At 46.1% G+C, this 57,671-nt stretch carries 45 protein-coding genes (2 of these 45 cut by a window edge); 29 read left to right on the top strand and 16 right to left on the bottom strand.

The annotated features are described in order from the left end of the window. On the top strand, positions 1-2,198 hold the 3' portion of the coding sequence (locus CJ190_RS09140; RefSeq protein WP_070598141.1) for a sigma 54-interacting transcriptional regulator. The gene continues 370 nt to the left of window position 1, outside the view; the window shows 2,198 of its 2,568 coding nt (coding positions 371-2,568); its start codon lies off the left edge, out of view; its stop codon occupies positions 2,196-2,198. A gap of 806 nt (positions 2,199-3,004) precedes the next feature. Here the strand turns inward: CJ190_RS09140 and CJ190_RS09135 are convergent. The 3 genes from CJ190_RS09135 to CJ190_RS09125 form a co-directional block, all read right to left on the bottom strand. After that, the gene (locus CJ190_RS09135; protein ID WP_070598142.1) at positions 3,005-3,676 is read right to left on the bottom strand and encodes a PepSY domain-containing protein; all 672 of its coding nucleotides are present in this window, start codon (positions 3,674-3,676) and stop codon (positions 3,005-3,007) included. A gap of 192 nt (positions 3,677-3,868) precedes the next feature. Next, on the bottom strand, positions 3,869-4,192 hold the full coding sequence (locus CJ190_RS09130) for a putative heavy metal-binding protein (RefSeq protein ID WP_070598143.1): 324 nt from the start codon (positions 4,190-4,192) through the stop codon (positions 3,869-3,871). Positions 4,193-4,346: 154 nt separating this feature from the next. After that, positions 4,347-5,561, bottom strand: coding sequence for an AI-2E family transporter (locus CJ190_RS09125; RefSeq protein WP_070598144.1), 1,215 nt, complete (start codon positions 5,559-5,561; stop codon positions 4,347-4,349). A 217-nt stretch (positions 5,562-5,778) separates the two neighbouring features. Between CJ190_RS09125 and CJ190_RS09120 the strand changes: the two genes are divergently transcribed. Beyond that, a complete protein-coding gene (locus CJ190_RS09120; RefSeq protein WP_070598145.1) occupies positions 5,779-7,575 on the top strand; it encodes a heavy metal translocating P-type ATPase in 1,797 nt (598 codons plus the stop codon). Between the two features lie 686 nt (positions 7,576-8,261). Here CJ190_RS09120 and CJ190_RS09115 read toward each other — a convergent pair. Beyond that, entirely contained in the window at positions 8,262-9,584 is a 1,323-nt protein-coding gene (locus CJ190_RS09115) for an HlyC/CorC family transporter (protein WP_101562092.1), read from the bottom strand. A 434-nt stretch (positions 9,585-10,018) separates the two neighbouring features. Between CJ190_RS09115 and CJ190_RS09110 the strand changes: the two genes are divergently transcribed. The 8 genes from CJ190_RS09110 (at position 10,019) to mnmG (ending at position 18,959) form a co-directional block, all read left to right on the top strand. After that, the gene (locus tag CJ190_RS09110) at positions 10,019-10,750 is read left to right on the top strand and encodes an energy-coupling factor ABC transporter permease (RefSeq protein ID WP_070598147.1); all 732 of its coding nucleotides are present in this window, start codon (positions 10,019-10,021) and stop codon (positions 10,748-10,750) included. Then, positions 10,751-11,038, top strand: coding sequence for an energy-coupling factor ABC transporter substrate-binding protein (locus CJ190_RS09105; RefSeq protein ID WP_070598148.1), 288 nt, complete (start codon positions 10,751-10,753; stop codon positions 11,036-11,038). A gap of 57 nt (positions 11,039-11,095) precedes the next feature. Beyond that, positions 11,096-11,773 carry a cobalt ECF transporter T component CbiQ gene (gene cbiQ / locus CJ190_RS09100; protein ID WP_070598149.1) on the top strand — a complete coding sequence of 226 codons (678 nt, stop codon included), beginning with the start codon at positions 11,096-11,098 and terminating at the stop codon, positions 11,771-11,773. Positions 11,774-11,847: 74 nt separating this feature from the next. After that, positions 11,848-12,588, top strand: a complete 741-nt coding sequence (locus CJ190_RS09095) for an energy-coupling factor ABC transporter ATP-binding protein (protein ID WP_070598150.1) — start codon at positions 11,848-11,850, stop codon at positions 12,586-12,588. A gap of 183 nt (positions 12,589-12,771) precedes the next feature. Continuing rightward, on the top strand, positions 12,772-14,160 hold the full coding sequence (gene mnmE, locus CJ190_RS09090; RefSeq protein WP_070598151.1) for a tRNA uridine-5-carboxymethylaminomethyl(34) synthesis GTPase MnmE: 1,389 nt from the start codon (positions 12,772-12,774) through the stop codon (positions 14,158-14,160). A gap of 289 nt (positions 14,161-14,449) precedes the next feature. Beyond that, entirely contained in the window at positions 14,450-15,439 is a 990-nt protein-coding gene (locus tag CJ190_RS09085; RefSeq protein ID WP_070598152.1) for a helix-turn-helix domain-containing protein, read from the top strand. A 107-nt stretch (positions 15,440-15,546) separates the two neighbouring features. Further along, entirely contained in the window at positions 15,547-16,617 is a 1,071-nt protein-coding gene (locus tag CJ190_RS09080) for an IS30 family transposase (RefSeq protein WP_101562109.1), read from the top strand. Positions 16,618-17,069: 452 nt separating this feature from the next. Further along, the gene (gene mnmG, locus CJ190_RS09075) at positions 17,070-18,959 is read left to right on the top strand and encodes a tRNA uridine-5-carboxymethylaminomethyl(34) synthesis enzyme MnmG (RefSeq protein ID WP_070598155.1); all 1,890 of its coding nucleotides are present in this window, start codon (positions 17,070-17,072) and stop codon (positions 18,957-18,959) included. A 344-nt stretch (positions 18,960-19,303) separates the two neighbouring features. Here mnmG and CJ190_RS09070 read toward each other — a convergent pair whose 3' ends face one another. The 4 genes from CJ190_RS09070 to CJ190_RS09055 are packed head-to-tail and all read right to left on the bottom strand — an operon-like array spanning position 19,304 to position 24,065. Further along, positions 19,304-20,806 carry an ABC transporter ATP-binding protein gene (locus tag CJ190_RS09070; protein WP_070598156.1) on the bottom strand — a complete coding sequence of 501 codons (1,503 nt, stop codon included), beginning with the start codon at positions 20,804-20,806 and terminating at the stop codon, positions 19,304-19,306. Positions 20,807-20,812: 6 nt separating this feature from the next. Beyond that, on the bottom strand, positions 20,813-21,592 hold the full coding sequence (locus tag CJ190_RS09065) for an ABC transporter permease (RefSeq protein ID WP_070598157.1): 780 nt from the start codon (positions 21,590-21,592) through the stop codon (positions 20,813-20,815). Next, positions 21,582-22,505, bottom strand: a complete 924-nt coding sequence (locus CJ190_RS09060) for an ABC transporter permease (RefSeq protein ID WP_070598158.1) — start codon at positions 22,503-22,505, stop codon at positions 21,582-21,584. The genes CJ190_RS09065 and CJ190_RS09060 overlap by 11 nt, the downstream gene beginning before the upstream one ends. Before the next feature lie 48 nt (positions 22,506-22,553). Then, positions 22,554-24,065, bottom strand: coding sequence for an ABC transporter substrate-binding protein (locus tag CJ190_RS09055; protein WP_070598159.1), 1,512 nt, complete (start codon positions 24,063-24,065; stop codon positions 22,554-22,556). Between the two features lie 249 nt (positions 24,066-24,314). Between CJ190_RS09055 and CJ190_RS09050 the strand changes: the two genes are divergently transcribed. The 4 genes from CJ190_RS09050 to CJ190_RS09035 all read left to right on the top strand — a co-directional run bounded on the left by CJ190_RS09050 (position 24,315) and on the right by CJ190_RS09035 (position 28,216). Then, positions 24,315-25,232, top strand: a complete 918-nt coding sequence (locus CJ190_RS09050) for a magnesium transporter CorA family protein (RefSeq protein ID WP_070598160.1) — start codon at positions 24,315-24,317, stop codon at positions 25,230-25,232. Between the two features lie 449 nt (positions 25,233-25,681). Then, positions 25,682-25,888 carry a PspC domain-containing protein gene (locus CJ190_RS09045; protein WP_070598162.1) on the top strand — a complete coding sequence of 69 codons (207 nt, stop codon included), beginning with the start codon at positions 25,682-25,684 and terminating at the stop codon, positions 25,886-25,888. A 38-nt stretch (positions 25,889-25,926) separates the two neighbouring features. Then, positions 25,927-26,937 (top strand): transglutaminase domain-containing protein, encoded by a 1,011-nt coding sequence (locus tag CJ190_RS09040; RefSeq protein WP_070598163.1) that lies wholly within the window; start codon positions 25,927-25,929, stop codon positions 26,935-26,937. A 124-nt stretch (positions 26,938-27,061) separates the two neighbouring features. Next, positions 27,062-28,216, top strand: a complete 1,155-nt coding sequence (locus tag CJ190_RS09035; RefSeq protein WP_070598164.1) for an MFS transporter — start codon at positions 27,062-27,064, stop codon at positions 28,214-28,216. Between the two features lie 84 nt (positions 28,217-28,300). Here the strand turns inward: CJ190_RS09035 and lrgB are convergent, their stop codons facing one another. From lrgB to CJ190_RS09015, 4 genes are all read right to left on the bottom strand, one after another. Further along, entirely contained in the window at positions 28,301-28,984 is a 684-nt protein-coding gene (gene lrgB / locus CJ190_RS09030) for an antiholin-like protein LrgB (RefSeq protein ID WP_070598165.1), read from the bottom strand. Between the two features lie 52 nt (positions 28,985-29,036). Beyond that, a complete protein-coding gene (lrgA, locus tag CJ190_RS09025; RefSeq protein WP_070598166.1) occupies positions 29,037-29,486 on the bottom strand; it encodes an antiholin-like murein hydrolase modulator LrgA in 450 nt (149 codons plus the stop codon). A 151-nt stretch (positions 29,487-29,637) separates the two neighbouring features. After that, positions 29,638-30,369, bottom strand: a complete 732-nt coding sequence (locus CJ190_RS09020; RefSeq protein ID WP_070598167.1) for a LytR/AlgR family response regulator transcription factor — start codon at positions 30,367-30,369, stop codon at positions 29,638-29,640. A 2-nt stretch (positions 30,370-30,371) separates the two neighbouring features. Further along, on the bottom strand, positions 30,372-32,153 hold the full coding sequence (locus tag CJ190_RS09015) for a sensor histidine kinase (RefSeq protein ID WP_070598168.1): 1,782 nt from the start codon (positions 32,151-32,153) through the stop codon (positions 30,372-30,374). A 238-nt stretch (positions 32,154-32,391) separates the two neighbouring features. Here CJ190_RS09015 and rsmG point away from each other — a divergent pair, with 238 nt between their 5' ends. From rsmG to pepT, 5 genes are all read left to right on the top strand, one after another. Then, the gene (gene rsmG / locus CJ190_RS09010; protein WP_070598169.1) at positions 32,392-33,111 is read left to right on the top strand and encodes a 16S rRNA (guanine(527)-N(7))-methyltransferase RsmG; all 720 of its coding nucleotides are present in this window, start codon (positions 32,392-32,394) and stop codon (positions 33,109-33,111) included. 694 nt (positions 33,112-33,805) lie between these two features. After that, entirely contained in the window at positions 33,806-34,927 is a 1,122-nt protein-coding gene (locus tag CJ190_RS09005; RefSeq protein WP_070598171.1) for an Ig-like domain-containing protein, read from the top strand. A 2-nt stretch (positions 34,928-34,929) separates the two neighbouring features. After that, a complete protein-coding gene (locus CJ190_RS09000; protein ID WP_070598172.1) occupies positions 34,930-37,017 on the top strand; it encodes a Cna B-type domain-containing protein in 2,088 nt (695 codons plus the stop codon). Between the two features lie 269 nt (positions 37,018-37,286). Continuing rightward, positions 37,287-38,918: a peptide ABC transporter substrate-binding protein gene (locus CJ190_RS08995; protein WP_101562081.1), complete on the top strand. Its 1,632-nt coding sequence runs from the start codon at positions 37,287-37,289 to the stop codon at positions 38,916-38,918. A gap of 69 nt (positions 38,919-38,987) precedes the next feature. Further along, positions 38,988-40,208: a peptidase T gene (gene pepT, locus CJ190_RS08990; protein ID WP_070598174.1), complete on the top strand. Its 1,221-nt coding sequence runs from the start codon at positions 38,988-38,990 to the stop codon at positions 40,206-40,208. A 146-nt stretch (positions 40,209-40,354) separates the two neighbouring features. Here pepT and CJ190_RS08985 read toward each other — a convergent pair whose 3' ends face one another. Continuing rightward, entirely contained in the window at positions 40,355-41,599 is a 1,245-nt protein-coding gene (locus CJ190_RS08985) for a peptidoglycan bridge formation glycyltransferase FemA/FemB family protein (protein ID WP_070598175.1), read from the bottom strand. A gap of 254 nt (positions 41,600-41,853) precedes the next feature. On the opposite strand from CJ190_RS08985, the gene CJ190_RS08980 reads away from it, so the two are divergent. From CJ190_RS08980 to CJ190_RS08955, 6 genes are all read left to right on the top strand, one after another. Continuing rightward, the gene (locus CJ190_RS08980; RefSeq protein ID WP_070598176.1) at positions 41,854-43,569 is read left to right on the top strand and encodes a putative polysaccharide biosynthesis protein; all 1,716 of its coding nucleotides are present in this window, start codon (positions 41,854-41,856) and stop codon (positions 43,567-43,569) included. A gap of 438 nt (positions 43,570-44,007) precedes the next feature. After that, positions 44,008-44,772 (top strand): ParA family protein, encoded by a 765-nt coding sequence (locus tag CJ190_RS08975; RefSeq protein ID WP_070598177.1) that lies wholly within the window; start codon positions 44,008-44,010, stop codon positions 44,770-44,772. After that, complete coding sequence (locus CJ190_RS08970) at positions 44,762-45,727, top strand: ParB/RepB/Spo0J family partition protein (RefSeq protein WP_070598178.1); 966 nt, start codon at positions 44,762-44,764, stop codon at positions 45,725-45,727. Before CJ190_RS08975 ends, CJ190_RS08970 begins: the two co-directional genes overlap by 11 nt. A 10-nt stretch (positions 45,728-45,737) precedes the next feature. Further along, on the top strand, positions 45,738-45,941 hold the full coding sequence (locus tag CJ190_RS08965) for a DUF951 domain-containing protein (RefSeq protein ID WP_013668998.1): 204 nt from the start codon (positions 45,738-45,740) through the stop codon (positions 45,939-45,941). Positions 45,942-46,046: 105 nt separating this feature from the next. Then, positions 46,047-47,144, top strand: coding sequence for a redox-regulated ATPase YchF (gene ychF / locus CJ190_RS08960; RefSeq protein ID WP_070598179.1), 1,098 nt, complete (start codon positions 46,047-46,049; stop codon positions 47,142-47,144). 12 nt (positions 47,145-47,156) lie between these two features. After that, positions 47,157-47,870: a DUF1129 domain-containing protein gene (locus CJ190_RS08955; RefSeq protein WP_168162788.1), complete on the top strand. Its 714-nt coding sequence runs from the start codon at positions 47,157-47,159 to the stop codon at positions 47,868-47,870. An 89-nt stretch (positions 47,871-47,959) separates the two neighbouring features. On the opposite strand, the gene ppc is transcribed toward CJ190_RS08955, so the two are convergent. Continuing rightward, entirely contained in the window at positions 47,960-50,632 is a 2,673-nt protein-coding gene (gene ppc / locus CJ190_RS08950) for a phosphoenolpyruvate carboxylase (protein WP_372592627.1), read from the bottom strand. 436 nt (positions 50,633-51,068) lie between these two features. Between ppc and CJ190_RS08945 the strand changes: the two genes are divergently transcribed. Further along, positions 51,069-52,499, top strand: coding sequence for a LysM peptidoglycan-binding domain-containing protein (locus CJ190_RS08945; RefSeq protein ID WP_101562080.1), 1,431 nt, complete (start codon positions 51,069-51,071; stop codon positions 52,497-52,499). A 65-nt stretch (positions 52,500-52,564) separates the two neighbouring features. Here CJ190_RS08945 and CJ190_RS08940 read toward each other — a convergent pair whose 3' ends face one another. After that, on the bottom strand, positions 52,565-53,827 hold the full coding sequence (locus CJ190_RS08940) for a lipid II:glycine glycyltransferase FemX (protein WP_070598183.1): 1,263 nt from the start codon (positions 53,825-53,827) through the stop codon (positions 52,565-52,567). Positions 53,828-54,275: 448 nt separating this feature from the next. Between CJ190_RS08940 and CJ190_RS08935 the strand changes: the two genes are divergently transcribed. The 3 genes from CJ190_RS08935 (at position 54,276) to CJ190_RS08925 (ending at position 57,566) form a co-directional block, all read left to right on the top strand. Next, positions 54,276-54,971, top strand: a complete 696-nt coding sequence (locus CJ190_RS08935; protein ID WP_070598184.1) for a response regulator transcription factor — start codon at positions 54,276-54,278, stop codon at positions 54,969-54,971. 92 nt (positions 54,972-55,063) lie between these two features. Further along, positions 55,064-56,215: a sensor histidine kinase gene (locus CJ190_RS08930; protein ID WP_070598185.1), complete on the top strand. Its 1,152-nt coding sequence runs from the start codon at positions 55,064-55,066 to the stop codon at positions 56,213-56,215. Beyond that, positions 56,199-57,566: a serine hydrolase gene (locus tag CJ190_RS08925; protein ID WP_070598186.1), complete on the top strand. Its 1,368-nt coding sequence runs from the start codon at positions 56,199-56,201 to the stop codon at positions 57,564-57,566. Before CJ190_RS08930 ends, CJ190_RS08925 begins: the two co-directional genes overlap by 17 nt. A 95-nt stretch (positions 57,567-57,661) precedes the next feature. On the opposite strand, the gene CJ190_RS08920 is transcribed toward CJ190_RS08925, so the two are convergent. After that, positions 57,662-57,671 carry the 3' end of a DUF3021 domain-containing protein gene (locus CJ190_RS08920; RefSeq protein WP_070598187.1) on the bottom strand. Its footprint extends 383 nt past the window's final position, so the window shows 10 of its 393 coding nt (coding positions 384-393); the start codon falls outside the window, past its right edge; it ends in the stop codon at positions 57,662-57,664.

Here is a 57,671-nt window from a genome sequence, read left to right as displayed (position 1 = left end):
TGATTTATAAGCAACTTCATGCCCAGAATAAATCTTGTTCCCAGCGTTTTACTGTCTTTAATTGTGCTGACTATGCCAATAATCCGGAATTAATGTCGTCACTTTTGTTTGGCCATGTCAAGGGGGCCTTTACCGGGGCAGATAGTAAACGAGAGGGGCTCTTAAAAACTGCCGACCAGGGACTCTTGTTTTTAGATGAAGTTCATCGACTGTCTTATGAAAACCAAGAGAAACTCTTTCAGTTTTTAGATAAGGGCTATTTCAGGCCCCTGGGTGAGGAGAATGAGGAAGTTTATTCTCAAGTACGCTTGGTATTAGCAACCTCTGAAGACCCCGAAAAAGTTCTCTTGCCCACCTTTTACCGACGGATTCCCTTAACCATTAAACTGCCGGACTTTCATCAAAGGCCCTATGATGAGCGGATTAAATTAGTGGAAACCCTCTTTCGCAAAGAATCCCAGCGTTTAAAACTCCCCATTAAAATTGATATTGGCGACTTTGAATTTCTCGTGAATCAAGAATACCCCGGAAATATTGGCTCGCTCTACAATAATATTCAATTACTCTGTGCTCAAGCCTTTGAATACCAGGAGAATGCAGACTATCTCTTAATCTCTAACCAGGACCACATCAACCATGTCTTAACTATTGATGCTAAGAAAGGCCCATCTAAACGTCAAGAAGATATTGAGCAATTGATTATCAAGCCCTTACAAAAAGTTTTTGACCAAGCATCGATTTACAGTGTTCGCTCGGATTTTATCGGTTTTACCCAGGACCATTTAAATCATATCGACCAGTCGAATTTGGAACCGGTTATACTCTATCAGACCCTAGTCAAGGCTTGCCAAGCTATCTTGGGGAAAAATATTATGACTGACTCGATCGACACCTTTATTCGCTTTTATAGTTCCTATCAAACCTACTTGCAGGAAATTATTTTTCCAAGTCGAATTAAACAGCAAATCCTGACCGATTACCCGAGGACCTTTTCCTTAGCTCGCGAACTCTGTAAGGGGCTTGACCCCAAACTTTATAAGAACCTGGTTTGGTATTTAAGCCTCTTGCTCTTGGATGCTGTTAATGAAAACCTCGCCTACCATGCCTTACTTGTGGCCCACGGGGATTCGACAGCTTCTAGCATTCAAAAAGTGGCTAATCAATTAAATGATGACTATATCTTTGATGCTATTAATATGCCTTTTTCTGCTTCAGTTCATGATATTATCGCCCGGGTCAAGGAGTGGATGAATGACCATCAAGGCCTTTCGGGAATTATTATGCTGGTGGATATGGGATCTTTGACCACCCTCTATGAGGGGTTGAAGCCAGAAATCCGTGGAGAACTTTTTGTGATTAATCAGTTAAGTACTGCTCTTGCCCTGGAAATTGGAAACTATTTGATCCAAAAACGCTCGATAACTGATTTTATCGAAGAATCTGAGGGTGAATTTTCGCCTAAGGTGCAGTTCTTTGAAGGCTTTGATATTCAAAAGAATATTATTATTTCCAGTATTTCGGGTGAGGAATTGGCTGTGGGGATGGCCGATATTTTGAAAAAATACTTAAATCCTAACATAAAGACCATCGTGATGAATTATAATGAGCTCTTGCATTTGATTCACCAGCAGGATATCAATGAAAATTATTTTGATGCTACTTACTTTGTCTTAACTACCACACCTTTGGATTGCCAAGGTCGAGTGAAAAATGTTAACTTGTTAGAACTCTTAGAAAATGATTTTGATAATTTAAGTATTTACTTTAAAGATATTGTGGCCTTAACCGACTTACAAGTCTTGTTCAAGGACTTCTTGAAGTTCTTTTCCGTTGAAGGTTTGTCATCACGCTTGGAATTTTTAAATCCGGAAGTCATTATTACCCAAGTGACTGTTGTGATTGAAAAGATTGAGGACCGTTTTCAAATTGAGCTCCCACCCAAGATTAACTTTACCTTGACTATGCATTTAGCCTTGATGATTGAACGGATTATTTTAGATCCGGTTGATTATGAACTCTCTGTGGATATCCACCAACTACGTTTAAATAACAAACCCTTTTATAATTACCTCAACACTATTCTCTACCCTTTGAAGCAGTTTTACCGCATTGAGGTTAATGATTGGGAAATTTATAGCATCTATGCCATGTTAACCAGTTACCAGGAAAGTCGTAAAGAGGCTGGCCGATCCAGTTAAGTCTTCCCAAGGACAGTTTAAAATGAGAAAGTACTCATCCAGATGATGTAAAAATGCCTAATAAAAAGGATCTAGCAGATTGATTCTACTAGATCCTTTTTTATTGAGAAATTAAAAGCTGTTACAGCGACTTTGCTTCGTGACGCGCTTGTCACACTCTATTCAAACCTGTTCCTGGTGCAAGGCAAGCGTCCTCTTCACTAAAGGTCGACGAATTCTTTCAACCTTTAGCTCCAGAGATCTTGCCTTTCGGCGCACCAGTCACACTCTATTTAAACCTGTTCCAGTCACAGGACGAACGTCCACTTCAAAAACTGGTAACGCTCAGCCTCACTGAGCTTATCTCAGTTTTCTCCAGCGATTTCGTCCTTTAGTGTGACTGTCGCACTCTTTTAGTTGAGTTCGGAAGGGGTACGGGGATGTCCTTTCAGAAAAGTTGAACGACCAGACAGTTGAGTTCGGGCGCCAGCCTTGAAGTCACTTCAGAAAATCCCAACTTTCAGGCTAGCTGAGCTTATGGTTTTTCTTCCAGTTGCTATAGCTGTTCGAAGCGTCAGTAAGTTACAGATATAGTATGCTTAGCGATTCAAGTCTCTAACGGCTCCCTCACATCCTTAGAGCTGGTCGTTTCAGCTTTTCCTCCAAGGAATCTCCCTCCCTGATCCTTCCTCACATCCTTCTTAAACCTGTTCCAAGCGCAGAGCAAGCGTCCGCTTCAGAAAATGACGACAAATTCTCGATAAGAATTTTTACGACCTTTTCTTCCAGCGGTCATGCTCTTTATTGCGCTTGTCACACTCTACTGTTTAAGGAATGATTTCTCCGCTTGAAGCGCTAACATCGACATCATCGACATTGGTGAGGTCGATTTCATAGTGGATGACGCCGTTGTCATCAACAGAAAGTTCCCAGTTTTTCACTTTTTCGCCTGGGTGTTCGGCGAGGGCCTTCTCCATGGCTTCTTTTGGTGTGATAATGCTGGTGACTTCGATTTGTTTCGTTTCGTCATTGGCTTCTTTTTCAGTTTCTACCTTCAAGACTTCACCGGTATCAGGGTCAATGTGCATGTCCCATTCATTTTCAGCGTTATAGCCTTGGATTTGATAGGTATATTTACTGAATTCTTCCTCATAGTCAAACTCAATTTCTTCAATCTTAACGTCTTCAGCGCCAGTTTCTTTGTTAAATGTATTCACGGCATCTTCGATGGAAACAGCATAGTCTTTGTTTTCGATACTTTCTTGATCTTGGCCGGATTGACTGGACTCTGCTTGGTCCTTATTTTCTTCTTTAGCGTCATTTTGCTCTTTGTTTTCTTCTTGAGAAGCTGTTTCTCCCTTCGTTTCTGAAGAAACTTCTTGGCTGCTTTCATTTTGGTCAGTGTTGGAATTATTTCCGCCATCATTAGCTTGGCCACAGGCAGCTAATGTAAAGATGCTGGCTAGACTGACTAATGAGATTTTCAATTTTTTATTCATCGAATCGTCCTCCTCAAAAATTCTTCTATATGATTGACATACTTTTAGCTTAGGGGAAATTCTTCAGAAGCACAAATGGAAACGCTTAATTTTTGGGATTCTTAAGGTCTCCTTAATAAAAAACAGAGAGAAATTTAGACTTTCTCTCTGTTAGTAGGGGGATTTTCTCATTATCTAATTTGTTTCACAGACTTAATCAGTCAAGCTAACGGCTGTCCCGCTGCAGGTGACCATGAGAATGCCGTTATTAGCTCCTAGGGTTTCATAGTCCATCTTGACGCCCACCACAGCGTCGGCACCCAGTTCTTTAGCTCGGTTAGCCATTTCTTGGAGGGCTTCTTCGCGTGCTTGGGTCAGTTCTCCTTCGTAACCCTTGGACCGACCGCCAAAGATATTACGAAAACCTGCTCCCATATCCTTCAGTAGATTGACACCCGTCACCACTTCGCCAAAGACAATGCCTTGATAGGCGATGATGGTCTTGCCCTGGACGTTGGGAGTTGTTGTAGTAATCATGATAAGCCTCCTCACTCAATAATGAAAGTGCTTTTATCTCTATACTTATTTTATCACTTATCTTGCATACTTCATATAGAAAAACGCAAAAAAAAAACCGTCCCCATTTCTCTTAGGAGACGGTTGCTTATCAAGCTGAGCTAATATTTTTTACTTAATCCAAGCCCTCTTCATCGGCTAAGGCCTGGATACTAAAGTCGTGCTGGCGGGCCAGTTGGCTAGGCGCTTTGACTTTTTGGCTGTCAGCTGACTGGGCCTTGGCTTCGCGGTAGTTGACATCAAATTTCAGTAAGCGGTAGCCGGCCGAAGCGACTGGAACCCCGATGAGCATGCCAGCAACGCCCATCAAACCGCCCCCTACTGTAACTGCAATTAAGACCCACATGCCTGGTAGGCCGAGAGAATTGCCGACTACTTTAGGATAGATCAAGTTCCCTTCAATTTGTTGGACGACGACAATAAAGACCACAAAGAGCAGGGCTTGGACGGGGGAATGCATGAGGATCAAAAGAAAACCCAAGCCCCCAGAAATATAGGCCCCTAAGAGAGGGATGATGGCTGTGACCCCAGTGAGGACACCGATCATGCTGGCGTAAGGAAAGCCAAAGATCCACATGCCAAAGCCCACCATACAACCCAGGATGGCGGCCTCGACAACTTCTCCAGCGATGAAGTTATAGAAAGCATCGTTGATCATAGCTAAGACATAATGGACTTGGTTGTAGTGCTTTTCCTTTAAGTAAGCTTTGGTGAGCCGGTGAAATTGCTGGCCTAGACGTTCTTTAGACATCAATATATAGAAAGTAATAATGATAGCAATAAAGATGGTGACCACCCAGCTTGCTACTGAGGTCACGGCCCCGATGGTTGACCCAATCAAACTCGAAGTCAGCCCTTGGGCAAAGCTGATGGTGCGGCGGACCATGTTCTGCCAGTTGAGGTCCAAATTTCCCATATAGGAGACAATTTCCGGATAGAGGTCCTCGTAGCGTTCTAATAAGCCATCCAGACTTTGGAAGAGGCGGGGGAGGATCTCGATAAAGTTGGCCACTACGGCGACCAATTGGGGAATAATCAGTCCCAAGGTAAGGGCGATAAGGGCCAGGATACTTAAGAGGGCCAAGACGATGGCAATAGGGCGGCGGCTTTTCGCTAGCCAGTCCTTATCAGTATGGGGCCACAAATACTTCTCGTAAAGGGACATGAGGATATTGACCACATAGGCAACCATGGCGCCTAGGGTAATGGGATAGGCGATGGACCAGACTTGGCCCAGCCAGGAGACAATGGATGACCAGTTAAGGACAATGAGACAGAGGGCAATGATGCCTAGTCCTAGTAATAACCATTGCTTACGGTTAAAATGCACAAAGTGTACCTCCTTTGTTCTTAATCATTGATTACTTTTTGGCATAAGTTTACTTTAACAAATTATTGGCCAGAAGTCTTAGTAAAAAGACAAAGTCGCTGGTCTTTTTGACTTTTTGTAAATAATTTGAAAAAATAAATCTTACCACTTTAGAAAAATTCTAAACTAGTGTATACTAAAGCTATGAAAACAAGACTGTTAATAAGGAGGAAGAAAAATGACTGATTTTCAACAGTTTATCGTGACCTTGGTTACTGGGGCCGTCGCTCTCTGCCTGCAATTTCTGATGGGCCAGGAAGCGATAGCCTTTTGGTTAATTGCCATTTGGGGGATTATCATGGCGCTCATTCTGGCCAAAGACATGATCGAAACCTTAAAGGATGGCTACTATGGAGTCGATATCCTCGCCATTACGGCTATCCTCGCCACCCTAGCTGTCGGGGAACATTGGGCCAGTTTAATGATTCTAGTCATGATGACCGGGGGAGAATCCCTGGAGGCCTATGCCACTCAACAAGCTAGTCGGGAACTGGAAGCCCTACTGGAGCATTCTCCTCAATTCGCCCACCGGCTTAATCCTGATGGGTCAACGGATTCTATTCCCGTTGACGAGGTGGAAGTCGGTGACCAAGTCAGAGTCCGTCCTAACGAATTGGTGCCTGTAGACGGGGTGATCATTCAAGGGGAGACCTTTGTTGATGAATCCTCCTTGACTGGGGAATCCAAGCCGGTGGAGAAAACAGTTGGTGACGAACTGATGTCGGGGTCGATTAATGGAGATGCTAGCCTAGTTTTTGAAGTCAAGAAGGCAGCTAAAGATAGTCAATACCAACGCTTAGTGGCTTTAGTTGAGCATTCTAAGGAAGAGCCCGCCCCCTTTGTCCGCCTGGCTGACCGTTATGCGGTGCCTTTTACCATTATCGCCTATGCCATTGCCTTCATTGCCTGGTTTGTCTCTAAGGATCCAGTGCGCTTTGCTGAAGTGTTAGTGGTGGCTTCACCTTGTCCTTTAATTATTGCTGCTCCGGTAGCCATTGTGGGTGGGATGAGTAACTCTAGTCGCAATGGGATTGTCATGAAATCAGGAACCAGCTTGGAAAAATTAGACCAAGTCAAAAGCGCTGCCTTTGATAAAACCGGGACCATTACCCAGGGCTCTTTAGCCGTTGATGAGGTGGAAGTCCAAGGTAACTTTGAAGCTGAGCGTATTCTTTATTATGCGGCTAGTGCTGAACAATCCTCGACCCACGTTTTAGCTCGGTCTCTAGTAGAGGCGGCCCAGGCCAAGGATTTAGAACTAGCCCCCGTCAGTCACTTAGAAGAAGTGACCGCTGCTGGAGTTCAAGGGCAAGTTGAGGGCAAGAAAGTAAAAGTGGGGAAGGCGGATTTTGTTGGTGCTGAGAAGATCACTGATGGCAAAACCAATGTCTATGTGGCGATTGACGGCCATTATGCTGGTCGGATTACCTTTAACGATCAAATCCGTCCTGAAGCGTCTGAAACTATCCGTGAATTAGCCCACTTGGACGTGGAACGGATCATGATGTTGACCGGGGATGATGAAAATATTGCTCAACGGATCGCCCACAGTGCTGGAATTGAGGAAGTGCACGCCAATCTCTTACCTGAGGATAAGATTAATCTCTTGAAGGCAATCGGAGAAGAGTCTCGACCGGTCATGATGGTGGGGGATGGGGTCAATGATGCCCCGGCGCTGACAGTCGCAGATATTGGGATTGCTATGGGGGCCCATGGATCAACCGCTGCCAGTGAATCCGCCGATGCTGTTATCTTAAAGGATGACCTCTCCAAGGTGAGTCAAGCGGTTAAAATTGCCAAACACACCCTGAAAGTGGCCAAGCAAGCCGTCATCTTTGGGATTGTGACCTCGATTATTTTGATGCTGATAGCTTCCACTGGCGCCATCCCAGCCTTATTAGGAGCCATTCTCCAAGAAGTGATGGATTTAATGGCCATCTTCTATGCCTTACGCGCCCGCATGCAAGTGAAATAGAGAGTGCGACAGTCACAAAAAAGGACGAAATCGCTGGAGAAAACTGAGATAAGCTCAGTGAAGCTGAGCGTTATCAGTTTTTGAAGCGGACGTTCGTCCTGTGACTGGAGCAGGTTTGAAGAGAGTGCGACAGTCACAAAAAAGGACGAAATCGCTGGAGAAAACTGAGATAAGCTCAGTGAAGCTGAGCGTTATCAGTTTTTGAAGCGGACGTTCGTCCTGTGACTGGAGCAGGTTTGGATAGAGTGCGACGCTTGCCTTGCACCCGGAACAGGTTTGATAAAAATGTGAGGACGCCGTCAGAGCCCTGAATCACTGGAAGAAAAACCATAAGCTCAGCTAGCCTGAGCGTTGGGATGTTCAACACATTTAAAGTGAATGTGACAAGCGCAAGGAACAAACTAATGCCTACTAAAAAATTCTCAATAAAAAAGTAAAAGAGCTAGTAGCTCCTGATAACCCAGACTTGGTGGAAACTACCAGTTTGGGAAACCGGGTTGGCTAACTAGCTCTTTTCGAATTTAGACCACAAAAAAAGACGCGCTCAGGCGTCTCTTGTCCTAGTCTTTCTATAATGGGAGGAGAAAGATAGAAATAATGTATCTATTTACTACGCTTTTATAGTAAGCCATAATTGTGAAGAAGTTGTGAACAAACTGGGAAGAAAATAACAAATAGCTTGATTATTATTCTTCTTTGTCGGGCTCATATTCTTCATACTGAGCGGCTTGACCGACGACTTCATCTTCAGGAAGGCGTTTGGCATCTAACTTGCCCACTCTTTGCTTATCCTCTTCAATCACTTCAAAGATCCAAGCCCCAACAGCAAAGTGGTCGCCCAGTTCAGGCAGCTTGCCTAGGTAATGGGTGGCAAAGCCGTTAATCGTGTGATAAAGATTAGCTTCTTTGAGCGGGAGTTGGAGCAGGGGTTGGCTTTTCTCGATGGCGCAACCGCCACTGAAGACATAATGTTGGCCTTCTTCGACGATCTCGATATCTTGGGTAACAATGTCGTCTTCGTCCCAAATTTCACCAACTAATTCCTCTAAGACATCTTCCATGGTGACGATCCCAATCATTCCCCCGTGTTCATCGCGGACCACTGCCATATGAATTTGCTTAGCTTGCATTTGCCGCAAGAGGGTGGCTAGTTTCATATTTTGTGGGATCGAAAAAGTATCCAATAAAAGACTGTTTAAGAGAATCTTTTTCTCAGGGTGTTTGAACTTTTCCCGGAGGTAGCGGTTGAAGTCGCGTTCATGGAGAACACCGAGGACATTGTCAATGTCTTCTTCGTAGACTAAGAGCCGGGAATAGGGTTGACTTTCAAAGATGGCTTCGATTTCTTGGTCACTGTCCGATACATCAATGGCTTCGACATCAATCCGCGGAGTAATAATTGCGGAAACTTCCCGGTCATCGAAACGGATAGCGGCCTTGACTAGGCGTTGTTCATCATGCTCAATACTGCCGCCGACCCGGGCTTCATCAACCATCGATAGCAATTCTTCTTCACTAATTCCTTCTTGGGCTTCCAAGGGGAAGAAGTGTTGGACCATTTTTTGCCATTGGTTAACCAACCACACTAAGGGTTTGAACAACCACATGATCACTCTGAGATAAGGAGTGGAAAACTTAGCAAAGGGCTCGGGAACAATCTTAGCGATTAATTTCGGAGTAATTTCCGAAAAGAGCAAGAGGGTCACCGTGGTGAAGACTGTGGCAATGGTGGCCCCGTATTCAGGAATTAACTCCATAAAGACCACCGTGGCAATCGAAGAAGCCGCAATGTTGACGAAGTTATTCCCAATTAAAATGGTCGATAATAAGGAATCAAATTGATTTTGTAAGTCTAGAGCCTGTTTGGCGCGGTCGTCCCCCAGTTCCGCTTCATTCTGTAAACGAATCGAAGACGCTGAGGTGAAGGCCGTTTCTGACGATGAGAAGTAGGCCGATAAGATTACACAGACGAAAAAGATGATTATGCTGACAAGAAAACTGTCATCCATAGATGAAATTCCTCCTAAATTTTTTTACTTCTATCATAGCACAAACCCCGCCCTTGTCCTATTAATAGCCTAGAAAAATTCTAATAAAGAAGCCGGAAATTGGCTTAAGTGTATTTAAATTAAATATAAATTAAATTTGTTTTTAGAATATTTCTAATCTTGTGAAAAATATTGCAAGCTATCTAGATCTGGGGTATAATTTTCGCGTAGCTACAAGATCTTGGGTAAGGCAGTGATTTCGCCGAGCCAAATTAAGTAAAGAAAATAAGTTCAGGACTAGTTTCATGAGTGACCATTGCTGAGAATATAACCAGCAGCTTTCACAAGGACTTGGGGGTCAAGACCTTTTGGACTAGTCCGCTTATTTCTGACCTTTTTCCCATGGGGGTTGTTATTGTTAGGTATTTTACTGTATCAAAAAAGGAGAATTTTTAATGCATTTATCTAAAAGTCAAGCCCTAAAGTTGTTTCTAGTGGCTTTCCTATTTTTATTAGTGGCTTTTTCTGAACCCGCCCATGCCATGCATATTATGGAGGGGTACTTGCCGCTGAAATGGGTGATTATCTGGTTTGTGATTTTCATTCCTTTCTTCTGTTACGGGGTCTATCAAATTAAGGAAAGCGTTAAAAAGGATAGTAAAAACAAGGTCTTGTTAGCCCTCAGTGGTGCCTTTATTTTTATCCTGTCTTCCTTAAAAATTCCATCGGTAACCGGGTCAACCTCCCATCCAACGGGTGTTGGTGTGGGGACCTATCTTTTTGGCCCTGGCGTTATTAGCGTTTTAGGGACCATTTGTCTTCTCTTCCAAGCGCTCTTCCTAGCTCACGGGGGCTTAACCACATTGGGTGCCAATGCTTTCTCGATGGCGGTTGTCGGTCCTTTTGTTGGTTACGCAGTTTATCGTTTAGGGGAAAAAATTAATCTGCCAAGCAGTGTCAATATCTTCCTCTGTGCAGCTTTGGCTGACCTAGCTACCTATATGACCACCTCCTTCCAATTGGCTTTGGCTCACCCTGACCCAGCCTTAGGGATCTTTGCTGCAGCTATGAAATTTATGGGCGTCTTTATGATTACCCAAATTCCTCTGGCTATTGTTGAAGGGTTGCTCTCTGTGGTGATGGTGAATATGATTAACGATACCGTCTTGAAAGAGGTGAAGAAATAGATGAAAAAGAAAAATTTATTACTCATCTTACTGGCCCTATTAATTATGTTTATTCCGCTTTTTACCGTGGATGGTGAATATGAAGGTTCCGATGGTGGGGCAGAAGAACTCATTGGCGAATTAGACGAATCCTATACCCCTTGGTTTGAACCAATCTTTGAACCAGCTTCTGGTGAAATTGAGAGTCTGCTCTTCACCCTACAAGGTAGTATTGGGACTGGGATTATTTGTGGAATCGTTGGTTACTATTTAGGGAAGAATAAAGGATTAGACCAAAGTAAAAAATAATAAACGTATTCTTAAAAAAGAGAGAGTCACACTCTATTTTTAGAAAGAGGCGATGCTATGGGGATTGATCGCTATACTTATCAATCCAAGTGGACAGAGAAGTCAGGCAAGTTCAAATTGGTCTGCTGGTTTTTAGGCCTTGTTGTAGCCTTTTCGGGTTGGAATAGCCTGGAAGTGGTCTACACCCTTTTGATGATGGGCTTAACCCTCTACTTGGTTCCTATTAGACCTAGGACTTATCTGAATTTATATATCGGTCCGGTCCTGTTTCTGGCCTTTTCTAGCCTGGCCTTATTGCTTTCTGTCAGTCAAAAGCCCGAGCTCTTCACTTGGTCTATAGCCCTGGGGGATTATTACCTGGGTCTGTTAAGGGGACAGGGCCCCTATACCCTGACCTTGATGATCCGCGCTTTAACGGCCATCACGGCGACTTTTTTCTTTGCTTTGACCACGCCTTTAAAGCAAATCTTACAATTAATGAAAGAAGCCCACATCCCCTATGTGGTCATTGAATTGGTCCTTTTGATGTACCGTTTTATCTTTGTCCTTTTAGATGATGTCCTCGTGGTCTACCAGGCGCAAAACTTACGCTATGGCTATGCTGGGATCGGGCTGTCGATTCATTCCCTGGCCCTACTGGCTAAGGTAGTCTTAGAACGCTCTTTGTACCGTTTTACAGAGATGACGGACACTCTCGATTTGAAACTTTACCAGGATGAATTTTACCTGGATTAGTTGCTGGATCAGTGGTGAAACGGCTATACGACAAGGATTTGTAGCTTTACAAAAGAATGAGTGAGGAAGCAATTATGTTAAGTATCAGGCATCTATCCTTTGCCTACCAAGGGCATCCAGTATTTGATGACATTTCTTATGATTTTTCCAAGGGGCAGGTGATTGGGCTGATGGGGGCTAATGGTACCGGTAAGACCACCCTGATGCGGATTTTAACCGGCCTGATTCCAGTGGAGTCGGGGATGGTGCTTTTCCAAGGCCAACCTCTGTCCTATAAGAAAAAATCCCTTTATCAGCTCCGCCAAGCGGTTAATATGGTCTTTCAAGACCCGAACCAACAGCTCTTCTACCCTACGGTTGAAGAGGATGTGGCTTTTGCCCTCCATAATTTGAAACGGGATCCGGTTGAAATTAAAGACCGGGTCGAGGCGGCCTTAAAGGCACTGGGTATTTTTGACTTAGCCAAGCGGCCGATTCAGACCCTTTCCTATGGGCAGAAGAAGCGGGTGGCATTGGCGGGCATCTTAGTCATCCAACCCGCTATGATCCTCTTGGATGAACCGACTGTGGGCTTGGATCCAGCCGGAGTGAAGGACCTGAGCGCCATCATTAAAGACCTGGTCAAAGACGGCCACCGTTTCTTGATTTCTAGTCATGATATGGCCTTTCTTTACCAGCTCTGTGACCAGTACTTGGCCATCGCTGATAAGGGCATTGTCGCTCAGGGGGACAGTGACCAGGTCTTTAAGTCTGAAGCCTTTATGGAAAGCATTGGTTTAGAATTACCCTGGCAAGTCCGGGTACAAAAACAGTAAGCTGGCTTAACCCCAAAAAGTGGGAGCTAATAGTTTACTTTTAGGGCCTTAGCCCTTATAATGCTGGTGTAGTAATAAGAAGATAACAAATATGACAGTCAAAGTGTCGTTTCTGCGAGAAAGTACCGGGCAGAAAAGGCACTTTTTTATTGAGTTTAAGGACTTTTGAAGAGGAGTAATGTGATGTTTACTGAAGGTTTTGATACGATTGCTGCTATTTCAACGGCACCGGGGGAAGGGGCCATTGGTATTGTGCGTTTGTCCGGCGACCAAGCCTTAGCTATTGCGGATACAATCTACCAAATGGGGACTAAGCAACTGGTCAACCAGGATTCCCATACCATTCACTATGGCCATATTGTCGACCCTCAAAGCGAACAAGAATTGGATGAGGTCATGGTGACTGTCCTTCGCGCGCCTAAGACCTATACCCGTGAAGACATTGTCGAAATTAACTGCCACGGGGGCATGGTGGCTACTGACCGGATCCTACAACTGGTCCTCCGGGAAGGGGCTCGGCTGGCAGAACCAGGGGAATTTACCAAGCGGGCCTTTCTCAATGGGCGGATTGACTTGACCCAAGCTGAAGCGGTCCAAGACATGATTCGCTCCAAGACAGACCGGTCCATGGACCAAGCCATGAAACAATTAGACGGGAAATTGTCGACCAAGATCTCGACTTTACGGGACCGAATTTCTGATGCCATGGTCCAAGTGGAAGTTAATATTGACTATCCTGAATACGAAGAAGAAGAAATGACCCTGGAACTCTTAGACCAAACCGCTGATGCTATTCAAGGTGAATTACAAAACTTACTGCAAACCGCCAAGCAAGGCAAGATCCTCCGTGATGGGATTGAAACTGCCATTATTGGTCGCCCAAATGTGGGTAAATCCAGCCTTTTAAACCATCTTCTAAGAGAAGATAAGGCCATTGTGACTGATATTGAGGGAACCACTCGGGACACCATTGAAGAGTATGTTAACCTACGCGGCGTGCCTTTGAAATTGGTAGATACGGCGGGAATCCGTGATACAGAAGATCTAGTGGAAAGAATTGGGGTGGAGCGCTCTCGTAAGGCCATGGAAGAAGCTGACTTAGTCCTTTTAATCCTCAACCAAAGTGAAGCGTTACGGGAGATGGACCGGGAACTTCTATCGATGACTAAGGATTCAACGCGGATTATCCTCCTGAATAAGACTGACCTTGATCCTGCCTTGAACCTGGATGAATTAGCGGAATATGCTGATAAGGATGAGATCATCAAAACCTCGATTACTCAAGACCAAGGGGTGGATGACTTAGAAGCAAAAATCGCCCAACTTTTCTTCTCTGGACAGACCGGAGACCGGGACGCGACCTATGTGTCCAACACTCGTCATATTGACCTCCTGCAAAAGGCCAGCCAAGCCATTGCTGAAGCCAAGGAGGCTATTGGACTAGGTACTCCAGTTGACTTGATCCAAATTGACTTTAACCGAGCCTTTGAATTCTTAGGCGAAATCACCGGGGAAAATGCCCCAGATGAATTAATCACCAAACTCTTTAGCCAATTCTGCCTAGGAAAATAAAACAGAGTGCGACAGTCACTAAAGGACGAAATCGTAAAATTGAATGGTTTAGCTAGAGGAGCTCTTATTTTAGCAATAGTCTAAAGGGGGCTCTTTTACTTTTGCTTTTTTTGCTGCAGCAAGGGGGAAACGCTTGATTTGACAGCCTTGCAACTCCTGGTTGCGCCAATGATCTGGACTGGTGCTAGCTGCTCCTGGTTAAATAAACTATAATTAAGACAAAGAAAGGGGTAGGCGTCGACCACTTTCAAGAATAATTAATGCCTTGTATTGAAAGGAAGTGGCTGGCATGATTTTAGCCGACAAGATTTTATATTTAAGGAAGCAGGCCGGTTGGTCGCAGGAAGAACTTGCCCAACAATTAAATGTCTCTAGGCAATCGATTTCCAAATGGGAGCGGGCAGAGGCCATCCCTGATTTAGAGAAAATATTAGACCTGGCCCGTATTTTTGGGGTGACCACTGATTATTTGATTAAAGACGAGTTAGATCAAGTTGACTATAGTTCTGGAGAGGGTGAACCACTGGACACTGTCGACCTCCCTAAATTAACCATTGAGGAGGCCAATGAATTTATTGCTGCCCGTTTTAAAGGGGCTCATCAACTCGCCCTTGGGGTCTTCCTCTGTATTCTAGCGGGTATCCCCATTCCGGTTCTGGGCATGTTAAGTGAGGGTCAGACTTGGTTCTATGCCCAAGAGCAACTCTCTATTTTAGGAATCAGTCTGACCTTAGTGATTGTGGCCCTGGCTGTGGTCTTGTTTATCAAAAACAGTCAAGACTTAAAGGGTTACCAATTTATTAGTGAAGGACAATTTACGCCGGCATACGGGGTGAGCGGCTTAGCCGACGAAGGGCTCAAACGTTACCAAACGACTTACCAGCGCGGTCTAATCAGTGGTGTGGTGCTGTGTATCTTGGCGGTGATCCCCCTCTTATGGGGATCGATTAAGGATGAAAATCAGGCTCTCGCCCTGGGCTTCACTCTTATGCTTCTCTTAATCGCTCTGGGAGTTTACCAGCTGGTCAAGGTGGTTAGTCGTAGAAACACCTTCCGCTATCTCTTACAAGATGAAGAGCTGCTGGGAGGTAGTGGCAACCGGGAATTAGACGCTAAAGTTGAGCGTTATGCAGGCATTTATTGGCCTTTGGTAACGGCTCTTTACCTGGGTTATAGTTTCTGGACTAATGATTGGAGCCGGTCTTGGATTATCTTCCCAGTGGCGGGAGTCCTTAGTGTGGTCTTAGAAAATCTTTTGGCGCTGACCTTAAAGGATTAAATAAGGTAAATTGTAAAATGAAGTGCATAGAGAAAAGGACGACAAAAAACCAGTGATGCTCTATACTTAAAAGCGTCTAAACCCAAGTAAAGGAGCACTCACTGGCTATGAAACATTCTAACACGAAACCTAGATCATATACACACCTTTCTGCAGAAAAACGCGGAATTATCCAAGCAATGCACCAAGAAGGACATAAACAGAAAGAGATTGCTGACGCCGTTGGCGTCAATCAATGCACCATATCTCGTGAACTAAAACGTGGAAAAACACGTCAAATGAACTATGATCATACCTACGTTGATGTCTATCTTGCAGAAACTGGCTCGCGTGTTTATAAAGATAATCGGTCAAATTCTAAAGCCAGAGGCGCTTTGTATGGAAAATCTAACTTCATTAAAGCCTTTGAGGAAGCCTTACTGACACCTAAAGAAGACCGTATTTTCAGTGTTGATACGTTTATTCATGATTACCGCAGAAAACACCCTTTAGAAAGAGTTCCTTGCACCAAAACCATGTATAAATATATCAATCTTGGTTTATTAAATGTGAGGAATATTGATCTTCCTATGAAAACAAGGATTCGTCCAAGAAAACAACCTAGTGAACCGCGTGGGACGAATAAAAAGGTATTTGGAAAAAGCATTGATCAGCGATGCCCAGACGTCCTTTCAAGAGAAGAATTTGGTCACTGGGAGCTTGACCTCGTGATAGGAAAGAAGACTAAAGGAGAGCCATGTCTTATTACTCTAGTTGAACGGAAAACGCGAAAATTCCTCACCAAGAAGACTTGGAAGTGGGATGCAGATTCCATTGTAAAATCGGTTAAAAAGGTGATTCTTAAAGAGGGTCAAGCGTGTTTTAAAACCTTAACGACCGATAACGGCAGTGAATTTTCTAAACTATCTCAGCTTGAGTATGCTCTGAAGGATTTGGAAGTCTTTTTCGCCCATGCCTATTCAGCTTGGGAAAAAGGCAGTAATGAGAGACATAATCGCATGTTAAGAGAATTCTTGCCCAAAGGGACAAGCTTTAAAAAGCTGACATACCAGGAACTCGCACACTATACGAATACAATAAATAATCGCTTTAGAAAGGTCTTAGATTATCAAACCCCTAACGACTGTTATAACCTAGAAGTTGCGAAACTTCAGGAAACGCTTAAAGAAGCAGGCTAAAGTGCTTAACAAAGCATAGAGATTCAGTGTGGGCCAGTCAAGGTCCGCTTCGCTCTCCACCTTGACAGCCCCACCCTGAATCTCTAAATGATAATCAAGCACTTTAAGCTAGAGAAAAACGGGCCAAGAATTATTGACTTTATCAGCTTTTTAGTTATTTGGCATGACACTGGGATTTTTTAAAATAAATATGCACTTGATATTGCAATTTACCAAGGATTAAATAAGTCGTCATTTCTCAGTTTTCCTATTTTACAAATAGCGCTTTTCTTGCTATAATCTGTCAGGAAATTAAATAATTAGACAGTCAAAGTGTCTTTCCGTTCCAAAGCAGGGGCGGAGTGGACACTTTTTTAGTGCTTACAGGGCCTAATGACCGCCTAATTAAAGGAAAATAAAGAACAGAGCAAACATTCAGCAAGCGTGAGGATACTTAGGAAGGAAGAGGATGAATGCAAACTTTTGAAGCGGGCCGTTTTGATGTGATTGTTGTGGGCGCGGGCCACGCGGGGTGTGAAGCAGCCCTAGCCAGTGCGCGGATGGGGATGGAAACCTTACTGATTACTATTGATATTAATATGGTGGCCTTTATGCCATGTAACCCGTCGATTGGTGGACCAGCCAAGGGCGTCGTGGTTCGTGAGATTGATGCCTTGGGTGGCGAAATGGGCAAGAACATTGATAAGACCTATATCCAAATGCGGATGCTCAATACCGGAAAGGGTCCTGCTGTTCGGGCCTTACGGGCGCAAGCGGATAAGGAAGCCTATGCCCGGGAAATGCGTCGGACGGTGGAAAGACAAGAAGGGCTAACTCTCCGTCAAGGCATCGTTGATGACTTAGTGGTTGAAGATGGGGTTTGCCGGGGCATCATTACCCAAACTGGGGCCGTTTACCGGTCTAAGGCCACGATTTTGACCATGGGGACCAGTGCTCGGGGAGAAATTATTATCGGTGAATTAAAATACTCCGCCGGTCCTAATAATTCCCAACCAGCTCTCCACTTAACGAAAAACTTAGCCGAAAAATACGGCTTTGACATTACCCGCTTCAAAACGGGGACCCCACCCCGGGTCGATAAGAAGACGGTGGACTTCTCCAAGATGGAAGTCCAACCCGGGAGTGAAGAACCTAACCATTTTTCTTTTATGACGCCGGACGAAGATTATTTACCTGTCAGTGACCAAGTGCCTTGTCATTTAACCTTTACTAACAGTAAGACCCATGAACTGATCCGAGCTAACTTGGACCGGGCGCCGATGTTTACCGGGATCGTTGAAGGGGTCGGAGCCCGTTACTGTCCTTCTATTGAAGATAAGATTGTCCGCTTTGCTGATAAGCCTAAGCACCAACTTTTCTTGGAGCCGGAAGGACGGGATAATGAAGAAATTTACCTGCAAGGGCTCTCAACCTCTCTACCCGAAGATGTCCAAATTGACATGGTCCATTCCATAACCGGGATGGAAAAGGCCCAAATCATCCGTGATGGTTATGCCATTGAGTATGATGTGGTCCGCCCTAGCCAGTTAAAGGCTACCTTTGAAACCAAGAAGATTGAAAACCTCTATACGGCGGGTCAGACCAATGGGACTTCCGGTTATGAAGAAGCTGCTGGTCAAGGGCTCTATGCTGGGATTAACGCTGTCTTAAAAATCCAAGGCAAGGAAGCCTTTATCCTTGGCCGTGATGAGGCTTATATTGGGGTCTTGGTGGATGACTTGGTGACCAAGGGAACAACGGAACCTTACCGTCTCTTGACCTCACGGGCCGAATACCGCCTGCTCCTTCGTCACGACAATGCCGACTGGCGCTTAACCGAAAAAGGCTATGAAATTGGCCTCGTCACTGAAGACCGCTACCAAGCCTTTAAGGCCCATCAAGCGGCGGTGAATGAAGAGTTGGACCGTTTGGAACATACTCGTTTGAAACCGACTGATGAACTCCAAGCCTACCTGGAAACCAAGGGATCAGCCCGGTTAAAAGATGGGATCCTGGCTTCCGAACTCTTGCGCCGGCCTGAACTATCGATTCAAGATATTCTAAAATTTGCTCCGGGTGACAAGGATCTGGGCCATAAGGTTTACGAAGAGGTGGCTATTGCTATTAAGTATGCCGGCTACATCGAAAAGGCCCAAAAACAAGTAAAACGCCTACGGAAAATGGAAGGTAAGCTGATACCTGAAGACATTGACTACAGTCAAATTGAAGGGCTAGCTACCGAGGCCAAGGATCGCTTATCCACTATTGAACCGCGGACCCTAGCCCAAGCCAGCCGGGTGTCTGGTGTCAACCCTGCCGATGTCTCTATCTTAGCGGTTTACTTGGAGAGCCATCCTAGCTAAAAGAGAGTGTGACAAGCGCATGAAAGAGCAAGACCGCTACGCATACTATATCTGTACGTCGCTAACGCTTCCTACAGCTACAGCAACTGGAGAAAAATGGCGTAAAAATTCTCAAAGAGAATTTGACGCCATTTTCCGAAGTGGACGCTTGCTCTGCGCTTGGAACAGGTTTGAAGAGAGTGTGACAAGCGCACAAAAGACCATGACAAGACTTAGTTTGTCTTAGCTAACCATAAGATAAATAAAGCATTATAAAATATCCCTCTTCCTTAGGCTGATCCGCTTAAGAAAGAGGGATATTTTTTATTCATTGAAATTCATAGAATTAAAAATACTTATTCAACTTATGCTTGAATCAGTTGGCCTGCTTCAATGTGGTAGATGCGTTGGCAGAGAATTTTCACCATAGCCAGGTCATGGGAAATAAAGAGCATGGCGAAGTCTTGGTCCGCTTGCAGGTCCTTGAGCAAGTGAATCAGCTCTAGGGCGATCTCCCAGTCGAGGGCGGACAGGATTTCGTCAGCGATAATGACTTCTGGCTGGGCCAGGAGAATCCGTAAAATCGCAAAGCGCTGGCCTTGACCGCCCGACAGCTGCTTGGGGAACTTTGTCATTAACTCCTGGTCGAGCTTGAGCCGCTGGGATAGTTCTGTGATCTTGGCGTCAAAGGCTGCTAGTGAGGGATACTTGGCCTGGATAGAGGGGATATGATAGATTTCTTTTAGATTCTCTTCCATCCGGTAATGGACGTCAAAGGCCTGGTAGGGATTTTGAAAGATCATTTGAATGCCTTGAAAATCTTCTAAGGACTGACTCTTCAAGGCGTCTCCCTTAAAATAAATGTCGCCCTGACTGGGGGGATAAAGGCCGGTGAGTAATTTGGCCAGGCTAGACTTTCCTGATCCTGATTCGCCCACCAAGCCGACAAATTCCCCCGGATAAAGAGCAAGATTAACTTTCTGAAGGACAGGAGTCGGTGCGCCGGGATAGTGAAGGCTGAGGTCCTTAGTGCTTAAGACTGGCTCTTGGCCTTGGGGCGGCTGACTCACAAAGTCTTGGCTAGCGGCCCTCCGGTAGGCGACACTCTCTACCAAACGTTGAGTAGTGGCTGCTTGGGGCTGTTGAAAGATCTCCTGAGCGCTATTGCTTTCAATGTCTTGCCCCTGGTCAATGATCACTAGGCGGCTGCAGAGTTGGCTAACCAATTCCAAGTTATGACTAATAAAGAGAACAGCAATATTTTCTGCTTGGCTGGCCTCCTTAATCAAGTCGATAAAGCTCTCTTGGTTGCTTTGGTCCAAGGCTGTAGTGGGTTCATCAGCGAGAATCAGTTTGGGCTTTTGTAAGAGGGCCATGGCAATCACAATCCGCTGCTTCATGCCTCCTGACAATTGGGCCGGTTTACTGTTTAAAACCTGGTCACTATCGTAGAGATTGACTTGCTTTAAAACGCGGTCAAAGACTTGGGAATAATCTGCCTTAGGCACTTGGGGTTGAAATTGTTGCATGACCAATTCTAACTGAAAGGCGATATCATAGTGGGGGTTGAGACTATCCAGGGCCTCTTGCTGGATGACGGCAATTTCTTTGGGGAGTTTTCTTTGCCGGTCTTTAGCGGAAAGGTCGACGAGGTCACCTAGGCCTTGGTAGAGAATTTGTCCCTTGACTTGAACCTGGTCCTGAAAATTCATGATGGCCTTGACTGTGAGGCTCTTGCCGGCCCCTGATGGGCCTACCAGACCGAGTCGTTCACCGGGGTAGAGATCGAGGGAAAGGTCCTTGACATAAGTCTGTCCTTGGATAGCGACTTGGAGATTGTGAATGCTTAATAAGGGTTTTTGCTCCATCGTTCATCACCTTTCTAAGCTGGACTCACGGTCAAATAGGGCTTGGAAGAGTAAAGCCAAGATAAAAATGGCCAGAGTTGGGGCGAGAACCAGTAGGGGGCGCTCGAAGACATAGAGCCGGTAGTCGTAGAGTAGAGTCCCCCAGTCGGGCTGAACAATGTCAGTTCCCAGCCCGATAAAGGCCAGGCTGGCATAACTTAAGACCATTCCACTCAAGCGATTGGCTAAATTGGTTAATATATAGGGCTGTAAATTTTTCGCCAGATGGTCCTTGATGAGGGCATAGTGGGATAGACCTAATTTCTTTAGGGTGATAATAAATTCTTCCGTCTTTAACTCTTCCGTTAAGGCGGAAACTTGGAAGATATAGTTCCCCATGGCGCCAATCCCTAAGACCAGGCCAGCGCTAACTGGGCTCAGGCCAATCAAGGCGGTAATAATTAAGGCCATGATAAAGCTCGGTAAGATTAGGAGGGCCTGGGCGAGGAGAAGAATGGTTTTCTTCCAGTAGCCACCGTAATAACCGGCAATAATCCCTAAGCTGGTCCCTAAGATTAAAGACAGACTACCACCGACTGCAACTACGGTTAGGGTACGGAGGGCGCCCGCTTGCATTAAGGCCAGGACGTCGCGACCCAGGTGGTCGGTTCCCAGCCAGTGGCTTTGAGAAGCGGGGGCTAGGATATTGGCCATATCGGTTTGAAAATAGTCTGGTGAAGGAATGAGTAAAAAGACAAGCAATAAGGCCAGGAGCGACCCGGATAAGATTTTTTGCTTAGCTGACATAGGTCGTCTCCTTTCTTAAATACTTCATTAAATAGTGGAAGATCACTTGGACCACTAGCATCCATAAACCGACAATCATAATATAGGACTGGATGACTAAATAGTCTCGCCGCTGCATGCTATGGACCAGGTAATTAGAAATCCCAGCTACCCCAAAGGAGTATTCCACCACAGCCGTTCCTCCAATAACCCAAGACATTTGTGAGAGCGAAGCGGCCAGTAAGCCGTACAAACTCTCCTGCCAGCCGTATTTTCCCAAGGCGGTTCTTAGGGGGTAGCCTCGGAGGACCAGGGCCTTGATATAGCTCTCTTTCTGAGTCGCTTCAAAGTGGCGGCAAACAATTCGGGATAGGGGCCCGATTTGATAGAGGGCCACTACCACTAGGGCAAAGACGATGGCCCAGGGACTTTCTTCGGTGTAGAACTTGAACCATTGTAAGCGGACACTGGTAATTTGGATAAAGACAATAATTAAAATAAAGCTTGGGATGGCCTGGGAGAGCAGGGAAAAGCCCCGGCTCAACTTATCCCAGAAGCCATTAGCACGAAGCGATGCTAGGAAGCCTAGATAAAAGCTTGCTAGCATCGCTAATAAAATTCCGCCCAAACCGACTGTTAAAGAAGCCGGTAGGCGGTTGAGTATTTCTTGGCGAATGGGTTGACTTGAGTAGAAGGAAGTTCCCCAATCGCCAGTAATGAAATGACTGATCCACTGCACATATTGGACCAGTAAAGAACGGTCTAAGCCAAACTCTTCTTGCACCAGTCGAATATTTTCGGGGCTGGGGGCGAGCTGCTTGGACTCCAAGTAGAGCGTTGCCGGGTCGCCCGGGATTAAGCGAGTGACGAAAAAGGCAAAGAGACTCATCAAGAAGAGCAAGCCTAGCGTTTTGGCCAAGGTTTTAAATTGCATACTTACCTCCTACACATTGTGCTTACGTCTTTTCTGTTTTACTTTTCCCTATTTATTCACGCCTAAGGAAGGGTTAACAATGTAATAGTCGCCACAATAGAGTTGGTAATCGCCTAAATCAGCGCCGATTCCTGCATGCCATTCAGGGTCAACTAAACGGAGAACGGGGCGGTCATTAATCACTGTTTCTTGGATTGACTGAGCAATTTCATCTCTTTTTTGTGGGTCAGCTTCTTGGCCTAATTGGTCGAGTGCTTGGTCGACTGCTGGATTACTATAATCAAAGCGGTTGTCCGCTCCATCACTTCTAAAGAATTGGTTGAGGAAGTAACTTGGTTCACCCGTTGGAGCGGTGTGTTGACTGTAGAGCAAGAGGTCGTAAGGGGACCCGGTTTTGACATCCTCAGCGCTGTCTAAGGCTTGGACATTCACCTTGATGCCCAAAGGATTGAGCTGGGAAGATAGGATTTGGCCAATGGTTACCAGATCTTGGCGGAAGGATAAGGTGGCCACATTAAGCTCTAAGGCCTGGCCGTCTTTTTCTCGTTGACCTTGGTCGTTTTTCTTCCATCCCATGTCATCCAAGAGGGCTTCAGCCTTAGCCGTGTCATGTTCTAAAGGCACATCTGCATTAAAGGAGTAGATGGCGGCAAAGAGACCACTTGGTAGGCGTCCGCCTTTAAGGGCTTGTAGGTAATCTTCCCGGTTTAAAGCCAAGTCCAAAGCCTCACGCATCTTAGCTTCCTTGAGCAGGGGTCTTTGGCTATTGACCAGGGCAAAGTATTGGTAACCAGCATCATAGGACTGAGTTTTCTCACCGCTTTTATCCAATTGTTCCTTTAGATTAGGTGAAATCGGGGCCACTAAATCGAGTTCACCTGATTGAAAGGCTGACTTCATGGCTGCTTCATCGTTAAAGGCAGTAATCGTGACGTTTTTTCTTTGGTCACTGTCTGGATAATTGGGGTTCGGTTCCAAGTCTAATTTCTCTTCGGATTGTAAGTTTTTGGCTTGGTAAGGCCCAGAGTAGATGACTTGGTCGCCGTCGCGTTTATAGACCACATTGGTCCATTCACCAAGGACTGAGTCCATGACTTGGGTAGGGCGTTCAGTTTGAATGGTGAGCTGGTCATCACTATCAGCGGTAAAGGTAATCTTACCGGCAGTAGCATTGGCCAGGGGATTCTTTTCTTGAATTTCATTTAAGCAAGCGGCTAAAGCCGGTGCATCGACTAGGCTACCATCAGCAAATTTGGCTTCGTTTTTAGTAGTGGCCTGCCAGGTATTGGCATCGACATGGTCGAGTTCATCAATATAGCGGGAATAGAGATTTCCCTCAGGATCCTGTTGGTAGACATATTCAGCAACCCCATGGCTGGCTAAGGACCAGCTCGATTTTAAGGGGTCCAGGTCACTAGTGACCAGCGTTTGACCGACTTGGTAGCTGTCTTGACTCGCTTGGTCTTGGTTATTACTGTCGCCGCCTGCTTGGCAGCCGGTGAGCAAGAGCGATACGCTGGCAGAGCAAAGGACGATGAATTTTAATAATTTTCGATTCATAGCTATACCTTTCTATAAAAAATTTCGTGGGATAGTTTTCTATCGATTCCCTAGAAGACGTAAGCAAACTAGATATAGGGAATTCCCTTTTCGATTTTACTATATCTAGGAGAATGAAACAAGTTGAAAGTGTAAGCGCTTCAAAGTCGAAACAAGGGCGCTTTGTAGTGTTAATAGGAGCTTTAGGCCAGGGTCAATGTTACAATAATGGGGCAATGATTGTTATAAAGAGAGGAAAGAAGTGAAGAAATGGCTAAAGTCAAAGAATATGGACCAGTGGACGAACGCTTTACCTGGATCAATTTACCGGTTGATGATTTAGATGACCTTCTCGACATTGGGAATAGATACGGGATTAGTGAAGAAATGTTGGCCTATGCCAGTGACAAGAATGAGCGGGCCCGGCTGGAATACGATGATGACACCGATACCTTACTGATTATTTTTAATATCGCCAATAAGAAGAAGGTCAACTACCACTATGAAACCCTACCGATGACCTTTATCATCCGCAACCGTGTTCTTTTGACCTTTGCCCACGAGGATAATGATTACGTGATCCAGTTGATGAAGCACTATGTTCACCGTTATCCTGAAGAAGGTCTGTACAAGTTTCTTTTCTCTAGTCTGTTTTTGATTGTTAAGGAATACTTTCCCTTAGTTGAAGAGATGGACCGGGAGCGCAATCTCTTAACCAAGGAGCTACGGACCCGGACTACCCGTAAGAACCTCTTCAACTTGTCGGACTTAGAAACGGGGATTGCCTATTTCCGTACCGGGGCCCGGCAGAACGAAATTCTCTTGGAACAATTCCGCTCCCCTTCGCTCTTTAAACGTTTGGATGGGATTGATATTGAGGAATTGGATGACGCGGTCATTGAAGCTAAACAGTTGGTGGAAATGACCGAACTCTCCTGGCAAATCCTGGACCGTCTTTCGGATACCTACAATAACGTCTTGAACAATAACTTGAATGAGACCATGCGGATCCTTACCGTCCTCTCCATCCTCCTCACAGTGCCTACCATTGTGACCGGCTTTTACGGGATGAATATGGACCTGCCCTTTGTCCAAAGCCGCTTCGCCTGGGTGTTTGCCCTAGTTATTTCTGCCTTGGGCTGGTGGATCCTAGCCCGCATCCTAAAACGCTTCTTTGATAAACACTAGAGTGCGACGGGTGCGGCAGAAGGCAAGACCTCTGGAGCTAAAGGTTGAAAGAATTCTTAATGAGAATTCGTCGACCTTTAGTGAAGCGGACGCTTGCCTTGCACCCGGAGCAGGTTTGGATAGAGTGCGACAAGCGCCCCAAAGAGCAAGACCGCTGGAAGAAAAAGGCGTAAAAATTCTCAGAGAGAATTTGTCGTCATTTTCTGAAGCGGACGCTTGCTCTGCGCTTGGAGCAGGTTTGGATAGAGTGCGACAGGTGCGTCAAAGATCGAGTGGTGAATTTGAATAATTTTTACGGTAGGATAGGGTAAGGCTCCACAGAAGTGGTCACTCATTAAAAAGCTGAAAAGCTGGCCTCAACTAGGCTAGAGGATGAGAATTTATGGCTTTTAGGGTATAATAAAAGTAAATCAAAGACAGGACTTAGTCTCTGAAAGGAGCTGTAAGCGATGGATTTTAATGGAAAACGTTTATATCGTAAAAAGTATGACCGCACCTTTTTAGGGGTATGTGGTGGTCTGGGGGATTACTTTAATGTGGATCCTGTCATCTTCCGAATCATCTTCGTTGCCCTTTTCTTAGGCGGGTCGGTCGGTTTTTGGATGTATTTGTTGATGGCTTTAATTATTCCTGAAGAACCTGATTCAATCGAATAAGATGAGTTGCATGACTCTATTTAAATGAGGTGGTATGTATGAAAAAGAGACACGTGTTAGGCCTGTTTTTCAGCATGCTGCTTTTTTTGTGGGGCTGTGATCATAAGCAGGCCCTCAATTGGGTAGATGACCACTTAGTTAAGCAAGAAGCGGTGACTAGCCAAGTCATTGAAGAGAGTGACACCCAGCCGGTAGAAAGTCCCTCTGAGAAAAGAAGCTCATCAGTCCCTAGAGAAAGCCAGCAGGAGAAGGCTTCCCAAGAGAAGGGTCGGCCGCAAGCCCCAAGCAAGGCTGAAGTTCTCCGGCAATTTAAGCAGGCGCCTTTGGCTGGTGAAGTCCAGGAAACTGATTATGCCGACCTCTTGCCTATTGTCCAGAGGCAATTAGAACAAGGAAATTACCAATTTGTGGTGGACGTGACTGCCCCCCAAGCCAATGGGTCCGCCCTCTTTGAGAAATTGCGTCACGATTTATATGGGACCTATTATGGGATTGTGCTTGACTATGCCAATGCCTATTCCTACCAGGCCAGTCCCAATCAATTGAAGGTCTTACTGACTTTCCGTCTCCATCACGACCCTGCTGCTGACCAGGCTATCCGTAACTATGCGCGAAACTTTGCCAGTCAGATCCAAGGCAAGAGTGACCATGAAAAGGTCCGTCTCATCCATGATGCAATTATCGACCAAGCCCACTACTACCTGGGCGAGGGCAATGAAGTCCAGGGTGTCTCGATCTATTCGCCGGCCTGCATCCTCTCGCAAGGCACCGGGGTCTGTCAGGCTTATGCCGGTCTCTTTCAGATGATGTGTGATGAGAGTGGGGTTAAGTCACTGGCTCGGACCGGAACCGCCTACCACAATGCAGCTAAGGACCAGCCTATTGATCATGCCTGGAACCTGGTCCAAGTCAATGGTAAGTGGCTGGGAGTAGATACTACTTGGGATGATCCCGTGGATCTCAATAATCCCCAAGCCGACTTCAAGCGTTATGACTACTTTTTGGTGGACTTGAGTGATACTCACTTTGCTGACGACAAGATTCGTTAGTCCCTTATTTTGGGGAAGATGTAGACAAAGCTAATCTTTGTTAGCTGCTCTTCTTGGGCATTTCAAATCCTGCATGGAGGCGGCAGGATTTTTTATTGGAAAACGTAAGAAAGGTTGTGAATTGATGCAAACAGATAAAAAACAAGCAGGCCTACCCTGGTTGCCGCTCATGGTGATGCTAGGCCTCGTCTTATTAGCTATTATTTCGGAATTATTACCCTCAGGTCTCTTAGTGCAAATGGGGGATGATTTGGGGGTCGATTATGGGACGGTGTCTTACTTGGTGGGAGGCTATGCCCTACCAGCTGGTCTTTTAGCGATTCCTATGACCCAGGTGGTGACCAAGTTTGACCGCCGGCCACTTCTATTAGTCTTGACCTGTGGCTTTGCCTTGTCGAATTTTTTAGTTTTCTTGGCGCCTAATTTTCCCTTGGCTTTCATGGGTCGGTTAATCGGGGGAGCCAGTGCCGGAACATTTTGGTCCATGTTAGGCCCCTATGCCATGGACATGGTTTCTAGTGAAAACCGGGGCAAGGCGGGAACCATTGCTCTAGCCGGGTCACCGATTGGGATTTCTTTGGGCTTACCGCTCTGGACACGTCTGGGGCAAGTGGCTGGGTGGCGGATTGCTTTCTTAGCCACTGCGCTAGCCTTTGCCCTCTTGGGGATACTGGCCTGGCGGATTTTACCTTCGATTCCCGGTCAAGCCACTGACAGCCGGGTGAAACCGCTGGATGTCTTGAAGAAACCGGGCTTTCGCGTGGCCATATTAGTGGTCTTCTTGATGGTAATGGCCGAATACAGTGTCTATGTTTATATTCAATTGATTAGTGACCGTTTGGGTCTCGCCCTACAAAGTTCTCAAATTTTCTTTGGTGTCGGGGCCCTCTTAGCGGTTTGGATTGTGGCCCGCTTGATTGATAGTCACTTAAGACACTTAATGCAAGGGGCCTTGTTAGCGGGGGCAATCGCCATGTTTGTCTTCCTGGCCCTCTCCGGTCATCCTGTCCTTGGACTAGGTGCCATGGTGTTATGGGGGATGAGCTTCGGACCGATTTCTTCTCTCTTACAGAATTCGGTCATCCGGCAAGTCGACCAGGGCCATGACGTCGCCATGTCGATTCAGACCACGGTCTTTGACCTTTCCATTATGGGTGCCAGCGTCATGGGGGCTTCCTTCTACCAAGGCTTGGGTCTAGGTGCTAACCTACTTATTGCCATGCTGCTATTCTTAGGGGCTGCCTTGGTGGTGACTGTCTTTAGACAATATTATGAATAGAGCCTTAATAATAGATATGAAAAAAATCACTCTAGAGCACAATCTAGGGTGATTTTTTTGAAGGGTGCGTATTTAAAATAAGGATTAGATACCAAAGAGTGGTGCGATCATTGGGACGACGAAGACGGTTAAGACACTGACAACGACCATAGCAACAGAGGCCATTGCGCCTTCGGTTTCGCCCATTTCTAAACCAACTGCCGCGCCAATCGTGTGTCCAGTAGTCCCTAAGGCAAGGCCACGGGCAACGGGATCTTCGATATGGAGCCATTCGAGCAGGCCTTTACCAACTGCGGAAACGATCACTGCGTTAAAGATAACGGCTGCTGCCGTGATGGAGGAGATGCCACCTAAGGATTCTGCGATTGGTAAGGCAATGGCGGTGGTTGCAGGTTGTGGTAAGAGGGCAGCAATGATGGAGTTATCCATATGGACTAACTTGGCCATGATCCCTAGGGAAACCAGGGAGAGTGCCATCCCGCCGACCAACATAATAGCGATTTGTTTCCAGTATTTAACCAGTAGCTTTCTTTGTTTATAGAGAGGAATGGCAAAGGCAATGGTTGCCGGTTCGAGGAAGAACATAATCACCTTGCCACCGGGTTGATAGGCTTCGTAAGGGATGCCGGTAACGACTAAGAAACCAATCCCTAAAATCATAGCGACAAAAAGTGGGGTAAAGAGGAAGAAATGGTTAAAACGGTTATATAACCAAGTCCCAATCCCAAAAGCAACAAATGAAATAACAATTCCTAAATAAGCTGACATCTGTTTAACGCTCCTTCTTCTATTGACTGCTTACTAATCGAACGACCGAACCCTAGTGGCTGGTGTTGTTACCGTAAGAGTAAGTACTTTCGCTGCTTTCTTGTGAGTCAGTCACTTTCTTACGTACCCATTCAATGCCTTCACCGATGTAACCGATGAATACCATAGCTATGATGGTCCAGAAGATAACTAAGAAAACAATTTGTAAGCCGGAAGTGGCCATAATCCCCAGGGAATTAATTAAGGAAATCCCAGAAGGGACAAAGAGGAAGGAAAGAATCGAAATTAATTTTTGTGATAGGCTTTCCACTTGTTCCAGTTTGACAATGCCTAGGCAGAGACTGACGAAAAGTAGGATTAAGCCGATCACTGAGGCTGGCATAGGAATAGGGAATAGCTTAGAGAGATAGCTTGAAATCAGCATGATTACTGCGAAGATCCCTGCTTGGGTTAGAAAGTTTGCTTGTTTAACGCTTTGTTTTTCTGTTTGTTTCTTTTCCATTATGAATCGCTCCCTTTGTTTATTTTTAACTCTTCATTTATCTGACAGTCATAGTTTAGCCTAATAACGGGATTGGAAGCGGTTTTATTCATAAGATGCGAGGATTGGAACATAACTTGCATAGCCCTGCACATTAAATACAGGGGCTATTTTAATCGATGGGCAGGCGGTCCTTGAAATCTTTGAGGTAAGACCGGGAGACAGGGACCTTACTGCCGTTTCTCAAGGTCACCTGGTAGGTCTGGTTGAACCAGGGTTGGATTTCTTGGATCTGGTCGATATTAATCAGGTAAGAACGGTGGGTTCTCAAAAAGAGGTCCTTGGGTAATTTCTTCTCAATAGCGCTTAAAGACCCCGCCATGTCATAGGTTTTGTCATAAGTTTCGATACTGAGGGTGTGGCCTTGGACCGAGACCAGGTAGATTTCTTCAGGACGGAGCAGGTAGACCCGGTCATTACTTGGAATAGGGATGGCCTCATGGCGCTTACTCTCTGAGTCATGGTCGACTTGACCGCTGGCCCGTTCCAAGCTTTGGTAGTACTTGTCGATGGCAGCATGGATCTTGGACTCTTCAAAAGGTTTTAAAATATAGTCATTGGCATTGGCTTTAAAGGCTTCCAGGGCGTACTGGTCATAAGCCGTGGCAAAGATGAGATAGGGAGGGTTATGAACGGCTTTCAACTTTTCTGCCAGGTCAAAGCCGGTCTCTCCTTCTAAGTGGATGTCTAGAAATAAAATATCGGGCTTCTCATCCAACATCATGGTGAGCGCCTGGTCGATGCTGTCGGCGGTTTTCACTTGGCTAACTTGGTCGTGTTCTTTGACCAGGTAGGCCAGCTCTTGGCGGGCCATTTGTTCGTCATCAACAATTAAAACTTTCATCTTTAGTCCTCCTTATTAGCTAATTCTAAGGGAAAAGTCAGGGTAAAGCGAGCGCCTCCAGTTGGGCGGTTAGCCACTTGGAAGCTGCCTTGGTCTCCGTAAAGGTTCTCAATCCGCCGGGCTAGATTCTCTAAGGCTGTCCCGGTGCCTTCTTTCGATTCGACGCTTTCCTTACCCAGGCGGTGGAGTTGGTTTTTGTCAATTCCTACGCCATTGTCAGCAACGACAATTTCCAGTTTATCGTCCAACTTCTTGATCTCAATCACCACCGTATTGTTGTCCTTCTTGTCGGGAAAGGCATGGCGAATGGCGTTTTCTACTAGGACCTGGATACAGAGCGGGGGAAGGAGGTATTGGTTGAGGGCCTCAGGCATGTCCAGTTCAATATGGTAGCGGTCAGGAAAACGGGCATCGTTCAAGGACAGGTAGGCATACAAGTGTTCTAATTCCTTGTCTACTGGGATCTTGGTTTGTCGACTGGCTTGGAGATTATGGCGGAAATAGGTGGTCAGTTGCAGCAATAACTGCCTTGCCCGGTCATGGTCAAAGCGCATGACGGCGAGGATAGTGTTAATAGTATTAAAGAAAAAGTGGGGGTTTACTTGAGCCTGTAGGGACTTAATTTCTGCATCTTGGAGCAGCTTACTTTGTAATTGGGCCTCCCCAAGTTCCAGCTGCATGGAGAAGATGGCTCCTAAACCACGAGCTAACTGCTCCTCCACATAGGAAAGTTGGCTGGGATTGGTGAAGTAGAGTTTCATCGTCCCTAAAACTTTTTGGTTAGATTTCAAAGGCACCACAATGGCGGCTTCTAGAGGGCAGTCAGGGTGGGTACAGCCGATTTCATTCTTACTGTGGGCAATTCGCATTTGTCCCGAATCGATGACCTCTCGGGAAAGCTCAGTAATCACATCGTGGCTGGGAAAGTGGTGGTCGATCCCTGCACCGACATGGGCTAGGATTTTACTTTGGTTGGTCAAAGAGACCGCTGAAACCTTGGTGGATTCCTTGATCATAGAGGCCAGTTCCTGGGCTTTTTCGCCCTTGAGTCCTTCAAGGCCCGACCGTAAGTAGGGCAGGGTCTTCATGGTGAGGGCTAAGACATCATGGGTTTGGACGGCCCGGGCCTGTTCTTCTTGAATCAGGGTATTGACAATGGTTGAGAGGAAGATGAAGGTTCCGACACTGTTTAAAAGAATCATCGGTAGGGCAATCAGTTGGACCAGGGGCCAACCTTCTCTGGAAAATATCCCAATAAAGACGAGTTGGACACATTCTAGGCCCACCGCGACGAGGGAGCCTTTGATGGGTTTGATAAAGGGCGAATAGGCATTGTTGGAGGAAGATTTCTTTCCCGCATAACCAGCCAAGAAACCGATGAGCGGAGAAGATGCGATATAAAAAGCTCCTGAACCATTTCCTTGGAAGAAGCGGTGGACTCCAGCCAGCAAACCGACCGCGCTACCCACCCAGGGGCCACCCACGAAGCCAGACACGCCAATGGCTAAGGACCGGGTATTAGCAATAGAAGTATTGGGAGAAATCTGGGTCAGTAAACCAGAATACCTAAGGCCTTCTGAAGTAATTTGAATACCGACTAAGTTAGAGAGAATGGCAAAAAAGCCAAATAAAATAATCAAAGATAACATTCGCTTGGGCGAATTTCTTTGTACCAGTAATTTTTTGAAATACGAGAAGTGAACTAAGAGGACGGCTAAGAGAACGATCAAACCGACCCTTTCCATCATGAGAATAAAGAGTTCACCGAGATAAGTTAGTCCCATTTTAGGGCTCCTTTCTATGTAATAGCCTTAACCAACAGCCTATTGTCCTGGGCTAGTCGCATGCTTTTTTCTATTACTAGTATAGCTTAGCAGATGATGAGGGATGAGGATAAATTTTCCTTTAGTAAAGAAAACTTCTTGAGACATACTGGTAAGAAAAGGGACGAGTGGATGGTGATTTCTAGACCGGGGGTCCCTATGCTATAATGAATGGGATAAAGTCAAAGGAGGATTTGACATGAACCCAGAAGCATTCAAGGCAGCCCTAGCTCAGCAGGGGATCGACCTGACGGATTTACAAATGCAACAATTTGAGACCTATTACCAATTGCTCGTTTCCTGGAATGAAAAGATTAACCTCACGGCCATTACCGACCGCGATGAAGTGTATTTGAAACACTTTTATGATTCCTTGACCCTGGCTTTTGCCTTAAAGACGGATTTTACCGGTAAAAAGCTGGTGGACGTGGGATCGGGTGCCGGATTTCCTAGTATCCCGCTAAAGATTGCCTTTCCTCAATTAGAGGTCAGCATTGTTGATAGCTTGAACAAACGGATCAAGTTTATTGACACTGTGACTGAAGAATTGGGGCTAGCAGGCGTTTTTGCTTATCATGATCGGGCGGAAGATTTTGGCCAAAATAAGGCCTTCCGGGGGCAATTTGACCTGGCCACGGCTCGGGCAGTCGCCCGCTTGAGCGTTCTGAGTGAGTATTGTCTTCCCCTAGTGAAGAAGGGCGGACTCTTTGTGGCCATGAAAGCAGCCAAGGCAGATGAAGAAATTGCCGCTGCCAAGAAAGCCATTGCCACCCTCGGAGGGAAGTTTAGCCAAGACTTGTCCTTGGAACTCCCTGACCAAGCCGGCGAACGCCATCTCTTAGTCATTGAAAAACGCAAAGAAACTCCGAATAAATACCCCCGTAAAGCCGGCCTCCCCAATAAAAAACCCATTCAATAGAGGAAAGTGTGACAGTCACACTAAAGGACGAAATCGCTGGAGAAAACTGGGATAAGCTCAGTGAAGCTGAGCGCTTCCAGTTTTTGAAGCGGACGTTTGTCCTGTGACTGGAACAGGTTTGAAAAGAGTGCGACGGGTGCGGCAGAAGGCAAGACCTCTGGAGCTAAAGGTTGAAAGAATTCTTAATAAGAATTCGTCGACCTTTAGTGAAGAGGACGCTTGCCTTGCACCCAGAGCAGGTTTGAAAAAGAGTGCGACAAGCGCACCAAAGAGCAAGATCGCTGGAAGAAAAAGGCGTAAAAATTCTCAAAGAGAATTTGTCGCCATTTTCTGAAGAGGACGCTTGCTCTGCGCTTGGAACAGATTTGAAAAGAGTGCGACAAGCGCCTCTGCTTGTAAAACTGCTAGGACTTAAGCGAATAAATAAGTCCTAGCAGTTTTTTACTTAATAAATGATACTTAATAAAAGATGAACTAAATTAAAACGTTTTCAATTTTAAATAGTTTTTATAGAATTAACATGCTAAAATAAATGTGTAAAAACAGAAATGATTGGTATCATGATGCCTTTTCCTAAGTCAAAAGCGGAAAAGCTTGGGCAAAAATGGTTAATAATATCCTGGTTTTATTAACCGATATCTTTTTGCTTAAGAACTTTTGATTGCTTGAAAATTTGATATAGGAGGAGTGACAAATGAAGAGGGGATTTACTGCTTTATTATTGGCAATAGCAATGCTATGTTTCAGCTTCATGCCGACCTTAGTGGAGGCAGAGGAGTTGGGACCTTCCACTGCTAATCAGGAAGTAATGGCAATAAGTGAGATGAAGGACCGGTCCAGTCCAAGTCCCGATACTCACAAAGAAGTAAATTCTATGATCAAGGCAGATACGACTAGACAGGAAGCTGGTCATTTAAAAGAAGGAGGCGACCAAGAACCAGCGACAGAAAAGGAAAAAACCAGGAACATTCAAGCGACCGCAGCAAGAGTGGGAGAAGGGCAGGTGACTAGTCATCCTGAGACAGAAATGCCTAAGGATGAAACACTAGCAAAGCCCAGCGAGAAGCCCGCTGAACTAGGAGTCGCAAGGGAAGAGGCCAATTCAGAAGAGCTACTCGACCAAGCTGTGGATGTGGGACTAAGAAGTGCTCCCCAGCAGCATGACAACATCATTAAACGGGTGAGAATAACTAAGGCAAATGGGCAGAAAGTGGATAGTGCCTACCAATGGATGACAATGAAGGTCAATATGGACTTTCAACTACCGGATAATACCATTAAAGCCGGTGATACCACCACCATCCGCTTACCCAAGGCTCTCGTTTTTAAAGACACCCCTAATCGCTTTGGGGTCAAGGATGCTAGGGGAGCAGTAGTTGCTAGGGGGCAGGTTAATCCACGCTATAAAACCCTTACCCTCTCCTATACCGACTATGTCGAAAAGCATTCTGGAATCAGGGGGACCTTATATTTTTTCACCCGGGTGGACCATCTCAAGGAGAAGCAAGCCAGAAAGATTCCTTTACACTTTCAAATTGGTAATAAGCTAATCTTTGCGGGGAATATCCGTTGGCAAGGTGCTATAAAGCCCCGCTATTACCCCCTACAAAAGGATGCTTGGAAAAGCTGGCAAGGGGATAATATTATCCAGTATCGTATCTCTGTAAATCGTAAGGGACAAAACATTGTTAATGGGACCCTTTCAGATACTCTACAAAGCGAAAAGGTAGAATACCTGAAGGATAGCTTGCGCGTCTATAAAGGAAAATGGCGCTGGAACGATAAAAAAGTGATTTTGATTTTGACAACGGACTGAATGTGACCCCACAAGTTAACCTTATTTGGGGAGAAAACGGTAAAAGTTTCAAGATTCACTTTGGCCGTCTAAGGGCTGACCAAGGCTTGATGATCACTTATCGAGCGCGCATTGGCTACCAAGCCCTGGATGGGGAAGTCATTAATAATTATGTGCGACTGACTGGCGATGGGATTCACAAAGAAGAAGGCATCAGTCGTTATCGCTACCTTTCTGCTGGGGGTAAGGCCCAGGGCTATGTTTACCAAATTAAAATCCTTAAGTCGGATAAGAATGATCCTAATAAGGGACTAGCAGGGGCTAAATTTGAGCTGATTCGTAACCGTACCGGCGCTGTTATTGGGGAGTATGAAAGCAACCAAGCAGGAGAAATCGTCATTAAAAACCTGCTCAGAGATGCCTACACCTTGAAAGAAACGCAAGCGCCGGCAGGTTATCAATTGGACCCTAGCCCGGTAGCTATCGAGCCCGAAGACTTCGACAGTCAGCGGAAGTTGGCGATTAAATCGATTCCTAATAAAAAATTGGAAGAAAAATTCGCTATTCCTGTGATGAAACTTTGGAAGGGAAAGGCTTTAAAAGAGGTCAGCGTTTTCCTAAAGGCAGATGGCAAAAAGATTAGAGAAGTCAAACTCTCCCAAGCCAATGATTGGAAGTATACTTTTGACAATTTGGCTAAATTCAAGTCAGACGGTAGTCGAATTGACTATACAGTGGAAGAAGCAGCCTTCGCAGGGTATCGGACGGAAATCAAGCAAAATGCTGCAGATGATCCTAGTCAAGGTTTCCAAATTATCAACACGGAGACCCCATCCTGGACGCCAATGATTCCGCCGACCCGAGAAGTGAAAGTGACCAAGCTTTGGTTGAATGCCCAAGCGGCGCCCCTTAGCGCTCCAGTAAATAAGATCGAAGTGGCACTCTACCGTGATGGTGAACTGACCGCTAAGCGAGTTACCTTGTCGGCTGAAAATCAATGGCGCGGTTCCTTCAAGGAGCTGCCAGTTTATGCATCTATTGAGCAGCCGAAAGCCTACGAATACAGTATTAAAGAAGTAGGAGAAAACAAGGATGCGATTCAAGTCGCAGGGCGCTGGTTCAAGGTAACTTATCAAGGGACGGTGAAAGACGGCTTTACCATTCTCAACCAAGAAATCCCTAGCTGGACGCCAATGTCCCCGCCAACCCGAGAGCTTAAAGTGACTAAGACTTGGTTGGACGCACAATCTGAGATCCTTAGTGCTCCAGTAGATAAGATTGCAGTTGAACTCTATCGCGATGGTCAAGCCAGTGGGAAGACGCTTGTTTTATCTCGTGACAATCAATGGACCGGCTCTTTCAAGGATCTACCTGTCTATGAATCCCTAGAAAAGCCTCAAGCCTATGCATATAGTGTGAAAGAAGTGGGCGAAGATAAGGGGGCAATCCAAGTCGCTGGGCAAGAATTTAAAGTGACTTACCAAGGGACGATGAAGGATGGCCTCACAGTAGTTAACCAAGCCTATCCTCCAGAAAAACCGGAAGAACCAGAAAGTCCACCGGTGACGCCGCCAGAGACGCCGGAAGAACCGGAAAATCCGCCCGTGACACCGCCGGACACACCGAAGGAACCAGAAAGTCCACCTGTGACACCACCGAATACACCAGAGGAACCAGAAACACCACCCGTGACACCACCGGACACACCGAAAGAACCGGAAAGTCCACCGGTGACGCCACCGAATACACCAGAGGAACCAGAAACACCACCCGTGACACCACCGGACACACCAGAGGAACCAGAAACACCACCTGTGACACCACCGGACACACCAGAGGAACCGGAAACACCACCCGTGACACCGCTGGACATACCACAGGAACCAGAAAGTCCGCCGATGACCACTGAGAAAGTGGATCAAGTGGCTGCAAGGACCTCTCGGCCAGCTGAATGCTCCCAACCGTCTCAAAAACAAGTTTCTAAACAAGCAGACTTACCTCGGATGGGATTGGATCGAGGGACTAGGGATTGGATCGCTTTAGGATTCGGAGCAGTCTTTGTAGGGTGTCTTTTCGCTTGGCTGGGGAAGAATAAGAAATCCAAGCGCTGAGATTTAAGCGTGGAATAAGATGACCAAATGGACACATTGTAAGAAAAATTGTTGAAAACTAAATGATATTTCAAAGCTCACTCCAAAGGTGCTTAGACCTGTGTAGATAACATGGGTCTAAGCACTTTTTTATTGTTGAAAAGAGCATGAATGTCTCATTTTTCATAATGTAGTTCTTCTTAATTACTCAAGTTATTGCACAAATAGTTTGACAATTTGTTATAATAGGATAAATTTTACTAAAAAATTAAGTTAAAGGAGGAATAGTGATGCGATGGAAGAAATTTCAGCAGGCTTTGCTAGTTTTTATACTTGCAGCACTCGTATTAACAGGATGTTCGGGGGGGACTTCCCAGGAAGACCGTCCCATCAAAATGGGGGTGAAGAACGAATTATCCACCCTAGATACCCTCATTGTGGGCGATATTGAGACTTTTAGCGTCTTGGGTAACACGGTGGAAGGCTTGTACCGCTTGGACGCTGACAACCAGCCGATCCCTGCTATAGCAGAAAAGACCGATATTTCTGAAGATGGCAAGACCTACACCTTCCATCTCCGCGATGCCAAGTGGTCCAATGGCCAGCCTGTTACCGCCCATGACTTTGTGTATGCCTGGCAAACGGCTGTCAATCCGGATAAGGCGGCTCGTTATGCCTATATGTTCGCTGATATTGTCAATGGTGAAGCGGCGGCTAAAGGGAAGAAGCCAGTTGAAGAATTAGGGGTGAAAGCCATCGATGATAAGACTTTTGAAGTCCAGCTTAATCAACCGGTATCTTATTTCCTCTCTGTGGTCGCTTTTGCGCCTTTCTATCCGCAAAACCAAGCCTTTGTGGAAGAACATGGTGAAGAATACGGGACCTCTAGTGACAAGATGCTCTACAATGGGCCCTTTACCTTAGAAAACTGGGACGGCTCTAGTCAAACCTGGCAATTGGTGAAGAACGATAATTATTGGGACAAGGACAATGTCAAACCTCAAACGGTTGACTTCCAGGTGATTAAGGAAGTGCCAACTGCCCTCAACCTCTTTGAAAACGGCGAAGTGGATGATGTCTTCATTACCGGAGAAACTGCCAAGCAATTGAATGGGTCTGACAACTTTGTGGTTGAACCGCAAGCGGCGACGAATTTGGTCCATATGAATTACAACAAACGGCCAGAATTTAAGAATGAGAACTTCAGAAAGGCTTTATCATTGGTGATTGACCGAGACCAATTGGCTAGTGGGGTCTTGGCGGATGGGTCAGTGCCTGCTAAGAATTTTGTGCCTCATGACTTTGTCAAACATCCCAATACCGGCAATGACTTTGCTGATGATGCTGGGGATGTGGACCAGGCCTTACGTTATGATGTTGAGGCCGCCAAAGAGGCCTTAGACCAGGCCAAAAAAGAATTGGGTCAGGACCAGTTCCATTTTGAAATCTTAACTTACGATGACTCGCAAACCAAGCTCGTGGCCCAATACTTGCAAGGCCAATGGCAAAATGAATTGGAAGGCCTTACCGTAGATATTCGCACCATGCCAAAACAAACGGCCCTGGCTGAAGCGGGCAAGAAGAATTTTGACCTCTTCTTATCGGGTTGGGCAGCGATCTTACCGGATGCTATCAACCTCTTAGACATATTAAATACCAAGACCACGGCGAATTTCGGGGACTACAATAATCCTAAGGTCAATGAGCTGCTCGACTTAGCTGAAGGGGAACATGCGGCAGATGTGGACCAACGCTGGCAAGACATGATTGAAGCCCAAAACACTATGATTGATGATTGTGGCTTCATCGTCCTCTACCATCCTTATGAAGGCCATTTACGTAATCCTAATCTCAAGGGCTTTGTCTACCATTCAGTGGGGGCCAAGTATGATTTCCGTCAAGCAGAATTAGTTGAAAATTAGCTAGCGATAAGACTGGCGGGGTTTTAAAATGATAGAAAAGAATCCCGTCCAGAAGAAAGGAGTCATAGGATGAGTGAGAGTTTAAGTCAGCGTTTTATCCGTTATGCTAAGGTCAATACCCGTTCGGATATGTATAGTGAGACCTTTCCCAGCACTAAAAGTCAGTTGGACTTCTTAGAAATGATTGCTGGGGAACTGGAAGCATTGGGACTGAGTCAGGTCGATTTTGACCGCCAGCGGGCCTGTGTAACGGCCACTTTGGAGGCCAATACCAATGCCGACTTACCGGTGATTGGCTTCATTGCCCACGTGGACACGGCGGATTTTAATGCGGAAAATATCCAGCCCCAGGTTCATGAAAATTATGATGGGGAGGATTTGGTCTTAAATGAGGCGGAAGGAATTGTTATGGAAGTGGCTGAATTTCCCTTCCTCAAGGATTATGTCGGCCAGACTCTAATCACTAGTGATGGCACCACCTTGCTTGGGGCCGACGACAAGGCCGGCATGGTGGGGATTATTGGCGCCATGGAGTATCTTTTAGACCATCCCGAAATCGAGCATGGCAAGGTGCGGATCGCCTTTGTGGTGGATGAAGAGATTGGTTTATTGGGCGCTTACCGCTTTGACGTGGAGGGCTTTGGGGCAGACTTTGCCTATACGCCTGACTCGGGTCGGGTCGGTAAGATTGAAGGGGAAACCTTTAACGCGGCCCAGGTGGAAGTCTGGATTGAAGGCAAGAGTGTCCATCCCGGCTCTTCCAAGGGCAATGCCATTAACCCCTTGCACTTAGCTGCCCAAATCGTTAATGACTTGCCTAAGGGTCAGGTACCCGAAGAGACGGAGGGCTATGAGGGTTATTTCATGCTCACCCAGCAAAGTGGGGACCTCGGCCAAGTCCACCAAGTCTTTATTATCCGCGACCACGACCAGGAGAAATTCCAAGCCCGTAAGGAAATATTTGCCCAGGTAGTGGATCAGATTAACCGCCAGTACAAGCGGCCTCGGATCCGTTATGAAATGTCTGACCAGTACCAGAACATTAAAGAAGTGCTCGACCAGCACCCTTATGTGATGGAACGGGCCCTAAAAGCCTACCGGGACTGTGGGATTGCGCCTGATATCCAACCCTTCCGTGGCGGCATGGATGGTTGTGTCTTCAACTTCAAGGGCCTACCTACCGCTAATATCTTTACTGGCGGGGAAAACCTCCACGGCCAATATGAATTCGTCAGCGTTGAAGGTCTCCAAGCCTTGCGAGACGTTATTGTCGCTATTATTAGAGGCTAAGTAGGCTTATAGTTAATCAAGATGGTTGAAAGACCATGCTGACAATAAAATAGCAAGCAACAGAAAAAGCGTTGATAGGTCTTCTTCAGATCGTATCAACGCTTTTCTTATCATTGTTAGTCGTCAAGCCAGTCGTCTCGTTAAGCTTACCAGTTAACAATCTTACCTAGGGCGTTTCGTAATTCGTAGTTGGCCATGAACCATTCAATATTCCCGTTGAAGCTACGCTTGAACTGGAGGACGCCATAGTCGGGGCCCTCTTCAGAGAAGTCGGAACTGGTGCCGTAGAAATTAAAGTACTTAAAGTCCTGACGAATGGCTTCTAGGAGCATGTGGTAGAGTATGGCCGAGCTGCCTTCAAAACGGGTAAACTTGCTGAAAGCACCACTAGAGAAATAAATAAAGTCTTCTCCTGACTGGATGAAGCTGGCACAGGCCAAGTTGACGATATTACCTTCTTCTGCCTTTAATTTTTGTATTTTGTCAATTTTATTTTCCCAAATACCGATATTTTCATTGAGTTCTTTGATTTTGTTATTGGTCTTTTTACGGTTGACCTTGCCCTGGGCCAGCTTTTCTTCTAATTCTTGGCGGTCTGCTTTGAGCTTCTCGATGGTTGCATGGGTCTGACTGACGAAGTAGTCACAATCAATATAGGCCAGGGCGAGAATCAGGTCATCTTTTAAGACGTTTTTGAGATTTTTAAAGTACTGAGCGTCTCTGAGTTCAAAACCAATCCGTTCGGAGGTTTCTTGGTTAATGGCATCGAGGATTTGGCAGTCGCTCGCGTCGTCAATCGCTAAGGGCCTGACTTGGACGCCTTCTTTGATGGTGCGATTGATGGTGTAGCGGGCGATTTGGGAGACATTCTTCAAGAGATTATCCTGTGTGAGACCGGTCAAGTCTTTGCTAAAGACACAACGGGTAGCTAGGGTAGGATCATCGAAGAGATCGTGGTCGGTCTTGTCATAGCCTTTTGCTTGTAGGATCTGATCAACGTTTTCGGCTTGGGGATTTGCTTTGATGAAATCGACATCAGAGAAATAACGCTCATTCAAGAAAGGATTCACTCGCAGGCAGAGGACCCGCCAATTCTTCTTAAAGTAATTTTTTAAGTGTTCAAAGTAGAAAGCGACCAAGTCTTGGTTACTATAATCCATAATCGGGCCGAATTGAGTCGTCACCTTATAGAAAAATTTTTTGTAGGGATAGTAGATGAAGATGGCATAAGCGAGAATCTCTTCGCCTTCGACTGCGGCCAGGATTTTGGAAGTGGTTTGGTTGCTGGTGGCCAGGCGTTGATAGTCCGCTCCCTGGGTGAAAAAGTGACGGTGGGGATGGCTTGCTTGGTAGTCTTCAAGGGCTTGGGCTGAAATTTCTGTAAATAGCATAATAATCCTTTACTAAATCTTTTGTTTTATCTTATCTTACTTCTGCTCCTTCAATTCAGCAGAATCTGGTCAAACTGACCCCATTATAGCAAAAAATGGGCGAAAACCCAGGTGATTTTTAGAAAAGGACATGGAGAAGGGAGTCTTGCTCGCGCCAACCAGGGAAGTTATATTGAATTGATGGCTAAATTTCAGTACAATAAGTTAGATTATGAATCTATCAAACACATGCAGAGAATTTTGGGAGAGTAAGAATGCCACAAAATAAAAAAGACCTGGAAGCCATCAAGCAGGAAGAACGCGCAAAAGCTAAACTCAATGAAGGATCGGCCTGGATGTCTATATCCAGTATGGTCTCACGGATTATCGGGGTCCTCTATATTATTCCTTGGATGCGTTGGATTGGTGACCCCCATACCGGGACCCAGGCCAATGCCTTGTATAGTATTGGTTACAATTATTATTTGATTTTCTTATCGGTTGCCATTGCCGGGGTGCCTGCGGCGATTTCTAAGCAGATGACTAACTACATGGCCCGGGGAGAGTATGGAACTAGTCGGCGGCTTTTTAAGAGTGGGACGATTTTGATGACCATCACAGGCTTGGTCTGTGCCCTACTGCTCTATCTAGCTGCCCCGGCTTTGTCACAAAACCTGCCGGCAGCTCGGGAAGAAGATGTGGTCTTAGTGATTCGGTCTCTGGTTCCAGCTCTTGCGGTGATTCCCCTCCTATCGATTCTTAGAGGGGGCTTTCAAGCCTATCTCGAGATGAAACAGAGCGCCATTTCCCAGGTTACTGAGCAGATCGCCCGGGTGGCTTATATGTTGGTGGCGGTTTATGTAATCCGTCAATTATTAGGCGGTTCGGTGGCAGCGGCCGTGGGACACTCTACCTTTGCTGCCTTTATTGGGGCAGTGGTGGCGATTATTACCTTGGTTTTCTATTACCTCAAGGATCGCCAACGCTACCAGCTGCCTGAAGGCTATGTGGATACCAATACAGTCTCCACCAAAAGTCTCCTATTCGAGATTGTGCGAGTGGCCATTCCCTTTGTGATTACCGGTTCAATTATTGAAGTTATTAATCTGATTGATATGAACACCTACATGCCGATTATGCAAGAGGTGAGTGACTTGGCCCATGACCAGCTGGTCTATCAATATGGGGTCTTTAACGCTAATGCCAGACGGGTGATTCAGATTATTCTCTCCTTTGCGACAGCCATTGCTTCGACTTCGGTCCCTGTGGTGACGGATACCTATATCCGGGAATTGACCCAGTATCAACGAGCAAAACTGACCCAACGTGTTCGGGCAAGTTTCACTAAGACTCGGGAAGTGATTCTCCATACTTTGAATCTCTTTAGCTTGGTCATGTTGCCGGCATCACTAGGAATGGCGCTTGTGGCTGGGCCGGTTTACCAACTCCTCTATGGAATTTATGATCCCCTGGGTGAATGGTACTTACAGATTTCTTCCGTGATGGCGATTCCCATGGGACTTTTCTCCATCTTGGTGATGATGCTACAAGCGATGGACAAACAGAAAGCGGCCATGATTGGTATTGTGCTGGGGGTAGCGATGAAGTTGATCGTTCAATTCCCACTCTTAGCAGTCTTTGGCAGTGAGGGAGCGATGTATGCTTCTATCCTGGCCTTCGCTTACATGTGTATTTATTACTTGCTCGTCATCCGCTCCCAAGTCCAACTCGGCATCAAGTCCATTTTAAGTCGTTTATCGGGAGCCTTGAAGGCCAGCGGGCTGATGTTAGTTGTTGATGGGCTCTTACTGATCTTCTTCAAGGTCGTTATTGGTGAGCCAAATCGCCTGGGTGCCCTGGTAGAATTACTGGTACTCGCTAGTGTGGGGGCAATCATTTATCTAGCTGCTATTGCTAAGGGCCGGCAACTGGACGTCATTATCGGCCAAGGTCGGGCCCAAGCCTTGCGAAACTTCTTTCATATTGGTTAGAGATTAAGAATCATAAGCTTTACTCCTTGTTACCTAGCGATAGCAAAGCATTTTGCAGGGTAGGATTGATGGGAGTAAGGCTTTTTTGTAGCTAGAGAAAATGCTCAGCCATCAAGTCAGGGAGAGATAAGCAGGAAGGTTAATATTTCTTGAGCAAAGTCAAGCTTTTTTTGATACAATAAAGGGGACCGATGCAAATAAGTTTTTAACCGCTTGACGGGAGTCAGCTGAGCGTCTCTAACAGTCTACTTAGTGGCTGATAAAGGCTTAAGGAAACTTATTTGAAACGCTAAGGACCGCTTTTTGTGATTGAGCAAAAGGCGCTTAACGGATACAGTAGAAAAGATAGCGAAGAGTTAATGATTAACTTGGAAGAAATGCGGGGATTAAGGAACGCATTCGTTCCTTTTTTCATTGCTAAGTTTTAGGAGGATTAACATGGGGAAGGTCATTGCCATAGCCAATCAAAAGGGTGGCGTCGGTAAAACGACAACAGCAGTCAATCTAGCGGCTGCCCTGGCTTATTCAGACAAACAAGTGCTCTTAGTCGATAGTGATGCCCAGGGAAATGCGACCAGTGGTTTAGGCATCTCTAAAGCAGAAGTCGAAAGCGATATTTATGACGTTTTAGTCAATGATGTGGATATGGCGACTACCATCCAGCAATCCTCCAGGGAAAACCTGGTCCTGGTACCGGCTACCATCCAGTTAGCGGGGGCAGAAGTGGAACTGACCAACCTCCCTCACCGGGAAGCGCGGATGAAGCAAGCCATTGATGGGGTCAAGGAAAATTATGACTATGTCATTATTGATTGCCCACCATCCTTAGGCCATCTGACCATTAATGCCTTTACTGCAGCCGATTCGATCTTGATTCCGGTACAGAGTGAGTACTATGCCTTAGAAGGCTTGAGTCAGTTACTCAATACCATCCAACTGGTTCAAAAACACTTTAACCCCCACCTAAAAATTGAAGGGGTCTTGATGACCATGTTCGACTCGCGGACCAATCTAGCCAATGAAGTGGTCGAAGAAGTCCGTAAATACTTTGGCGACAAGGTCTATCATACCTTGATCCCCCGTAATGTGCGTTTGTCGGAAGCGCCCTCCTATGGCCAATCGATTATTGATTACGATATGAGTTCCAAAGGGGCGCAAGTTTATCTCCAATTGGCAAAGGAAGTGCTCGCAAATGACCAATAAGAAAAACCGTGGTCTGGGTAAGGGGATCGGGGCGCTCTTTCCCGGGGATTCCTTCGATAATGAAGCGACCGACCTGACCCAACAGGCCCAAGCCATTGATCAAGAAGCCCAAGAGGCTCAAGCAAGTGACAGCAAGCAGGGAGAAAGTAGTCAGGAACAAATCCAAGACATCCCCCTTGCTGAAATCCGTCCCAACCCCTACCAACCGCGGACTGAATTTGATGCGACTGCCCTCCAGGAACTGGCGGATTCCATTGAGGAACAGGGGCTCTTACAACCGATTACCCTGAGGAAGTCAGCCATCAAGGGCTATGAAATTATTGCCGGGGAACGGCGCTTCCGGGCCATGAAACTAGCGGGCTACGATTCAATCCCTGCTTTGGTCCGGGAAATGACCGATGCCCAAATGATCGAGACCGCCATCATTGAAAACTTGCAACGGGAAGACCTGACTCCCCTAGAAGAGGCCCAAGCCTACCGGAATTTAATGGATGAACTCAATCTCACCCAGGCTGAGGCTGCCAAACGTTTAGGCAAGAGCCGGTCGCACCTGGCTAATACCTTGAGACTTCTCGATTTAAATGAAGATGTTAAGGAACTCTTACAAAATAAGCAACTCTCCATGGGTCAAGCTCGGACCTTACTGGGCTTAAAAAATAAGAAAGACCAAAGCCGTTTAGCCAAGAAAGTAGTGGACGAAGGCATTACCGTCCGTCACTTGGAGAAAATGGTCCAAAATCTCAATGAACCGGTCCAACCCGCCCCTAAAGTGGCTAAGCCAACCTCTGAAAAACCGACCTACTTATTAGAGGGGGAGGAGCACCTCATGGATAAGTTTGGCACCAATGTGCAAATTAAACCCAAGGGCCAAGCCGGCAAGATTGAAATTGAATACCTTTCCCAAGAAGACCTCACCCGGATCTTGGATATCTTAGACATTCGTTTTGATGATTGAGGTGAAGAAGATGGCTGAAAAAAATTATGATTTAAATGATATTGTGGAAATGAAGAAGCCCCATCCTTGTAAGACCAATGCCTGGAAATTGATCCGCATGGGTGCTGATATCCGGATGAAGTGCCAAGGCTGTGGCCAATCGGTCATGATGCCACGCCGGGAATTTGAAAAGAAAATGAAAAAAGTTATTGGCCATGATGACCAAGGCAAATAGCTGACTGCATTGAACAGCTAGCTTTTTAAAATAAAAGGGCTGGCTTTGTAGCAGGCAGGCAAGTAAAGAATGAGAAATTAATAGAGAAAGAGTGACCAAAGAACCATGCCTTTAACAGCAGGAATTGTGGGTTTGCCTAATGTGGGAAAATCTACCTTATTTAATGCCATTACCAAGTCTCAAGTGGAAGCAGCTAATTATCCTTTCGCAACTATTGATCCCAACGTGGGGGTTGTGGAAGTTCCCGACCAACGTTTGTGGAAGCTCAGTGAAATCTACCAACCCAAAAAGACCATCCCAACCACCTTTGAATTTACCGATATTGCCGGGATTGTGAAGGGAGCCAGCAAGGGGGAAGGTTTAGGGAACAAGTTCCTAGCCAATATTCGCGAAGTGGACGCCATTTGCCACGTGGTGCGTTGCTTTGATGACGGGAATATTACCCATGTCTCCGGTGGCATTAACCCAAAAGATGACATCGAAACCATTAACCTGGAATTGGTGCTCGCTGACTTGGAAAGTGTCAACAAACGCTATGAAAAAGCGGTAAAAATGGCTAAATCCAAAGACCATGATGCAGTGACCGAGGCCAATACCTTAAAGAAATTAAAGGACGCCCTAGAAGCCGGCAAACCCGCGCGGACGGTTGACTTCAACGAAGAAGAAGAGGCTGTAGCTAAGCAATTATTCTTATTAACCATGAAACCCGTTCTCTATGTAGCTAATGTCAGTGAAGACGATGCCAGTGAGGGCAACAATGACTATGTCGACCAAGTCCGCCAACTAGCTCAAGCAGAAGGCTCTGAAGTTGTGGTAGTCAGCGCCAAGCTTGAAGAAGACCTGGCGACTATGGATGAGGAAGACCGCGACATGTTCCTGGAAGACTTAGGCATGGACCAATCGGGTTTAGATGTCTTGATCCAACAGGCCTATAAATTATTGGGCTTGGCGACTTACTTTACTGCTGGTGAACAAGAAGTTCGGGCCTGGACCTTCAAGAAAGGCATGCATGCGCCTCAAGCAGCGGGGATTATCCACTCCGACTTTGAACGGGGCTTCATTCGTGCGGAAACCGTCCACTATGATGATTTGGTGGCATACGGGAGTATCCAAGCCTGCAAGGAAGCCGGCCGTTACCGTTCGGAAGGCAAGGACTATGAGGTCCAAGACGGCGATGTCATGCTCTTCCGCTTCAATGTTTAGGAGGTGGCCCCATTGTTTAATCAAGACAAAAAAGCTGACCAAGCAGCCCAACGTCAGGCCCAACTGGAAGAGTTTGAAGCTGAAAATAAGGCCCTCTATCCGCAACTCACCAAGCGCAATAAGGAATTTGTCTTCCAATTTGAAAAAGCCGTCAAAGATAAGGACTTACGCGGCCGCAATAAGACCGAAGTCCTCCATGAGGTTCTAACCACCTTGGTGGCTAAACAAGGCAGTGGCCAAACTGCCCAACAACTCTTTGGTCAACCCTACCAATACGCTGAAGCCTTGGAAAAACAACCCACCGCTAAGGAATTAGCGCCGGCGCCTTTCTGGATGCATTGGGTGGAAGGCGCCCTCTTTGTCGGGGGACTCTTCTCCATTATTGCCGGGATGTCAGCGCTCTTGTCCAATAACCAAGCCAATTCAGCGACCGCCTTTGGTCCGGCTGCCTTATTGGTGAACTTTGTCATGGGTGGCTTAGCTATGGCGGTCTTAAACCAATACAGCCCCGATATGAGTCAGGAAAAAGGGAAACGTGGCATCGGTCGCTATATCCTGCTCTCGGTTTTAGTGGTTGGTTTGTGGATGTTGATCCTAGTTGGCGCCCTGGCCGTCTTACCAGCTTCTTGGAACGCTGCCTTGCCGCCATTTGCTTACCTAGCGATTGGCGCCTTAGCCTTTTTAGCCCGTTGGTGGTTCCAAGGCCAATTGATGGGTAAGAATTAGAATATTTTTTCAAAATCACAACAACAAAAAGTGTTTCCGGAAAGCTTAGTATCGCGCTTTCTGGAAACACTTTTTTGCTTGCTAGAGGATCAACCGGAGTTACGTAAACCGGTTGCGATCCCGTTAATGGTGGTATGGATGAGTTTTTCGTAATCTTCATCCAATTCATTATGACGGAGACGTTTGATCAATTCAATTTGAATGTAGTTCAAGACATTGAAGTAAGGCAAACGATAGTCGAGGCTGGCCCTGAGGGAAGGGTTGGTAGCCAGAAAGTCGTCATGGTTTTCAATGGCTAAGAGAATGTCTTTGGTTAATTGCCACTCATCGCGGATGGTGGTAAAGACGGCGCGGACGGCTTCACTTTCTGCCAATTGAGCATACTGCTCGGCAATGTTCATGTTGGACTTGGAGAGGACCATGTCGACGTTAGAAAGTAGGGAATGGAAGAAGGGCCAAGTTTTATACATGGCTTGGAGTTTTTCCAAATTGCCCGGCTTTTGGTCGATAAAGTGCTTGAAGGCTGAACCGACTCCATACCAACCAGGGAACATGATCCGGGTTTGTGACCAGGAGAAGACCCAAGGAATGGCCCGGAGTCCGGTGATTTCTGTGATGGTCTTACGGGCAGCAGGACGAGAGCCGATATTTAGACTCGATACTTCCTTAATTGGTGTGGCTTCAAAGAAATAATCATAGAATTCAGGGGTATCGAAGACTAAGTCCCGGTAGACCCGGTTGGAGTAGTGGACAATGGCGTCCATGTCTTGGTAGAAGTCCTCGACGTCTGCTTTCTTATTGGCTGAGTTTGGTACAATCCGGTTAATTGCAGCTGACACCAACATTTCCAAGTTGTAGTAGGCCACGTCTTGGTTACCGTACTTATTCTCAATAATTTCCCCTTGCTCGGTTAGGCGGATCCGGTCTTTGATAGAGCCGAAAGGTTGAGAAGAGATCGCTTCATAGGAAGGACCGCCCCCACGACCAACGGTTCCGCCCCGGCCATGGATAAAGGTAATCTTAATTCCGTGACTTTCACCTAATTGGGTGAGTTCTTGTTGGACCTTGTAGAGGGTCCACACCGAAGACAGGTAGCCCCCGTCCTTGTTAGAGTCGGAGTAGCCCAGCATAACTTCTTGATAGCCCTTATTGGCCTTGATCCAGTTTTTGACTAGGTCATAGCTAAGGAATTCTTCCATGATCCCTTGGGCATTTTCCAAGTCTTCGATGGTTTCAAAGAGAGGCACGATTTGGACCCGGGCTTGTTTAGCGTCAATGAGGCCGACTTCTTTAAGCATGATGGCTAATTCGAACATATCTGAGACACTCTCGGTATGGGAGATGATATGTTGCTTGATGACTTGGTCGCCCAGTTGGTCCTTCAAGAAACGAGCCGTTTGAAAGATTTTTAGTTCTTTTTCTAAGAGTTCGGATTTGTCACTCTGAGCGGAGGATAGGGGGCGAGGGTCTTCGAGTAATTCCTTGAGAAGCACCTTGACCTTATCCTTTTCAGAGAGGGCCGAGTAGTCATCGACAATCTTGGCCGACCGTAATAATTCCGCCACGCAAGCTTCATTGACACTGGAATCTTGGCGCATATCGATAGTAGCCAGGTAAAAGCCGAAAATATCGATAGCTTCTAATAATTCGTTGAAGTCTCCGGTTAAGAGGGCTTCCTCACCATTGGCTAGGAGGGAGTCCTTAATCACTAAGAGGTCCGCCTTAAAGGCTTCCGCATTTTGGTAGCTTGGTGTTGGCGCCTGATCATCTCTTTTTAGGCCCTGCTTGACTTCAGCTAAATTCTGGCTGAGTTTGGCCCTAATATAATGGAAGGCCCGACGATAAGGTTCATTCTCCCGGTAAATCGACTGGTCATTAGACTTAGCTGCCAGGGCTTCCATGGCTGGGCTAATATCTACCAGCGTGGTAGAAAGGGAGAAGTTGCGATAGAGTTTATAGACCTTTTCGAGGTAATAGTTGAGGATGACTTCACTTTGGGTGGTGGCTGACAACATCAGGGTTTCAGCGGTCACGTAAGGGTTGCCGTCCCGGTCGCCTCCGATCCACATGCCCATGGTGATGGGCTTGGCTTGGTCGAGCATGATTCCCTTTTGAGCGGCTAAGTGGCGGTATTGCCGGCTTAACTTGGTGATGGCCCGGATCAGGGAATGATTGTAGTAGGCCGTCACATTGGTAATTTCGTTACGGACGGTGAGTTTCTTTTCCCGGATGATATCCGTCTGCATAATAATTTCAATATAGCGGCGCAGGTCGGTGTACCATTTGTCGCGGTTAACCACTCCAGCCTTGACGTCATGGTATTTGCGCAGGAGTTGGTGGAGCTGATTGGTCAATTCCAGAATCGTCTTACGTTGGACTTGGGTGGGGTGGGCTGTGAGGACAGGAACCACATTGACCTGCTCTAGGATTTCCTTGGCTTGGTCACTTTGGCTGACCCGGTCAATGGTTAAAGCCAGCTTGCCTAGATAATCTTGGTCAGTATTATTCTGATAGTTGATTTCATAGGCGAAATCGACATCTTCAGAAATATTAATCAAGAGGGGCAAAATCGAAAAATAGCGGGAAACAACCACCATTTCTTCGTTGCTGAGCTGGGCCACCACATGCTCCAGTTGCTCGTAATCTTCTTCCATGGAGAGGGTAACCAGTTCCTTGATCTTCTCAAAGACCTGGTCCCCCACCATTTTATGGGTGGTATCGTCAAGAATCTCTTTTAAGACATGGACTTCTTCTTTGACCATGGATTGGGTGATATTAGCTTCCAACTTTTTGACTTGCACACTGTTCACTCCTTTATGAAAGCAAATGATTCTTAGATGCTCCTATAATACCACTTTTATTCCTAATGAAACATGGGGAATCGGGGTTCAGGAAACGCTTACTTTAAAGAGTTCTTTAACTAATAAATAATGTAATATTACGCAATTGTTACATTAATTTGTCATAAAAGAAATATTCGTTGGAATACTTTTAATAAAAAGGGTAATATAATCAGTCAGAAATGCTTATAAATAAGCACTTTTAAACTCTGCTAGAAAAATAAGAAGGAAAAAGTTTAAGGAATGATTAATATTACAGAAATGTTACAATATGGCTTTAACTTGTCTAAGGGGATTGTTATAATATAAGTGAAAAGAGAGCAGAGTATGCCGTCTTTCCCTAAGGGAGGTTATAAAAATGAAAGCAAGAAAAGAAACAATGAACCAATACAGTAAATGGCTTAGTCTGGCGTCACTGTCCTTATTGTCGGCGGCAGCCCTGCAAGCAGTGGCAAGTCCAGAAGTCAAGGCCGAGGCTAATCCTGTCAGTGCATCGAGTGGCTGGGTGGAAGAAGGTCAATCCTTTAAAACGGTTGACCAAGCCATGAATTATGGTAGCCAACATGCTGATTGGTCTAAGTACAAACAATACCGGGTCAATTATGCTGGCCCTAACCGCTATGTTCTCAAATGGGAATTGAGAAATCCCCAAGCTGGTCAAACACTTGCGGGGTCAGATAGTCAAGCCAGTCAAAGTAATGAACAAACTAAACCTTCACTCACAAAAGGCAGTCCTGCAGGAAGCTCAACTGCTAGCGGTTCTCACACTGTCCAATCGGGGGACTCACTTTGGAGAATCAGTCACAAGTATGGGGTAAGTATCCAAGACTTGATGATCTGGAACAAGTTAGGCTCAGGCTACATGTTACATCCAGGCGACAAGTTAGTGGTCCAAGCACCTGCCAAGGCAGACACTCCGGCTGAAAAACCAAGTACTGAAACAAGCAAGCCCGCCGAGTCTACAACGACTAAGGCATCCTACACCGTTCAATCAGGCGACTCACTCTGGAGAATCAGCCACAAGTATGGGGTAAGTATCCAAGACTTGATGACCTGGAACAAGTTAGGTTCAGGCTACATGCTCCACCCAGGCGACAAGTTAGTGGTCCAAGCGCCTGCCAAAGCAGCAGCTCCAGCTGAAAAGCCAAGGACTGAAGCAAGCAAGCCCGCTGAAACCACAACGCCTAAGACATCCTACACCGTCCAATCAGGCGACTCGCTCTGGCGAATTAGCCACAAATATGGGGTAAGTATCCAAGACTTGATGACCTGGAACAAGTTAGGTTCAGGTTACATGCTCCACCCAGGGGACAAGTTAGTGGTTCAAGCCCCTGCCAAAGCAGAAGTTCCAAGTAAAAAGCCAAGTACTGAAACAAGCAAGCCCGCTGAAACCACAACGCCTAAGACATCCTACACCGTCCAATCAGGCGACTCGCTCTGGCGAATTAGCCACAAATATGGGGTAAGTATCCAAGACTTGATGACCTGGAACAAGTTAGGTGCTGGCTACATGCTCCACCCAGGCGACAAGTTAGTGGTCCAAGCGCCTGCCAAAGCAGAAGTTCCAGCTGAAAAGCCAAGGACTGAAAGCAGTACAGAAAAACCAGCCCAAACGGCCAAGGTCAATACAAAACATGGCTTTGTTCGTGAGCCCCGTCGCTTTAGCTCCATCCAATCAGCCCTTAACTACGGTAATAGTGTCTTCAATTGGCGCAAATATAAGAAATTCTATGTCAATTATGCCGGTCCGAATAGCTATACCTTAGATTGGGAATTAAGAGAAAAATAAGCAGTTAAAAAAGCCTTCAAGCAGATGCTTGAGGGCTTTTCACTTGTCTCTATTCATTTAACATTTTATTCATTATCTTCTTTGTTACGGAAGCCCTTCATTAAATGGCGGACTCTAGGAATAGCGTAGGTCATCAATTGGTAGAGGCCTGGAATGAGGATGTAGTCAAATTCTCCGATTTTATCCGAGACCTTAGTCCCCCACATGCGTTTGAAGACCCAAAGCCCCCGGTAAGGGGAATCCTCATCAGGGTCGACGCTGACCCCGCCAAAGTCGTAAGTCTCGGCCCCTTTATCGCGGGCAAAACGCATGAGGTCATATTGGAGTTGGTAGTTGGGACTGAGCTTGCGGTAGTGGTTAGAAGAAGCAGCATAGAGATAGTAGGCCTTCTTACCACAGAAGCAAAGAATGGCTGCTGACAGGGGGAGACCATGAGGATGTTCCTTACGCAATTCGTCCGCATCGGCAATTAATTTTTCTTGTTTTTCTTGCCGGGTCGCTAGTTCCTTCAATTGGTTGGTTTTCTTCTTACTGTCGCGGCGGGTTTCCACCTTTTCGCGGTCTTTTTCGATGAGTGCTAGTTCCTTACGGGCTTCTTCCTCCATCTTGTCCGGCATCAGCTTAATCATAAAATAATATAAGTGGCCTTGGGGGTGGAGACTGTCGTAAAGGGCTTCGAAGTAGGAAATATCTCGAGTGGCAAAACCGTCCCGTTCGCCTGTCTCTTCCATCAACCGGTGGAAGACATCCAATTCTTCCCGGCTACCTTCAAAAACTTCTAACCCCGACTTCATGGCCTTACGAACCAGGTTTCTGGTCTTCGCTTCATAGGAATTGAGCAAGTCTTCATCCGATTGATCGATGGGGGTGTACATGGTTTGGCGGGGTTGGATATATTGTTCGCTCATCCCATCCTTAAAACCAGTATGGCGAAAGCCAAGGGTCTCCAAAAGTTTTAGCGTTTCTTCATTGCCCTCTCGCTCCAAGTCGGGGTCAATCTTGAGATAAACGGCACGTTCTTTTTTAGCTGCCTTTACTGCTGCTTGGCTGATGGCAGCTACGGCATCATGGTTGTCATAATCCACCACAAAGCCCCGCGAAGCGTAGGCAAAGGTCAAGGGGGTGCCTTTGATTTTCTTGAATTGAATGTTAGCTACTGCTTGAACGTCACCGGCTTCATCAGCCACAGCAACATTTTTGGAGTACCAACCGGTGAATTCTTTAGCCTTGGCCCAGTCAGTGAGCTGCAACAGGTCGCCATTGGGATGGTTTTCAACGAAGTGGTTATGGTCCGCATCACTTAATTGGACAGTATGGTATTGAGTCATTTATTTTCAAATCCTCTCGCATGTTTTTACTACTCTCTTAATCTTACCACGGCTGACATTTTTTTGAAAAGCTGACCCAATTTTTAAGGAAAGCTTTAGGCTAGCAACCGTTATTTGCCTAGTTAGGTAGGAAGAGGAGCTTAAATGAGATCATCCCGGTCTACTCGCTTTTAGAATATTTATAGTCATTTTATAGGGGGCACCAGCCCGGTCCAATTTATTATAGGTTAAGGATAATTAGAATAATACATAAAAAAGCTAAGCATGTTTTTAGCAAAAAAGGGCAAAGTTGGCTGAATGGCTTTGAATTTAAGCTTTTCTTAAGCAGATTTTAAAGCAGATCGGATTATTGGCGGGCAGATCTTTGGTAGAATAGAAGAAAAGTGAAAAGTGACACTCAGACCAGCGCGCAGTTGGTTGAGTTGAAAAGAACAGAGGAGGGATCCTTGTGAAATTATTGATCGTTGATGACGACAAGGAAATTGTTGAATTACTAACTATTTATTCCAGTAATGAAGGCTACGATGTGGTGCAAGCCTATGATGGTGACGAAGCCTTAAAACGTATCAGTGAAAACCCGGATATTGCTCTAATTATTTTAGATATTATGATGCCGGGTAAGGACGGTTTGACCGTGGTTAAGGAACTACGGGGCCGAGAAGTGGATGTGCCGATTCTCTTATTGAGCGCCAAATCAGCGGATATGGATAAGATTTCCGGTTTAACCACTGGGGCTGACGACTATGTGACTAAGCCCTTCAACCCCTTAGAAGTGATGGCCCGGGTCAAGTCACTCTTACGCCGGTCGGGAGCGAGTGACCAAGGCAGTGGCGATACCATTGAGATTGGTCCCTTGATTATCCATAAGAACTCCCATGAAGTGAAAACCATTGACGGGGAAGATATCCAGTTGACCGCCCTAGAGTTTGGGATCTTATATCTCTTGGCTTCTCACCCCAATGAGGTCTTCTCAGCGGATGAAATCTTTGAACGGGTTTGGCAACAAGAATCGGTGGTTTCCGCTAAGACAGTCATGGTCCACGTCAGCCATCTCCGCGATAAGATTGAAACCGCAACGGGTGGCGATAAGGTCATCTCGACCGTTTGGGGAGTCGGCTACAAGATCAGTGAACCGACCGCATAGTGATCGATTATTAATTGAAGACTAGCTTAGAGTAGCGTAAGGACGCTACTTTTTGCCCTGCCCATCAAGCTTGGAAAGAAGGAAAAGAGCGCATGCCTGCCAAAAGACGCCTACGTATTTTTACGGAATTATTATTTGAAACCATCGCCGTCTTGGCCCTACTGGTGATTGGTTATTTTGGGATGGTCTTTGTTTTTATCACCCTGACCGATTATTTCATGCCGCTTTTATCCCAGCAAAATCCCTATTGGTTATTGTTCTTTCCCCGCTTTCAACGCTATTTTGTTCTTGGTTTTACCGCCTTTTACTTGATGGCGGGCTTGATGATTTTAATTTGGCGGGTTTACCGGCGCAATCGGACTATTCAGTTGGGTTTTATCCTGGATGAACTCCATTACATCTCTCAGGGTAATTACAACCATAAAATTTCTACCAAGCATATGAACAGTATGGAACCGGTGGTGTCTTCGATTAACCGCTTGGTTGATTCAACGGTTAAAGCCATGGAGGAAGAGCGGCGGATTGAGGAATCCAAAGACGAACTGATCGCCAATATGAGCCACGATATCCGCACTCCTTTGACCTCGGTGATCGGTTACTTGGGCCTGATTGAAAACAAGCAAATTGATGACCCTAAGAAGGTCCAAGAATATGTCCATATCGCCTATGATAAGGCCTTACAGATGCAAAAAATGGTGGAAGACTTGTTCGAGTACACCAAGATTCAAAACATTAATACCAAGATCCATACTCAAAAAACCAATGTGGTCCGCCTCTTAGAACAATTAAGTGCCGAGTTTGAACTCCAGGCGGATGAAGTGGGCCGGCGGCTTGAAGTCGATAGTTCCGGGCAAGAAGAGGTCTGGGTGGACATTGATCCCGAAACCATCGTCCGCCTCTTTTCCAACTTGATTACAAACGCCATTAAATATGGTGGAGAAGGCGAGTATATCCTCTTAAGGGTTATTCCCCAAAAGCAGACCACCCGCTTTGAAGTGATTGATGACGGCAATGAAATTTCTAAGCCGGCTTTGGAGAACTTGTTCCAGCGCTTTTACCGGGTGGATCCTTCGCGAACCACTAAGGGGAGCGGTCTTGGACTAGCTATTGCTCAGACTATTGTGAACTTGCACCACGGTAAGATTTGGGCCGAATCCGACCAGGGACAAACCCGTTTCATTTTCCTCTTACCTAATCAACAACCCCTTGATAAGGAGGCTGATAAGCATGATATCAGTGACTAAGAAGATAATAAGCAGTTTCTTGGGATCCGCCCTGGCTTTTCTGTTTATCGCTAGTCCGGTGATGGCCAGTGGCGAGACGGTGGCTGATTTTTCCAAGCAACTTACTCAAAACCAGCAATACGGTTTCAAGCATGCTATTGCCATTGACCAAGAGTCTGGGCAAATTCTTTATCAGAAGGAGGCCGATGACTTGCACGGGATTGCATCTCTGACCAAGTTGTTGAGTCTCTATGTGATTTATGACTACCTCGCCCAGGGCAAGTTATCCTTAGATGACCCCGTTCCCGTGTCGACCGCCCTGGCCCAACAATCTCAGGCAGAAGGTCTCTCGAACGTGCCTTTGGTGGCGGGACCGGCTAATTATAGTGTCGATCAACTAATTGATGCCGTCATTATCGCCTCCGCTAATTCAGCCACTGTTGCCCTAGCAGAAAAGGTGGCTGGCAGCGAAGACCACTTTATCGACCTCATGGCCAAAAAGTTAGACCAACTGGGGATTAGTGATTACAACTTGGTTTCAGCCTCTGGATTACGCGGTGAATTGCGGGCTGACGCGCGTCCAGGCGAATATAGCCAGACGGAAGAAAACCAACTCTCAGCCAAAAGCTTAGCCTTAGTCGTCCAACGGCTCCTCAAGGATTATCCCGATATCCAAAGCCGCTCGCAAGTACAAGAGAAGGCCTTCCAAGTGGCCCCTGATTGGCAGGTGACCATGACCAACAGTAACCAACTCTTGCCCGGGATGACCTACGGGAGAAGCGATGTTACTGGGCTGAAGACTGGAACTGAACTGGGAGCGGGCTACTGTTTGGTAGCGACCAGTTTCATTAACCAACGGCCAGTCATCCTGGTTACTCTAGGAGCAGAAAGTAATGCAGACCGGTTTCAAGAAACCTCTCGTCTCCTAACTGACCTGCAAAATCATTTAGACTGGTGCGTCTTGATCCCCCAAGGAGCCCTCTATAACAATGGTGAGGCCGTGGAGATCTATGGCGGTAATAAGGAGACCACCCAGCTCCAATACGGCAATACCGTGGCTTGCTTTATCCCCCAAAATTACGCCATTAGTGACAATCCGGAAGCTGACTTTATTGAACCGGCTTCCTATTCCATGAATGGCAACTTGGAAGTGAGCGCCCCCTTAGAGGAGGGAGAAGCGGTTAATACAGAAATTCTCCATATTCCCTTTGTCGAAAGTGTTGACGGGCAATTAGCTCTGGCTACTGACTTGATGCCCACAGAAAACGTCAAACGGGTCAGTCCCTTCGTCCAAATTACCCGCAAGGTCCATGAAAGCATGCAGTTCATTAGTGACTGGTTGAATGCTAAGATTGCGGAATATAGTCATTAAAACCGAAAAATTGGATGCTTGATGATGACGAGTGAGGTAATCAAGAAGCCCCTAAGTGTGAAAATCATTTCCACTTAGGGGCTTCTTTCTTGCTTTTAATCGTTC

Source organism: Aerococcus loyolae (assembly GCF_002871915.2).
In the GTDB taxonomy this organism is placed as follows: Bacteria; Bacillota; Bacilli; order Lactobacillales; family Aerococcaceae; genus Aerococcus; species Aerococcus loyolae.
This window is presented reverse-complemented; position numbering and strand designations above follow the sequence as displayed.

What these genes read in the sequence shown, in the direction of transcription:
- CJ190_RS09135 (WP_070598142.1), bottom strand. Translation starts at nt 3,676, where the DNA reads ATGAATAAAAAATTGAAAATCTCATTAGTCAGTCTAGCCAGCATCTTT.
- CJ190_RS09130 (WP_070598143.1), bottom strand. Translation starts at nt 4,192, where the DNA reads ATGATTACTACAACAACTCCCAACGTCCAGGGCAAGACCATCATCGCC.
- CJ190_RS09120 (WP_070598145.1), top strand. Translation starts at nt 5,779, where the DNA reads ATGACTGATTTTCAACAGTTTATCGTGACCTTGGTTACTGGGGCCGTC.
- CJ190_RS09115 (WP_101562092.1), bottom strand. Translation starts at nt 9,584, where the DNA reads ATGGATGACAGTTTTCTTGTCAGCATAATCATCTTTTTCGTCTGTGTA.
- CJ190_RS09110 (WP_070598147.1), top strand. Translation starts at nt 10,019, where the DNA reads ATGCATTTATCTAAAAGTCAAGCCCTAAAGTTGTTTCTAGTGGCTTTC.
- CJ190_RS09105 (WP_070598148.1), top strand. Translation starts at nt 10,751, where the DNA reads ATGAAAAAGAAAAATTTATTACTCATCTTACTGGCCCTATTAATTATG.
- cbiQ (WP_070598149.1), top strand. Translation starts at nt 11,096, where the DNA reads ATGGGGATTGATCGCTATACTTATCAATCCAAGTGGACAGAGAAGTCA.
- CJ190_RS09095 (WP_070598150.1), top strand. Translation starts at nt 11,848, where the DNA reads ATGTTAAGTATCAGGCATCTATCCTTTGCCTACCAAGGGCATCCAGTA.
- mnmE (WP_070598151.1), top strand. Translation starts at nt 12,772, where the DNA reads ATGTTTACTGAAGGTTTTGATACGATTGCTGCTATTTCAACGGCACCG.
- CJ190_RS09085 (WP_070598152.1), top strand. Translation starts at nt 14,450, where the DNA reads ATGATTTTAGCCGACAAGATTTTATATTTAAGGAAGCAGGCCGGTTGG.
- CJ190_RS09080 (WP_101562109.1), top strand. Translation starts at nt 15,547, where the DNA reads ATGAAACATTCTAACACGAAACCTAGATCATATACACACCTTTCTGCA.
- mnmG (WP_070598155.1), top strand. Translation starts at nt 17,070, where the DNA reads ATGCAAACTTTTGAAGCGGGCCGTTTTGATGTGATTGTTGTGGGCGCG.
- CJ190_RS09070 (WP_070598156.1), bottom strand. Translation starts at nt 20,806, where the DNA reads ATGGAGCAAAAACCCTTATTAAGCATTCACAATCTCCAAGTCGCTATC.
- CJ190_RS09065 (WP_070598157.1), bottom strand. Translation starts at nt 21,592, where the DNA reads ATGTCAGCTAAGCAAAAAATCTTATCCGGGTCGCTCCTGGCCTTATTG.
- CJ190_RS09060 (WP_070598158.1), bottom strand. Translation starts at nt 22,505, where the DNA reads ATGCAATTTAAAACCTTGGCCAAAACGCTAGGCTTGCTCTTCTTGATG.
- CJ190_RS09055 (WP_070598159.1), bottom strand. Translation starts at nt 24,065, where the DNA reads ATGAATCGAAAATTATTAAAATTCATCGTCCTTTGCTCTGCCAGCGTA.
- CJ190_RS09050 (WP_070598160.1), top strand. Translation starts at nt 24,315, where the DNA reads ATGGCTAAAGTCAAAGAATATGGACCAGTGGACGAACGCTTTACCTGG.
- CJ190_RS09045 (WP_070598162.1), top strand. Translation starts at nt 25,682, where the DNA reads ATGGATTTTAATGGAAAACGTTTATATCGTAAAAAGTATGACCGCACC.
- CJ190_RS09040 (WP_070598163.1), top strand. Translation starts at nt 25,927, where the DNA reads ATGAAAAAGAGACACGTGTTAGGCCTGTTTTTCAGCATGCTGCTTTTT.
- CJ190_RS09035 (WP_070598164.1), top strand. Translation starts at nt 27,062, where the DNA reads ATGCAAACAGATAAAAAACAAGCAGGCCTACCCTGGTTGCCGCTCATG.
- lrgB (WP_070598165.1), bottom strand. Translation starts at nt 28,984, where the DNA reads ATGTCAGCTTATTTAGGAATTGTTATTTCATTTGTTGCTTTTGGGATT.
- lrgA (WP_070598166.1), bottom strand. Translation starts at nt 29,486, where the DNA reads ATGGAAAAGAAACAAACAGAAAAACAAAGCGTTAAACAAGCAAACTTT.
- CJ190_RS09020 (WP_070598167.1), bottom strand. Translation starts at nt 30,369, where the DNA reads ATGAAAGTTTTAATTGTTGATGACGAACAAATGGCCCGCCAAGAGCTG.
- CJ190_RS09015 (WP_070598168.1), bottom strand. Translation starts at nt 32,153, where the DNA reads ATGGGACTAACTTATCTCGGTGAACTCTTTATTCTCATGATGGAAAGG.
- rsmG (WP_070598169.1), top strand. Translation starts at nt 32,392, where the DNA reads ATGAACCCAGAAGCATTCAAGGCAGCCCTAGCTCAGCAGGGGATCGAC.
- CJ190_RS09005 (WP_070598171.1), top strand. Translation starts at nt 33,806, where the DNA reads ATGAAGAGGGGATTTACTGCTTTATTATTGGCAATAGCAATGCTATGT.
- CJ190_RS08995 (WP_101562081.1), top strand. Translation starts at nt 37,287, where the DNA reads ATGCGATGGAAGAAATTTCAGCAGGCTTTGCTAGTTTTTATACTTGCA.
- pepT (WP_070598174.1), top strand. Translation starts at nt 38,988, where the DNA reads ATGAGTGAGAGTTTAAGTCAGCGTTTTATCCGTTATGCTAAGGTCAAT.
- CJ190_RS08985 (WP_070598175.1), bottom strand. Translation starts at nt 41,599, where the DNA reads ATGCTATTTACAGAAATTTCAGCCCAAGCCCTTGAAGACTACCAAGCA.
- CJ190_RS08980 (WP_070598176.1), top strand. Translation starts at nt 41,854, where the DNA reads ATGCCACAAAATAAAAAAGACCTGGAAGCCATCAAGCAGGAAGAACGC.
- CJ190_RS08975 (WP_070598177.1), top strand. Translation starts at nt 44,008, where the DNA reads ATGGGGAAGGTCATTGCCATAGCCAATCAAAAGGGTGGCGTCGGTAAA.
- CJ190_RS08970 (WP_070598178.1), top strand. Translation starts at nt 44,762, where the DNA reads ATGACCAATAAGAAAAACCGTGGTCTGGGTAAGGGGATCGGGGCGCTC.
- CJ190_RS08965 (WP_013668998.1), top strand. Translation starts at nt 45,738, where the DNA reads ATGGCTGAAAAAAATTATGATTTAAATGATATTGTGGAAATGAAGAAG.
- ychF (WP_070598179.1), top strand. Translation starts at nt 46,047, where the DNA reads ATGCCTTTAACAGCAGGAATTGTGGGTTTGCCTAATGTGGGAAAATCT.
- ppc (WP_372592627.1), bottom strand. Translation starts at nt 50,632, where the DNA reads ATGGTCAAAGAAGAAGTCCATGTCTTAAAAGAGATTCTTGACGATACC.
- CJ190_RS08945 (WP_101562080.1), top strand. Translation starts at nt 51,069, where the DNA reads ATGAAAGCAAGAAAAGAAACAATGAACCAATACAGTAAATGGCTTAGT.
- CJ190_RS08940 (WP_070598183.1), bottom strand. Translation starts at nt 53,827, where the DNA reads ATGACTCAATACCATACTGTCCAATTAAGTGATGCGGACCATAACCAC.
- CJ190_RS08930 (WP_070598185.1), top strand. Translation starts at nt 55,064, where the DNA reads ATGCCTGCCAAAAGACGCCTACGTATTTTTACGGAATTATTATTTGAA.
- CJ190_RS08925 (WP_070598186.1), top strand. Translation starts at nt 56,199, where the DNA reads ATGATATCAGTGACTAAGAAGATAATAAGCAGTTTCTTGGGATCCGCC.